53 protein-coding genes (1 of these 53 only partly in view) are annotated in these 50,521 nt (G+C 72.0%); 23 read left to right on the forward strand and 30 right to left on the reverse strand.

Annotated elements, in window-relative coordinates:
• On the reverse strand, positions 1-593 hold the 5' portion of the coding sequence (locus ABT324_RS16260) for an aminoglycoside phosphotransferase family protein (protein ID WP_351177427.1). Its footprint begins 298 nt before the window's first position; only the first 593 of its 891 coding nucleotides appear in the window; the start codon lies at positions 591-593; its stop codon lies beyond the left edge, outside the window.
• Between the two features lie 17 nt (positions 594-610).
• Positions 611-814 carry a hypothetical protein gene (locus tag ABT324_RS16265; RefSeq protein ID WP_351177287.1) on the reverse strand — a complete coding sequence of 68 codons (204 nt, stop codon included), beginning with the start codon at positions 812-814 and terminating at the stop codon, positions 611-613.
• A gap of 206 nt (positions 815-1,020) precedes the next feature.
• Here ABT324_RS16265 and ABT324_RS16270 point away from each other — a divergent pair, with 206 nt between their 5' ends.
• Positions 1,021-1,602, forward strand: coding sequence for an HhH-GPD-type base excision DNA repair protein (locus ABT324_RS16270; RefSeq protein ID WP_351177290.1), 582 nt, complete (start codon positions 1,021-1,023; stop codon positions 1,600-1,602).
• A gap of 82 nt (positions 1,603-1,684) precedes the next feature.
• On the opposite strand, the gene ABT324_RS16275 is transcribed toward ABT324_RS16270, so the two are convergent.
• Positions 1,685-2,356 (reverse strand): lysophospholipid acyltransferase family protein, encoded by a 672-nt coding sequence (locus ABT324_RS16275; protein ID WP_351177293.1) that lies wholly within the window; start codon positions 2,354-2,356, stop codon positions 1,685-1,687.
• Positions 2,357-2,512: 156 nt separating this feature from the next.
• Between ABT324_RS16275 and ABT324_RS16280 the strand changes: the two genes are divergently transcribed.
• Both ABT324_RS16280 and ABT324_RS16285 read left to right on the forward strand, forming a co-directional pair.
• Positions 2,513-2,836 (forward strand): DUF3099 domain-containing protein, encoded by a 324-nt coding sequence (locus ABT324_RS16280; RefSeq protein ID WP_351177296.1) that lies wholly within the window; start codon positions 2,513-2,515, stop codon positions 2,834-2,836.
• A 49-nt stretch (positions 2,837-2,885) separates the two neighbouring features.
• On the forward strand, positions 2,886-3,134 hold the full coding sequence (locus tag ABT324_RS16285; protein ID WP_351177299.1) for a DUF3039 domain-containing protein: 249 nt from the start codon (positions 2,886-2,888) through the stop codon (positions 3,132-3,134).
• A gap of 31 nt (positions 3,135-3,165) precedes the next feature.
• Here ABT324_RS16285 and ABT324_RS16290 read toward each other — a convergent pair whose 3' ends face one another.
• Complete coding sequence (locus ABT324_RS16290; RefSeq protein WP_351177302.1) at positions 3,166-4,260, reverse strand: YihY/virulence factor BrkB family protein; 1,095 nt, start codon at positions 4,258-4,260, stop codon at positions 3,166-3,168.
• Between the two features lie 291 nt (positions 4,261-4,551).
• Here ABT324_RS16290 and ABT324_RS16295 point away from each other — a divergent pair, with 291 nt between their 5' ends.
• Complete coding sequence (locus ABT324_RS16295) at positions 4,552-6,327, forward strand: DEAD/DEAH box helicase (protein ID WP_502949744.1); 1,776 nt, start codon at positions 4,552-4,554, stop codon at positions 6,325-6,327.
• 3 nt (positions 6,328-6,330) lie between these two features.
• Here ABT324_RS16295 and ABT324_RS16300 read toward each other — a convergent pair whose 3' ends face one another.
• Positions 6,331-7,545 (reverse strand): MFS transporter, encoded by a 1,215-nt coding sequence (locus tag ABT324_RS16300; RefSeq protein WP_351177305.1) that lies wholly within the window; start codon positions 7,543-7,545, stop codon positions 6,331-6,333.
• A gap of 73 nt (positions 7,546-7,618) precedes the next feature.
• Between ABT324_RS16300 and ABT324_RS16305 the strand changes: the two genes are divergently transcribed.
• Positions 7,619-8,422, forward strand: a complete 804-nt coding sequence (locus tag ABT324_RS16305; RefSeq protein ID WP_351177308.1) for a TetR/AcrR family transcriptional regulator — start codon at positions 7,619-7,621, stop codon at positions 8,420-8,422.
• A gap of 106 nt (positions 8,423-8,528) precedes the next feature.
• Entirely contained in the window at positions 8,529-9,740 is a 1,212-nt protein-coding gene (locus ABT324_RS16310; RefSeq protein ID WP_351177310.1) for a cysteine desulfurase-like protein, read from the forward strand.
• Between the two features lie 158 nt (positions 9,741-9,898).
• Here ABT324_RS16310 and ABT324_RS16315 read toward each other — a convergent pair whose 3' ends face one another.
• The 3 genes from ABT324_RS16315 to ppgK all read right to left on the reverse strand — a co-directional run bounded on the left by ABT324_RS16315 (position 9,899) and on the right by ppgK (position 12,949).
• Positions 9,899-10,084 carry a DUF7455 domain-containing protein gene (locus ABT324_RS16315; RefSeq protein WP_351177313.1) on the reverse strand — a complete coding sequence of 62 codons (186 nt, stop codon included), beginning with the start codon at positions 10,082-10,084 and terminating at the stop codon, positions 9,899-9,901.
• Positions 10,085-10,552: 468 nt separating this feature from the next.
• Positions 10,553-11,938 carry an RNA polymerase sigma factor gene (locus ABT324_RS16320; protein ID WP_502949745.1) on the reverse strand — a complete coding sequence of 462 codons (1,386 nt, stop codon included), beginning with the start codon at positions 11,936-11,938 and terminating at the stop codon, positions 10,553-10,555.
• Between the two features lie 252 nt (positions 11,939-12,190).
• The gene (gene ppgK, locus ABT324_RS16325; protein ID WP_351177316.1) at positions 12,191-12,949 is read right to left on the reverse strand and encodes a polyphosphate--glucose phosphotransferase; all 759 of its coding nucleotides are present in this window, start codon (positions 12,947-12,949) and stop codon (positions 12,191-12,193) included.
• 96 nt (positions 12,950-13,045) lie between these two features.
• Here ppgK and ABT324_RS16330 point away from each other — a divergent pair, with 96 nt between their 5' ends.
• Positions 13,046-13,840, forward strand: a complete 795-nt coding sequence (locus ABT324_RS16330) for an inositol monophosphatase family protein (RefSeq protein ID WP_351177319.1) — start codon at positions 13,046-13,048, stop codon at positions 13,838-13,840.
• Positions 13,841-13,881: 41 nt separating this feature from the next.
• Here ABT324_RS16330 and cei read toward each other — a convergent pair whose 3' ends face one another.
• Entirely contained in the window at positions 13,882-14,610 is a 729-nt protein-coding gene (cei, locus tag ABT324_RS16335) for an envelope integrity protein Cei (protein WP_351177322.1), read from the reverse strand.
• Between the two features lie 432 nt (positions 14,611-15,042).
• Between cei and ABT324_RS16340 the strand changes: the two genes are divergently transcribed.
• The gene (locus ABT324_RS16340) at positions 15,043-15,342 is read left to right on the forward strand and encodes a DUF4193 domain-containing protein (protein ID WP_150068843.1); all 300 of its coding nucleotides are present in this window, start codon (positions 15,043-15,045) and stop codon (positions 15,340-15,342) included.
• An 89-nt stretch (positions 15,343-15,431) separates the two neighbouring features.
• Here the strand turns inward: ABT324_RS16340 and ABT324_RS16345 are convergent, their stop codons facing one another.
• Complete coding sequence (locus ABT324_RS16345; protein WP_351177325.1) at positions 15,432-15,938, reverse strand: DUF3093 domain-containing protein; 507 nt, start codon at positions 15,936-15,938, stop codon at positions 15,432-15,434.
• A gap of 24 nt (positions 15,939-15,962) precedes the next feature.
• Here ABT324_RS16345 and dut point away from each other — a divergent pair, with 24 nt between their 5' ends.
• From dut to ABT324_RS16365, 4 genes are all read left to right on the forward strand, one after another.
• Positions 15,963-16,454: a dUTP diphosphatase gene (gene dut, locus ABT324_RS16350; protein ID WP_351177328.1), complete on the forward strand. Its 492-nt coding sequence runs from the start codon at positions 15,963-15,965 to the stop codon at positions 16,452-16,454.
• Between the two features lie 4 nt (positions 16,455-16,458).
• Positions 16,459-17,094 (forward strand): DUF3710 domain-containing protein, encoded by a 636-nt coding sequence (locus ABT324_RS16355; RefSeq protein ID WP_351177331.1) that lies wholly within the window; start codon positions 16,459-16,461, stop codon positions 17,092-17,094.
• Positions 17,095-17,306: 212 nt separating this feature from the next.
• A complete protein-coding gene (locus tag ABT324_RS16360; protein ID WP_351177334.1) occupies positions 17,307-17,684 on the forward strand; it encodes an OB-fold nucleic acid binding domain-containing protein in 378 nt (125 codons plus the stop codon).
• Positions 17,681-18,412: a DUF3159 domain-containing protein gene (locus tag ABT324_RS16365; RefSeq protein ID WP_351177337.1), complete on the forward strand. Its 732-nt coding sequence runs from the start codon at positions 17,681-17,683 to the stop codon at positions 18,410-18,412. The genes ABT324_RS16360 and ABT324_RS16365 overlap by 4 nt, the downstream gene beginning before the upstream one ends.
• Positions 18,413-18,493: 81 nt before the next feature.
• Here the strand turns inward: ABT324_RS16365 and ABT324_RS16370 are convergent, their stop codons facing one another.
• A complete protein-coding gene (locus ABT324_RS16370) occupies positions 18,494-19,159 on the reverse strand; it encodes a potassium channel family protein (protein ID WP_351177340.1) in 666 nt (221 codons plus the stop codon).
• The gene (locus tag ABT324_RS16375) at positions 19,159-19,824 is read right to left on the reverse strand and encodes a potassium channel family protein (RefSeq protein ID WP_351177343.1); all 666 of its coding nucleotides are present in this window, start codon (positions 19,822-19,824) and stop codon (positions 19,159-19,161) included. Before ABT324_RS16375 ends, ABT324_RS16370 begins: the two co-directional genes overlap by 1 nt.
• A gap of 208 nt (positions 19,825-20,032) precedes the next feature.
• On the opposite strand from ABT324_RS16375, the gene ABT324_RS16380 reads away from it, so the two are divergent.
• The 7 genes from ABT324_RS16380 to ABT324_RS16410 all read left to right on the forward strand — a co-directional run bounded on the left by ABT324_RS16380 (position 20,033) and on the right by ABT324_RS16410 (position 29,847).
• The gene (locus ABT324_RS16380; RefSeq protein WP_351177346.1) at positions 20,033-22,069 is read left to right on the forward strand and encodes an APC family permease; all 2,037 of its coding nucleotides are present in this window, start codon (positions 20,033-20,035) and stop codon (positions 22,067-22,069) included.
• Positions 22,041-23,279 (forward strand): class I SAM-dependent RNA methyltransferase, encoded by a 1,239-nt coding sequence (locus ABT324_RS16385; protein WP_351177349.1) that lies wholly within the window; start codon positions 22,041-22,043, stop codon positions 23,277-23,279. The genes ABT324_RS16380 and ABT324_RS16385 overlap by 29 nt, the downstream gene beginning before the upstream one ends.
• 258 nt (positions 23,280-23,537) lie before the next feature.
• Positions 23,538-24,425 (forward strand): hypothetical protein, encoded by an 888-nt coding sequence (locus tag ABT324_RS16390; RefSeq protein ID WP_351177352.1) that lies wholly within the window; start codon positions 23,538-23,540, stop codon positions 24,423-24,425.
• Positions 24,426-24,450: 25 nt separating this feature from the next.
• Complete coding sequence (locus tag ABT324_RS16395) at positions 24,451-25,572, forward strand: hypothetical protein (RefSeq protein WP_351177355.1); 1,122 nt, start codon at positions 24,451-24,453, stop codon at positions 25,570-25,572.
• Positions 25,573-25,932: 360 nt separating this feature from the next.
• Positions 25,933-27,858, forward strand: coding sequence for a 1-deoxy-D-xylulose-5-phosphate synthase (gene dxs / locus ABT324_RS16400; protein ID WP_351177358.1), 1,926 nt, complete (start codon positions 25,933-25,935; stop codon positions 27,856-27,858).
• 152 nt (positions 27,859-28,010) lie between these two features.
• A complete protein-coding gene (locus ABT324_RS16405; RefSeq protein WP_351177361.1) occupies positions 28,011-28,697 on the forward strand; it encodes a response regulator transcription factor in 687 nt (228 codons plus the stop codon).
• 4 nt (positions 28,698-28,701) lie between these two features.
• A complete protein-coding gene (locus tag ABT324_RS16410; RefSeq protein ID WP_351177364.1) occupies positions 28,702-29,847 on the forward strand; it encodes a sensor histidine kinase in 1,146 nt (381 codons plus the stop codon).
• Between the two features lie 11 nt (positions 29,848-29,858).
• Here ABT324_RS16410 and ABT324_RS16415 read toward each other — a convergent pair whose 3' ends face one another.
• The 7 genes from ABT324_RS16415 to ABT324_RS16445 form a co-directional block, all read right to left on the reverse strand.
• Positions 29,859-30,440: a Uma2 family endonuclease gene (locus ABT324_RS16415; RefSeq protein WP_351177367.1), complete on the reverse strand. Its 582-nt coding sequence runs from the start codon at positions 30,438-30,440 to the stop codon at positions 29,859-29,861.
• Positions 30,441-30,697: 257 nt separating this feature from the next.
• A complete protein-coding gene (locus ABT324_RS16420; protein WP_351177370.1) occupies positions 30,698-30,907 on the reverse strand; it encodes a hypothetical protein in 210 nt (69 codons plus the stop codon).
• 183 nt (positions 30,908-31,090) lie between these two features.
• On the reverse strand, positions 31,091-33,187 hold the full coding sequence (locus tag ABT324_RS16425) for a 3-hydroxyacyl-CoA dehydrogenase NAD-binding domain-containing protein (protein WP_351177373.1): 2,097 nt from the start codon (positions 33,185-33,187) through the stop codon (positions 31,091-31,093).
• Positions 33,184-34,428, reverse strand: a complete 1,245-nt coding sequence (locus ABT324_RS16430; protein WP_351177376.1) for a thiolase family protein — start codon at positions 34,426-34,428, stop codon at positions 33,184-33,186. The genes ABT324_RS16425 and ABT324_RS16430 overlap by 4 nt, the downstream gene beginning before the upstream one ends.
• 194 nt (positions 34,429-34,622) lie before the next feature.
• Positions 34,623-35,873 carry an HRDC domain-containing protein gene (locus tag ABT324_RS16435; RefSeq protein WP_351177379.1) on the reverse strand — a complete coding sequence of 417 codons (1,251 nt, stop codon included), beginning with the start codon at positions 35,871-35,873 and terminating at the stop codon, positions 34,623-34,625.
• Between the two features lie 97 nt (positions 35,874-35,970).
• A complete protein-coding gene (locus ABT324_RS16440) occupies positions 35,971-36,687 on the reverse strand; it encodes a response regulator (protein WP_010695004.1) in 717 nt (238 codons plus the stop codon).
• A gap of 405 nt (positions 36,688-37,092) precedes the next feature.
• Positions 37,093-37,671, reverse strand: coding sequence for a DUF3000 domain-containing protein (locus ABT324_RS16445; RefSeq protein ID WP_351177382.1), 579 nt, complete (start codon positions 37,669-37,671; stop codon positions 37,093-37,095).
• Between the two features lie 215 nt (positions 37,672-37,886).
• Here ABT324_RS16445 and hemE point away from each other — a divergent pair, with 215 nt between their 5' ends.
• The 3 genes from hemE to hemQ are packed head-to-tail and all read left to right on the forward strand — an operon-like array spanning position 37,887 to position 41,105.
• The gene (gene hemE / locus ABT324_RS16450; RefSeq protein WP_351177385.1) at positions 37,887-38,972 is read left to right on the forward strand and encodes a uroporphyrinogen decarboxylase; all 1,086 of its coding nucleotides are present in this window, start codon (positions 37,887-37,889) and stop codon (positions 38,970-38,972) included.
• Positions 38,969-40,405: a protoporphyrinogen oxidase gene (gene hemG / locus ABT324_RS16455; RefSeq protein ID WP_351177388.1), complete on the forward strand. Its 1,437-nt coding sequence runs from the start codon at positions 38,969-38,971 to the stop codon at positions 40,403-40,405. The genes hemE and hemG overlap by 4 nt, the downstream gene beginning before the upstream one ends.
• A gap of 4 nt (positions 40,406-40,409) precedes the next feature.
• A complete protein-coding gene (gene hemQ, locus ABT324_RS16460) occupies positions 40,410-41,105 on the forward strand; it encodes a hydrogen peroxide-dependent heme synthase (protein ID WP_351177391.1) in 696 nt (231 codons plus the stop codon).
• Between the two features lie 34 nt (positions 41,106-41,139).
• Here hemQ and ABT324_RS16465 read toward each other — a convergent pair whose 3' ends face one another.
• The 7 genes from ABT324_RS16465 to ABT324_RS16495 all read right to left on the reverse strand — a co-directional run bounded on the left by ABT324_RS16465 (position 41,140) and on the right by ABT324_RS16495 (position 45,971).
• A complete protein-coding gene (locus ABT324_RS16465) occupies positions 41,140-41,859 on the reverse strand; it encodes a hypothetical protein (RefSeq protein WP_351177394.1) in 720 nt (239 codons plus the stop codon).
• A gap of 93 nt (positions 41,860-41,952) precedes the next feature.
• The gene (locus ABT324_RS16470) at positions 41,953-42,342 is read right to left on the reverse strand and encodes a hypothetical protein (protein ID WP_351177397.1); all 390 of its coding nucleotides are present in this window, start codon (positions 42,340-42,342) and stop codon (positions 41,953-41,955) included.
• Positions 42,339-42,554: a hypothetical protein gene (locus tag ABT324_RS16475; RefSeq protein WP_351177400.1), complete on the reverse strand. Its 216-nt coding sequence runs from the start codon at positions 42,552-42,554 to the stop codon at positions 42,339-42,341. Before ABT324_RS16475 ends, ABT324_RS16470 begins: the two co-directional genes overlap by 4 nt.
• A gap of 72 nt (positions 42,555-42,626) precedes the next feature.
• Entirely contained in the window at positions 42,627-43,046 is a 420-nt protein-coding gene (gene msrB / locus ABT324_RS16480; protein WP_351177403.1) for a peptide-methionine (R)-S-oxide reductase MsrB, read from the reverse strand.
• An 83-nt stretch (positions 43,047-43,129) separates the two neighbouring features.
• On the reverse strand, positions 43,130-43,435 hold the full coding sequence (locus tag ABT324_RS16485) for a hypothetical protein (protein WP_351177436.1): 306 nt from the start codon (positions 43,433-43,435) through the stop codon (positions 43,130-43,132).
• A gap of 99 nt (positions 43,436-43,534) precedes the next feature.
• The gene (locus ABT324_RS16490) at positions 43,535-44,065 is read right to left on the reverse strand and encodes an AAA family ATPase (protein WP_351177406.1); all 531 of its coding nucleotides are present in this window, start codon (positions 44,063-44,065) and stop codon (positions 43,535-43,537) included.
• Positions 44,066-44,411: 346 nt separating this feature from the next.
• On the reverse strand, positions 44,412-45,971 hold the full coding sequence (locus ABT324_RS16495; RefSeq protein ID WP_351177409.1) for an alpha/beta hydrolase: 1,560 nt from the start codon (positions 45,969-45,971) through the stop codon (positions 44,412-44,414).
• A gap of 156 nt (positions 45,972-46,127) precedes the next feature.
• Here ABT324_RS16495 and ABT324_RS16500 point away from each other — a divergent pair, with 156 nt between their 5' ends.
• Positions 46,128-47,063 (forward strand): EamA family transporter, encoded by a 936-nt coding sequence (locus tag ABT324_RS16500; RefSeq protein WP_502949746.1) that lies wholly within the window; start codon positions 46,128-46,130, stop codon positions 47,061-47,063.
• A 205-nt stretch (positions 47,064-47,268) separates the two neighbouring features.
• Here ABT324_RS16500 and ABT324_RS16505 read toward each other — a convergent pair whose 3' ends face one another.
• The 4 genes from ABT324_RS16505 to ABT324_RS16520 are packed head-to-tail and all read right to left on the reverse strand — an operon-like array spanning position 47,269 to position 50,427.
• Positions 47,269-48,159, reverse strand: coding sequence for a 2-dehydropantoate 2-reductase (locus ABT324_RS16505; protein WP_351177412.1), 891 nt, complete (start codon positions 48,157-48,159; stop codon positions 47,269-47,271).
• A gap of 10 nt (positions 48,160-48,169) precedes the next feature.
• Positions 48,170-49,279 carry an ATP-dependent DNA ligase gene (locus ABT324_RS16510; protein WP_351177415.1) on the reverse strand — a complete coding sequence of 370 codons (1,110 nt, stop codon included), beginning with the start codon at positions 49,277-49,279 and terminating at the stop codon, positions 48,170-48,172.
• A 15-nt stretch (positions 49,280-49,294) separates the two neighbouring features.
• Positions 49,295-49,894: an alkaline shock response membrane anchor protein AmaP gene (gene amaP, locus ABT324_RS16515; protein WP_351177418.1), complete on the reverse strand. Its 600-nt coding sequence runs from the start codon at positions 49,892-49,894 to the stop codon at positions 49,295-49,297.
• Positions 49,891-50,427, reverse strand: coding sequence for a DUF6286 domain-containing protein (locus ABT324_RS16520; RefSeq protein ID WP_351177421.1), 537 nt, complete (start codon positions 50,425-50,427; stop codon positions 49,891-49,893). The genes amaP and ABT324_RS16520 overlap by 4 nt, the downstream gene beginning before the upstream one ends.
• Positions 50,428-50,521: the final 94 nt, after the last annotated feature.

Genomic DNA, 50,521 nt, shown 5'->3' on the forward strand with positions numbered 1-50,521 from the left:
CCGTGGGTCATCACGTCCCCGGTCGATCCGCGGGGGAGCTCCCGCATGTCCTGCCACATCCGCCGCAGCCGCGGGACGTCGAGCAGCTGCTCGCTGTTGTCGAAGCAGGTCGCCATCCAGTCGTCGTGCGTCCGCAGGTCACCACCGCGACCCGTCCCGGAGAACGTCCGCCCGCGCGTGTCGATGGCGCGCACGCCGCGGATGAACTCGGCCAGGTCGTGCGCGAACGCCACGGACCCACCGGGCTCCGCGTCGGTGGCCACGACACCGGGCAACCAGGTCTGGACCGACCACGGCAGCGGGTAGCCCGCCCCGGGGGCACCCAGCGCGACCGGCTCCGGCGTCGGGAACGGGGTGCGTCCCATGAGCTCGCGAGCCTGTCCGGCCTCGGCTTCGAGCCGCCGCCGAGTAGGTTCGGGGTCACCGGGCTCCAGCGGGAACCGGGCCGCGAGCTGGTCACCGATCCGGAAGAGGGCGTTCACGGTCCCCCGCGACGCAACGCGCCGAACGGGTAGTCCCCGCCACTGCGGGAACTGCTCCGCCACCAGCGCGCGCACCACCTCCGGCGGCACGGCCAACTGCCCGACGTGCATGTCCACGCCGAGCACCCTCACACGTCCCGATCACCACCCGCAAAGGGTTTTCCAGCAGGCTGCGGCCCCGGGCGGGCGGTCGCGGTCAGCGAAGCCCCGGGAGCGGCGGCGTTTTCGGCCACCTCGGCTTCGATCGCTTCGTTTCCTTCATCGGCGACCTGAGCGCGAATGGCGTTGTTCCGTTCACAGCGAGCCGACTTGGCCGGGTCGGTCGTGGTCATGCCTCCTTGCCTTCGATGTACTCGCGGAGATCGGCACCGCGGGTCTTCCCCGCGGTCACTCCGGAGCTGTCCTCGGGGTCGACGATCACGTCAGCACGCATCCGGAGCTCGTCACGTTGTTCTACGTCGTCCGGCGCTGCGGCGGCGTGTCGGTGGAAACGGCCTTCCGGGAGAGGTGGACCGGCTGCGCGTGCGACGATGTGCCCATGCCGAACAAGCTCAACCTGACCGGTGATGCCGAGGCCGACAAGTTGCTCAGCGACGACCCGTTCGCCCTGCTCACGGGGATGTTGTTGGATCAACAGGTCGCGATGGAGATCGCGTTCACCGGGCCGAAGAAGATCGCCGACCGGATGGGCGGCTTCAGCGTCGCCAAGATCGCCGAGTCCGATTTGGACGAGTTCGTCGAGCTGTGCGTGCAGAAGCCCGCGATCCACCGGTACGGCGGCTCGATGGGGCGGCGGGTGCACGCGTTGGCGCAGTACGTCGTCGAGCACTACGACGGCCGGACCGAGGCCATCTGGACAGAGGGCGACCCCGACGGCAAGGAAGTGCTGAAGCGGCTCAAGGCGCTGCCGGGTTACGGCGACCAGAAGGCGCGGATCTTCCTCGCGCTGCTGGGCAAGCAGCGGGGCGTGCAGCCCGCCGGGTGGCGTGAAGCTGCTGGGGCCTACGGCGAGGACGGCTCGCGCCGCTCGATCGCCGACGTCGTCGACGAGCAGACACTGCAGGAGGTCCGCTCCTTCAAGAAGGAGCAGAAGGCAGCGGCCAAGGCCGCCAAGGGCTGAGCGGCGCACGTCGCACCGGAGTGCATCAACTCCCACCGGTGGACGCCGCGAGCCAACCCCCCCGCAGCCGCTGACCGGCGAGTCAGGCCGCGGCGGCGCCCGGGCGCTGGTAGCGGTCGACGTACTCCTGCTCGGAGAGCTCGGCGATGGCGTACATGATCTCGTCGGTGATCGACCGCAGCACCGGCAACGAGTTGTCCAGGCCCGAGTAGCGGCGGAAGTCCAGCGGGTCGCCGAAGCGCACCGAGACCGGGTGCCGCCGCGGGATCTTCTTGCCGCGCGGCTGGAGCTTGTCGGTGCCGGTCAGCGCCACCGGCACGACCGGGGCGCCGGTGCTCAGCGCGAGCCGCGCGACGCCGGTGCGGCCCCGGTACAGGCGGCCGTCGGGGGAGCGGGTGCCCTCGGGGTGGATGCCGAACGCGCCACCGGCGCGCAGCACCTTCTCGGCGGCTTCCAGCGACTCCTTCGCGGCGCGGCCTTTGCCCCGGTCCACCGGGATCGCGCCCCACGTGGTGAACAGCCACTTCAGCAGCGCCCCCTTGGCGCCGGTGCCGGTGAAGTACTCCGCCTTGGCCAGGAACGCGACCGGGCGGGGCAGGACCAGCGGGACGATGAAGCTGTCGAGCACGGCGAGGTGGTTCGGCGCCAGGATCACCGGACCGGTGGTCGGCACCTTGTCCGCGTCGATCACCGTCGGCCGGTAGATCGTGCGCGCCACCGCACCGACGACCCGCTTGCTCACCGCGTACAGCATTCGACCTCCACCGAATTGATCCCGCTCGAATTTAACCGGTCGAGGTTTCGAGCGTGCGTCCCGGCGGTCAACCTCGGGGTCGGACACCGAACTCCGCGCGTCCCCGGGGTGTTGGCGGCGGCGCTCGGGTGGGAGCATGAACGTGGAGGTAGCGTCGTGAACAACTCACATCGTGACGACTCCCCGGTGCTGATCACCGAGGCCCAGCCGTCCTTAGACGATCAGCAGGCGATGCGTCGCCGCAGGTACGCGATCATGATGGCCAGCCGGATCCCGTGCCTGGTGCTGGCGGCCGTGGTGTTCCAGCTGTGGCAGCTGTGGTGGTTGGCGCTGATCATCCTGGCGATCTCGATCCCGCTGCCGTGGATGGCGGTGCTCATCGCCAACGACCGGCCCGTGCAGAAGAGCGAGAAGGTGAACCGGTACCGGCGCTCGCACCGCACCCTGGAGTCCCGCGAGCACCAGGTCATCGAGGGCTGACGGACGCCTGGCGCAACCACCCGCGCCGGACGTGCGGCATCATTGGGACATGAGCACGATGACGCTGCCGGAGACCGATACCCGGACCGAGACCACTGATCAGACCAGTGACGACCGGCCGGAGATGTTCCACTACGTGCAGAAGGACAAGATCGCCGAGAGCGCGGTCATGGGCACGCACGTGGTGGCGCTGTGCGGTGAGGTGTTCCCCGTCACCAAGTCGCCGAAGCCGGGCTCGCCGGTCTGCCCGGACTGCAAGGAGATCTTCGAGTCGCTGCCGCCCGGCGGCAAGGACTGACTCGCGGGCGCGACCGCGCGGTGCGCTGAGCTCAGCCGCCGCGCGGTTCTGCCTGCTTGCGCTGCTCCGGCAACGGCACGCCGTTGCGCGGTAGTCCCGCCGCGCCGCCCCGCTCCTCCGGTGCCTCGTGCTCAGCTGGCGGCTCGGCCTCGGCCTCCTCGACCGGCTCCGCTGCCTGGCCGTTGCGCCACGCCCGGTAGCCCTCCTCGGTGTGCATGCGCTGCTCGAGGCGCCGCATCTCCAGCCGCCGCCACCGCCGCCGCTCCCGGCGGGTCATCTTCGCCGGGTACATCTCCTGGATCGCGTAGTTGAACTGCGCGCCCATGATGATCGCCAGGCCGATGAAGAACGCGAACAGCAGGAAGGCGATCGGGGTGGCCAGCGCGCCGTAGGTGTAGCCGGTGCCGGTCACCCAGGTGATGTAGAGCCGCAGGCCGATGCTCGAGCACAGGAACAGCGCCATCGCCAGCAGCGCGCCGGGCAGGCCCCGGTGCCACGGCAGCTTGCGCGGCACCGCCACCTTGTACAGCGTCGCCAGCGCCACCACCAGCCCGACCGCGGTCGCCGGGTAGTAGAAGACCTGGATCAACCAGGCGATGTCGTCCTGGTAGTCCTGCGGGAAGATCGTCGGCAGCCAGTCCGGGCCGAGCGCGATGACCGGCAGCCCGAACACCGCCAGGACCAGGCACACCAGGTACAGCAGTAGCGCGAAGATGCGCTGCCACACGCTGTTGCGCACCAGGTACTGGTCGTAGGCCATGGTGATCGAGTCGACCAGCGACGCCAGCGCGGACGACCCCGCCCACAGCGACAGCAGGAAGCCCACCGAGACGATCTCGCCCTTGCCCTTGGTCAGGATGTCGGCCACCGTCGGGCCGATGATCTGGTCCACCACGTTCTGCGTGAACACGGTGCGGGAGAACGCCAGGATCTTGTCGTGCACCGCGTCGACGACCGACGGGCCGAACCAGTCCCCGAGGAAGCCCAGGCTGCCCAGCAGCCCGAGCAGCAGCGGCGGCATGGACAGCGTCTGCCAGAACGCGGCCGCCGCCGACTCGGAGAAGATGTTGTCCCACCAGGCCTTGTCCAGGGTGCGCGCGATCAGGCGCAGCGGCCCTCGTCGCACCGGGGCGTCCCGTGGTGCGGCGGCACTGCGCCCCCGGCTTGCTGGCGAACTCGGCGAACCCATGGCACCCACAAGGATGCTGCATTGCCCCCCGCGATGAGCGCCGACCCGGAAAAACGGAGTGTCGCATTCGTCTCCACAGCCGTGCCGGTGGAGATCCACCAGCGGAGGTAAGCTGCACGGCGGCCCGCATCGAGCCGATCGACGTGCGCGCGGGCGTTCGCAGGGCGGTGCCACGACTCGCCCGCGCCATTCAGGCAGGGGAGACCCAGGAAGGAGCGGCGAGCCGGCGTGTCCGAAGCGCAACTCGACAATCCCGTCCGATCAGTGCTCAGCGACCCCTCGCAGGCCCCGTCCCGACCGCTGCGCGCGTGGCAGCGCAGAGCGCTCACCAAGTACCTGTCGACCAAGCCGCAGGACTTCTTGGCGGTCGCGACGCCGGGCGCGGGCAAGACCACCTTCGGACTCCGGGTCGCCGCCGAGCTGCTCGCCGACCGCACCGTCGAGGCGGTCACCGTGGTCGCCCCGACCGAGCACCTCAAGCACCAGTGGGCGCTGGCGGCGGCCGGGGCGGGCATCGCGCTGGACTCCAACTTCCGCAACGCCGACGGCATCACCTCCAGCGACTACCAGGGCGTGGTCGTGACCTACGCGCAGGTCGCGGCGCACGAGGCACTGCACCGGGTGCGCACCGAGCGCCGCAAGACGCTGGTGATCCTCGACGAGGTGCACCACGCCGGTGACGCAAAGTCCTGGGGTGACGCGATCCGGGAGGCCTTCACCCCGGCCGTGCGGCGCCTGTCGCTGACCGGTACGCCGTTCCGCAGCGACGACTCGCCGATCCCGTTCATCAGCTACGAGCCCGACGCCGACGGCTCGATGCGCAGCCGCCCCGACCACTCCTACGGCTACTCGGACGCGCTCAACGACGGCGTGGTCCGGCCGGTGGTCTTCCTGGCCTACTCCGGTGAGGCGCGGTGGCGCACCAGCGCGGGCGACGAGTTCAGCGCGCGCCTCGGCGAGCCGCTGACCGCCGAGCAGACCGCCCGCGCGTGGCGCACCGCCCTGGACCCGGCGGGGGAGTGGGTCCCGGCGGTGCTGCGGGCCGCGGACACACGGCTGGCGCAGCTGCGCAACGGTGGCATGCCCGACGCCGGTGGGCTGGTGATCGCCACCGACCACGTCACCGCCAAGGCCTACGCCAAGACCCTGCGCCAGATCACCGGCACCGAGCCGGTGGTGGTGCTCTCCGACGACCCGCAGGCCTCCAGCCGGATCGCCGAGTTCGCCGAGTCCGACGACCGGTGGATGGTCGCGGTCCGGATGGTCAGCGAAGGCGTCGACGTGCCGCGCCTGGCCGTCGGCGTGTACGCCACCAGCGCCTCGACGCCGCTGTTCTTCGCGCAGGCCATCGGCCGCTTCGTGCGGTCCCGGCGGCCGGGGGAGACCGCCAGCGTCTTCCTGCCGAGCGTGCCGGTGCTGCTGGAGCTGGCCAGCCAGCTGGAGACCCAGCGCGACCACGTGCTGGGCAAGCCGCACCGGGAGAAGGACGGCTGGGACGACGAGCTGCTCGCCCAGGCCAACCGCAAGGAGGACGAGCCCGGCGAGGAGGAGAAGGCGTTCACCTCGCTGGGCGCCGAGGCCGAGCTGGACCAGGTGATCTACGACGGCTCGTCGTTCGGCACCGCGGCCTTCAGCACCTCCGAGGAGGAGCAGGACTACCTCGGCCTGCCGGGCCTGCTGGAACCCGACCAGGTGCGGGCGCTGCTGCGGCAGCGGCAGTCGCAGCAGCTCGAGGACGTCGCCAAGCGCGAGGCCGACGCGAAGGCGGCGAAGGCCGCCGAGCAGGCCGAGCAGCGCGCGAACGCGAAGCCGCAGAGCGTGCAGGAGCGGTTGCAGAAGCTTCGCAAGGAGCTGAACACGCTGGTGTCGCTGCACCACCACCGGACCCGCAAACCGCACGGCAAGATCTACAACGAGCTGCAGAAGACCTGCGGCGGCCCCCCGACGGCGATGGCCACGGTCGAACAGCTCGAGGAGCGCATCGCCACCCTCCGCTCCTGGTGAGGCTCAGCGCGCAGCGTGCCGACGCGCGGTGACCAGGACCAGGGCCGCGCCGCAGGCCAGCACGGCCGCGAGCACGAGCAGCAGCGTGCCGAAGCCGGAGCTGGTCAGGGCTCCGGCCAGCAGCGGGCCGAGGCCAGCGCCGACGAAGAACCAGAACGTCGACAGCGAGATCGCCGTGGAACGGGCCCGGTCGGCGCGCGCCCCGACGGTTTCGATCATCGCCGGTGCGGCGACGGCGATGCCGGCGACGAACGCCATCAGCAGGATCGAGAGCCCGGTGGTTCCGGGTGCCAGCAGGGCGGTCAACAGGTTGACCACTGAGGCGAACAGTAGGGCGAGCGCGATCCGGAACGCGCTGGTGATCCGCCGCAGCCACGGGGTCAGGAACGGGACCACCAGCATCACCGGCAGCGCACTCGCCCGCAGTGCTAGCAGCGCCTGCGGGCTCCCGGCGGTGCCGGTGAGCTGGAGCCCGGTGTAGACGGCGACGAAGGAGCCGAACACGGCGGGCGTGGCCGCGTAGAGCAGCCGGAGGCGGGGGTTGCGCAGCAGAGCCGGGACGGCCCGGTACGCGTCCAGCGGTGAGCTGGTGGTTGTGGGCCGATCGGGCAGCATCACGGTGCGCAGGGCGAGTGCCATGACGGCGAAGGCCAGCGCGCTGGCGGCGAACACCATCCGCCAGCCGAGCGCGTCCGCGATGATCTGGGCGGCGATCTGGGCGACCACTGCCGAGGCCAGGAACGCCGTGGTGACCGCGGTGGTCTTCACCATGCGGTGCTGCGGTGCGGAGCGTTCGGCGATGTAGGTCAGGACGCACGGTGGGAACGCGGCGATCATGAGTCCCTGGAGCACCCGTGCGGCGACCGCCGCGGCAACTCCCGGGACGGTGGCCACCAGGCCGGTCGCGACTGCGGCGGCCAGCACTCCGGCCACGACGACCCGCCGGTGGCCGCAGCGGTCGGCCAGCGGTCCGAAGAGCACGAAACCACCGGCGTAACCGAAGCCGAATGCGCTGACCAGCCAGGTCATCGACGCGGTGTCGGCGTGCCACTCGGATGCCATCTCGCCCATCAGCGGGATCACCGCGTACATCTGGCCGGTGGCCAGCAGGGCGGTCAGCACGAACGCCGCCAGGCTGCGGCCCAGCGGTGCGTGCTCGGGTGTGGTCGAGGCTGGCCCGGTGGGGCCGCCGGCGACCTGTGGAGCTGTTGTTGCCATGCCGGGGACCGTATTCGTTCGCCGCGCGAAACGCAAACCAACTAGTTGGCTTGCGAGGTGCTAAGGTGATCGCGTGGCACGGAGTTCAGCAGGCACCAGGAGGGCGCTGCTCGACGCGGCCCGCGCGGAGTTCGCCGAGCACGGCGTGGCCGGTGCGCGGGTCGATCGCATCGCCGACCAGGCCGGGGTCAACAAGGAACGGCTCTACAAGCACTTCGGCAGCAAGGACGGGCTGTTCGACGCGGTCATGGCCGAGGTGCTGGAGGAGTTCGACGCGGCGGTCGCGCTACCCGCGCGGGATGTCGGCGACTACGTCGTCAACCTGTACGACTACCACCGGGAGCACCCGCAGATGCTGCGGTTGCTGCTCTGGGAGGGGTTGCGCGGTGGCCGCCGGGCGGACCGGAGCCACGCCGAGCACTACCGCAGGCGGATGGAGTCCCTCGCCCGGCTCCTCGGGCGCGAACCTGGCCCCGAAGTCGCACGTGCGCTGCTCACCCTGTGCGGTGTGGCGAGCTGGCCGCACGCGGTGCCGCAGGTCGCCGAGCTGCTGCTGGGGGAGGGCGACGGGGCCCTGCGGGAGTTCCTGGCCAGCTTCGCCCGTGCGCACGTCGAAGAGGTACCGGCTGGTCAACCCGTTGACCAGCCGGTCAACGGGTTGACCGACGCGCCCTCGCGCGTGGACGCGGCCGCCGAGCAGCTCCGCACCGCACTCGCAGCCGCGGACCACGCTCGCGCGGAGCTCGTCGACGCGCTGCGGGAAGAGCACGACTCCGGGGCCAGCGCCAACCAGCTCGCCCACCGCGTGCACGGCCTGATGTCCAGACCGCTCGTGCTGCGCGCGTTGGCAGGCGATCGGGGCGGGGCCGCCGACTGACCCGGGCTCAGCGCCGATCGACCGGCCTGGACTGGACCCCAACGCGCCCCGATCGGCGGAGCACTGATCGGTTCTGCTGCGGTGTCCGGTCTCCTAGGGTCGGTTCATGGCTTTCGACGTGGAGAAGGTCCGGGCGCAGTACCCGGCGCTGGCCGACGGCAGGGCGTGGTTGGACGGAGCGGCCGGTACCCAGGTGCCGCAGCCGGTGATCGACGCGGTCACCGACGCCTACCGGGTCGGGATGTCCAACGTGGGTGGACCGCACGAGTCGAGCCGCCGGGCTGGCGGGATCGTCGCCGAGGCACGGGCGGCGGTGGCCGACCTGGTCGGGGCACCCGATCCGGCGGGGGTGGTGTTCGGGCCGAGCATGACCGCGCTGACCTACCGGTTCGCGGCGGTGCTGGCCGACGGCTGGCGGCCCGGCGACGAGGTCGTGGTGACCCAGCTCGACCACGACGCCAACGTCCGGCCGTGGGTCCAGCACGCGCAGCGCGCGGGCGCGACCGTGCGGATGGCGGAGCTGGACCCGGCGACCGGCGAGCTGCCCGCGCAGCGCGTCACCGACCTGATCGGCGAGCGCACCAAGCTGGTCGCCACCACCGCCGCCTCGAACCTGCTGGGCACCATCCCGGACCTGCGGACGATCACCGACCGGGCCCGGGAGGTCGGCGCCCTCTCCTACGTCGACGGCGTGCAGCACTGCCCGCACGCGCACGTGCAGCTCGCGGAGCTCGGCGCGGACTTCTACGCGACCAGCGCCTACAAGTGGGCGGGGCCGCACCTGGCGGCGGTGGTCGCCGCCGATCCGTGGGCGCTGGAGAACCTGCACCCGGACAAGCTCAAGCCGTCCCCGGACACCTCGCCGGACCGCTTCGAGCTCGGTACCAACCCGTTCGCCGCCATGGCCGGTGCGGTCGCGGCCGTGGAGCACCTGGCGGGGCTGGACTCCGATGCCGACGGCAGCCGGGCCGACCGCCTGGCGGTCTCCCGCCGCGCGGTGGTCGCCCACGAGGAGGCGCTTGCCAGGACGCTGTTCGAGGGGCTCGCAGAGCTGGACGGTGTGGAGCGCTACGGCGCTCCGACGGGCCAGTGCACGCCCACGGCGTTCTTCGGGCTCCCCGGCGCGGAGCCCCGGGCGGTGGCCGAACGGCTGTCTGAGCGGGGTCTCAACGTCTCCCACGGGCATTCCTACGCCTGGGAGGCGGTGCACGCCCTCGGCATCGGCCCGCAGGGCGGGGTGCGCGCGAGCCTGTCGCACTACACCAACGAGTCCGACGTCCGCCGCCTCCTCGAAGCCCTCGCCGACCTCACCGGCTGACCTGTTGCCACCGCGATTCCGGTGGGGGTCAGACGTCTGGTTCCCACCGGAAGCGCGTGGGCCGGGGGCTCCGACGCCCTGAGGTCGGCCCAGGCGGAAAAGGGCCGCGCCCCCGCAGGAAGCCCTGCGGGGGCGCGGTCAGCTCGTCCAACGGGTGTTTACTGCTCGTCCTGCTGCAGGTCGGCCTGCACCTCGCGCAGCCCGGCCTCGTACTCGCGGGCGTGGTGCCCGCAGAACAGAAGCTCCCCACCGGATGGCAATACGGCGCGAAGCTTGGCAGCGGCCCCGCAGCGGTCGCAGCGGTCGGCGGCGGTCAGCTCGGGGCGGGTGAGCGTTCCCGGCATCGTGATCTCCCTCCGTCCCGGCGCCGGAATGGTCCGACGCCCTCGATCCTGCTACGACCACCGGTGGCCCACTGGCTGCGGGGTCGGTGCTCGTGGCTCCACTCTTCCAGACGCTTGGGCCGCAGTCAGTGTTCCCGCGCCGACCAGCGACGGTCGTCACCATGAAGCACCCGGTTGCAGCAGCGCCGCTCGCGGAACGTGATCGAACTCGCGAAAACCCTTGTGACGAGGGGAAACGGCGGCGCGGCCGGGATCGGAGCGGAAGCACCGGCTTGATCAGGATCCGGACATCCGGTGCTTCAGATCACAGAACGGGCGGGATCTGGTGGGCGGCGTTTCCGCTGGAAGCGAACACCGGATCCCACCAGGCGGACCGGTTCCGCCGCCGGATGGACGCCGCACCGCGCCCCGAGACGTAGGAAGGGCCGTCGACCAGGTGGTCGACGGCCCTTCCGGGAATCCTGCCGCTCAGTCCAGGTAGTCGCGCAGCACCTGGGAGCGGGACGGGTGGCGCAGCTTCGACATCGTCTTCGACTCGATCTGCCGGATGCGCTCGCGGGTCACCCCGTAGACCTGACCGATCTCGTCCAGCGTCCGCGGCTGGCCGTCGGTCAGGCCGAAGCGCAGGCGGACCACGCCGGCCTCGCGCTCGGACAGCGTCGCCAGCACCGACTGCAGCTGGTCCTGCAGCAGCGTGAACGACACCGCGTCGACCGCCACCACGGCCTCGGAGTCCTCGATGAAGTCACCGAGCTGGCTGTCGCCCTCGTCGCCGATCGTCTGGTCCAGGGAAATGGGCTCCCGGGCGTACTGCTGGATCTCCAGCACCTTCTCCGGGGTGATGTCCATCTCCTTGGCGAGCTCCTCGGGCGTGGGCTCGCGGCCCAGGTCCTGCAGCAGCTCGCGCTGGATGCGGCCCAGCTTGTTGATGACCTCGACCATGTGCACCGGGATGCGGATGGTGCGGGCCTGGTCGGCCATGGCGCGGGTGATGGCCTGCCGGATCCACCACGTCGCGTAGGTGGAGAACTTGTAGCCCTTGGTGTAGTCGAACTTCTCCACCGCGCGGATCAGACCGAGGTTGCCCTCCTGGATGAGGTCCAGGAACGCCATGCCGCGACCGGTGTAGCGCTTGGCGAGGCTGACCACGAGTCGGAGGTTGGCCTCCAGCAGGTGGTTCTTGGCGCGCTCGCCGTCCCGCACGATCCAGCGCAGGTCGCGCCGCATCTGGGTGGTGAGCTGCTCGCCGGACTCCTCGACCTGCCGCAGCCGCTCCGCGCCGTAGAGCCCGGCCTCGATGCGCTTGGCCAGCTCGACTTCTTCCTCGGCGTTGAGCAGCGCGACCTTGCCGATCTGCTTCAGGTAGGCGCGCACCGAGTCGGCGGAGGCGGTCAGCTCGGCGTCCTTGCGCGCCTGGCGCAGCGCCTCGGACTCCTCCTCGTCCCAGACGAAGTCACCGGACTCCTTGGAGTCCTCGTCCGGGACCGGCTCCTCCGGGATCTCCACCTCGACCTCGGCCAGGTCGCCGACGTCCGGGGAGGTCAGGTCGGTCTCGATCGGTTCGTCGATCTCCATGCCCTCGCCGCTGCCCTTGGCCGCAGCCGACTTGGTCGACTTCTTGGCCGGGGCCTTGGCGCCCTTCTTCGCCGCCGCGGTCTTCGTGGCGGTCTTCCGGGTCGTCGACTTCGCACCCGTCGAGCTCTTGGTGCTCTTCCGCGCGGCGGTGGACTTCGTCTGCTCAGACGAACCAGCCGCCTCCGAAGCTGGGGTGGCCTGGGACTGGCCCGACTCGGTCTGGGCGCCGCCGGTAGCGGCGGTGCTGGAGCGTCGGGTTGCGGTTTCTGCGGCTGCCACGTACGCCCTTTCGCGACGGTCGATCAGGGCTGGCCGGAGGGCGCGAAACCTCGGCCGCCAAAGGTCGGGGAACAACCCACCGGATTCCAGTCCCACTCGAAAGGGGAGAACACCAGGCGATATCGGTGTTTTCTCCTTGCCGGAGGGCCTCGAACCAAGCGGGCCGCGTTCCATTGTAACTGCGATGTGGGGGTGCGGTTCCGCTGCAAGGCGGAGTCCGCGCGCCCCGTCGTGTGCTAAGTGGCCCCTGGGTCAGGCGTTGCCGCTGGTCGCGGCGGTCGCGGCGCCGACGATGCCGGCGTCGTTGCGCAACGCTGCGGCGACCACCGGGGTGCGGGTCTCCAGCAGCGGGATCCACTTGTGCCCCTTCTTGCTGACCCCGCCCCCGGCGATGATCAGGTCCGGCCACAGGAACTGCTCGAGCGCCTGGACGTAGCGGGTGACCCGCGGGGCCCACTCCGGGTAGGTCAGCTCCAGGGTGTCCTTGACCGACGCCGCGGCCTGCGTCTCCGCGTCGTGACCGTCGACCTCGATGTGCCCGAACTCGGTGTTGGGCACCAGCTTGCCGTCCATGAACATGGCGCTGCCGATGCCGGTCCCGAAGGTCAGCACCACGACGAGCCCGCGGTGCCCGGCACCGGCGCCCGCGCGCATCTCGGCGATCCCGGCGGCGTCGGCGTCATTGAGCACCACGACGTCCTCGCGGCTGCGGCCGAGCCGCTCGGCGAACAGCCCCTGCGCGTCGGTGCCGATCCAGCTCTTGTCGATGTTGGCCGCGGTCAGCGCGGTGCCGTCCTTGATGACGCACGGCAGGGTGATCCCGACGGGGCCGGTCCAGGAGAACTTCTCGACGATCTCGGCCACGGCGTCGGCCACCGCGGACGGGGTCGAGGGCTGCGGGGTGGGAATCCGCATGCGCTCCTCGGCCAGCACGCCGCCTTCGATGTCGACCGGGCACCCCTTGATGCCCGACCCGCCGATGTCCACGCCGAAACCGCGGGCAGTCCCCATGGCTGATCCTTCCTATTCGATTCAGACCGAGGTGTGCAGACCTTAACCGGGTTGTGTTGCGATGTGGGCGTGGGATTGGCAACTGAGGTAGACGCAATGGCGTTGCGCGAGGTCGCGGTGCGGATCGCGCGCGAAGCCGCCGACTTGGCCCGCACTGTGCGTGATGAGGCCGTCACTCGTGGTGTAGACACGAAGAGTACCGAAACCGATGTGGTCACGGCCGGTGATCGCGCGGTGGAGCGGTTGGTCCGCGAGCGGCTGGCCGAGCTGCGCCCCGGCGAGTCGGTGCTCGGCGAGGAGGAGGGCGGCGAGGACGCGCTGGAGGGCCTGCGCTGGGTCGTCGACCCGATCGACGGCACGGTCAACTACCTGTACGGGTTCCCGTGGTACTCGGTGTCGCTGGCCGCGCAGCTCGACGGTCGGTCGGTGGCCGGTGCGGTGGTCGAGCCGGTGTCCGGGCGGGTGTGGAGCGCCGCCACCGGGCACGGCGCGTTCCTGGACGGGCAGCGGCTGCGGGTCTCTGCGGCCGACCGGCTGGACCTGTCGCTGATCGGCACCGGCTTCGCCTACGACGTCAACCGGCGCGAGGCGCAGGCGGCCGTGGTGGGCCGGTTGTTGGGGCAGGTGCGCGACATCCGCCGGGCCGGGGTGGCGTCGCTGGACCTGTGCGCGGTCGGCGCGGGCTGGCTGGACGGCATGTACGAGGTCGGCCTGAACCGGTGGGACTGGGCAGCCGGGGCCCTGGTCGCGGAGGAGGCCGGTGCGCGGCTGCGGCTGCCCGAGCGCGGCAGCACCGACGGCCTGGGCGACGGGATGCTGATCTGCGCCGCGCCGGGCATCGCCGAGGAGCTCACCGGCGTGCTCCGGGAGGTCGACGCGGGTCGGGTCTGAGCGGTGGGGGCGCGGGCCGGTCGGGTGCCGGTCCGCGTTCCTCAGCAGTGCACGTCGCGGGCCTTGGTCAGCAGTTCCTTGTCGATCTGCGGGGGCGTGACCTCCTGGTGCGCGCCGCCCTGCTGGTCCCGCTGCGGCACCCAGTTCTCCAGCTCCTGGAGCACCTGCTTGGCCTCCGAGGTGGTCTTGATGTCGTCGAACTTGCTGCCGAGCGCGAGGTCGACGGCGGCGTCCTCCCGCCCGTCGCGGACCAGCTGCGCGCACGGCGCGATCAGGCTCAGCGTGCGGGCCGCGCCCGCCCCGGCGGTGCCGAAGCGGATCTGGCCGTGGCACTTCAGGTCGTAGTTGACGTAGACCGGGTCGTTGTCCGCGCCGCCCTTGGCGAAGCCGAGGCTCTCCAGCTCGCCGCTGACCAGCGTGGCCTGGCGGCTCTCCCCGTTGCCGTTGAGCACCCGCACCTGCACGTCCTGCGGCGGGATCGGGGTGGTCGAGTCCAGTGCGTCGCGCTTGAGCATGCTGCCCAGCGCCACCTGCTCAGTCGCCTCCCCGTCGGCGACGGGCGCGGCGGTGGGCGGCGTCGGCGGGTTGCAGGTGGTGGCGGTCTCGATGTCCTGCACGGAATCGAAGACCCGCGTCCACAGCAGGCCAGCTGCCACCACGAGGCAGGCCAGCACCAGCAGAGCGGGCAACGGCCGACGGCGCCGGTACCCGGCTCGTCGTCCCCCCCTTGCACCAACGGCTGCCACGTCCCGCCCCTCCTCATGCTCCATCCGGCACTGCGATCAAGCCTATGCGCTGAACTTGCGTCGTGCGGTGCCGGACACCGCTGCTGTGTCGCGGTTGACGCCGCATCGCCGCTGAATCGATGTGGTCCGGCTGAACCGCCTGCGCATGGCATCGCCGAGCCGCTGAGCGGGCAACCGGTGGCGACGGCCGGGGACCGCGCCGGTTTGATCTCCGGGGAGTCGTGGATGCAGTGAACACCACACCTATGGGTGACCTGGTGCATGTGCGGATTCGCCATGAGCTACCCTCTCGGCGCCTCACGGAGTGCCGGATGAGGCAAGTCGCTCATAACGGGGGTACTGAACGCGTTGCAGGGCGAGACCACGATCACTGTCCCGCCGGGCACAAATCCTGGTCCTGGAACGTTTACCAGCGGCACACCATTGCAGTCTCCACAAACGCAGGGGTGAATCACGATGGCGACCGACTACGACGCTCCGCGCCGCGAGTCCGACGACTTGGCCGAGGACTCGTTGGAGGAGCTGAAGGCGCGACGCAACGATGCGCAATCGGGCGTCGTCGACGAGGACGAAGGGGCGATCGCGGAGAACTTCGAACTCCCGGGCGCGGACCTGTCCGGCGAGGAGATGACCGTCAAGGTCCTCCCGAAGCAGGCGGACGAGTTCACGTGCGCGAGCTGCTTCCTCGTCCACCACCGCAGTCGGCTGGCCGAGGAGAAGAACGGCCAGCTGATCTGCCGCGACTGCGCTGCCTGAGATCGGGCGAGCAGACGTCGACGAAACCGGGGAGCGGCTGGGCACACGCGGGGCGTGTGCCCAGTTTTCTTTCCGCCGCCCGCACCGGGTCAGCCCTTGCCCAACGCCTTGCAGAGCTGCTCGGGGCGCCGGGTGCTGACCACCCAGTACGGGGTCGGGTCGTCCGGGTCGTCCAGCCAGATCCGCACCGAGGTGCGGATCGAGGAGCGGTGCACCATGAACGCGGCCGGGTCCAGCTCCGGCCCCAGCGCGCGGCGCTGCTCCTGCGGGCCGATGACCTCGACCTCGTCGATGAACCGCAGCGGCAGGTGCGCGTCACCCACCCACAGCTCGCCGCCGGTGACCTCGACCTTGGTGCGCCCCAGCCACAGCGGGATGGCGATGGCCAGCGGCACCAGCACCACGTACGGCAGCCACGCCCGCACGCCCGGGTAGCCCATGTGCACCTGCGCGGCCATCAGCACGGCGCCGACCATCGGCAGTGGCCAGGACCACCAGGCCGCGTACAGCCGCTCCCGGTACACCGGGTGCTCCCTCGAGTTCGCCTGACCGGGCGTGTCCCCGGTCGTGCTGGCCGCTTCTACGCTTTCCGACACGACTTCAGGGTAGTCTCGCCGCCCGTGTCGAACGTGAAGGTCCTGCTGACCCGACTTGACCCCGACGTGCCGCTGCCGTCGTACGCCAAACCCGGCGACGCTGGCGCGGACCTGGTGACCACCAGCGACCTGGTGCTCCAGCCCGGCGAACGCGCGGTGGTGGGCACCGGCATCGCGCTGGCGCTGCCCGAGGGCTACGCCGGTTTCGTGCACCCGCGCTCCGGGCTGGCCGCGAGGGCCGGGTTGAGCGTGGTCAACGCGCCCGGCACGGTGGATTCCGGGTACCGCGGTGAGATCAAGGTGTGCCTGATCAACCATGATCGGGACAACGCGCTGTCGCTGCGGCGCGGCGACCGGATCGCCCAGCTCGTCGTGCAGCGGGTCGAGCGCGCGGTGTTCCAGGAGGTCGACGAGCTGCCCGCGTCGCAGCGGGGCGCCGGGGGCTACGGGTCCACCGGCGGGCACGAGGTGCTGGCGGTCTCGGGGGCCGAGACCGGTCACAGGACGGAGGGCTGACGGGATGTTCGGATGGGGCCGCGGTCGGGGCAAGCGCGCCGACGACGTGGTGGAGGAGTCGGCGGAATCCGCGGACGTCCCGGAGCGCGGGCCGTTCGACGAGGGTGACGCGCCGGACGACCAGGTCGAGCGCCTGGACCTGGGGTCGGTGCGGTTGCCGGTGCCCGAGGGCGGTCAGCTGCAGGTCGAGGTCGACCCGGCGGGGCCGGTGCGCGCGGTGCACGTGGTCACCCCGGTCGGTCGGCTGACCGTGAGCGCCTTCGCCGCGCCGCGCAGCAGCGGCCTGTGGCGCGAGGTCAGCGGCGAGCTGGCCGAGCAGCTGCGCAAGGACGGCGCGCGGGTGCACACCGAGGAGGGTGACTGGGGCATCGAGCTGGTGGCCGACTCGCCGAAGGCCGCGCTGCGGTTCATCGGCGTCGACGGCCCCCGCTGGCTGCTGCGCGGTGTCGCGGCCGGACCGGCGGAGACCGCCGAGGACTGCGCGAAGCTGCTCTACGCGGTGCTCGACGAGACGATCGTGGTGCGCGGCACCGACCCGATGCCGGTGCGCACCCCGCTGCCGATACAGCTGCCGGAGGCCATCCTGCGCCACATCCAGCAGGCGCAGCAGGCCCAGGGCAACGGCCAGGCGGCGCAGTGACCGGGCTCGGACGCCGCCCCGCCGGGGCGACGTCCGAGCCGCGCCAGGCGGGTGCCGAGCTGCTGGATTTTGCCGGTCGCGACGGCTGATTGATCCGATCGTGCGATCAAGTGCGCATTCGCGCCGGGGACGCGACCTGCGGTCGATCGGCCGCTACGCTGGGGGTGCACGGGCTGCGCGAGTCGAGCCCCGAGGGCGCACAGGAGCGCTAGATGAGTAAGAGCGAGGGCGGCTACTGGCGTCGCCTCGTACGGCGCTTGACCAGTGACGTCGCCGAGTTGGACGCCGACGACCTCTCGGAGCGGTCGCAGGCCGGCGGGGCGCAGCGCGCCAGCGACTGCAAGTGCGGTCAGGAGGCCGTGGTGCTCGGGCGGGTCCGCAGCGTCGGGCTGTGCCCCAAGGTCTCGGCTCCGACGCTGGAGGCCGAGCTGTACGACGGCACCGAGGACGTCACCCTGGTGTGGCTGGGCCGCCGCCGGATCGCCGGGATCGAGCCGGGGCGCATCATCAAGGCCAGCGGTCGGATCGCGGTTCGCGACGGCCGGAAGGTGCTGTACAACCCCTACTACGAGTTGCAGAACACCGCATGAGCGAACGCGACGCAGCGGCTGCCGGGCCGACCGCCCAGGACACGGCCGAGAAGCAGGTGGACGGCGAGCAGCGCGCTGCCGCCACCGAGAACACCTTGCTGGAGCAGATGGGCGGGGTCAGCGGGCTGGCCTACTCCGCGGTGCCCATCGTGGTCTTCGTGCTGATCAGCTCGTTCGTCAGCCTGACGACGGCGATCTGGTCGGCGATCGGGGTGGCGGTGGCCATCGCGATCTTCCGGCTGGTGCGCAAGGAGCCCCTGCAACCGGCCATCTCGGGCGTGCTCGGGGTTGTGGTGTGCTCGTTCATCGCCTACCGCTCCGGTGACGCCAAGGGGTTCTTCCTGCTGGGCATCTGGACGAGCCTGATCTACGGCGGGCTGTTCCTGGTGTCGGTGCTGGCCCGCTGGCCGCTGGTGGGCGTGGCCTGGTCGGCGCTGAACGGCCTGGGCTTCTCCTGGCGCAAGCAGCGGCGCGCGCTGCGCGGTTACGACCTGGCCACCCTGGCGTGGGTCGCGGTCTTCGCGGCGAAGTACGTGGTGCAGCAGTGGCTCTACGACGCCGACCAGACCGGTTGGCTGGCGTTCGCCCGGATCGCGATGGGCTACCCGCTGACCGCCTTGGCGCTGGTCGTCACGGTGTGGGCGATCCGCCGCGCGAAGAAGGTCGCGGAGCAGGAGGCGGAGGCCGTCGAGGCGTCCGCGGTGCGCCCGGACCCCTCGGCCAGCTGACCCCACCGGGAGCAGCCCGTCCTCGGGGCGTCGTGCCGCGACCTCAACGGGACGGCTCAAGCCTGTTGAGATCGGGTGGGCTCAGGACTCGTGGGCGTGGAGGACCGCGCGGATCTGCTGCTCGACGTCCGCGGTGGCCACGAAGAGCAGCTCGTCACCGACCTCCAACGGGTCGTCGGCCTGCGGCACGATGACCCGGCCGCCGCGCAGGATGGTCACCAGCGCCGCGTCCACGGGCAGCTTCAGCTCGCGGACCCGCCGCCCGGCCAGCGGCGTGCCCTCCGGCAACGTCACCTCGACCAGGTTCGCCTGGCCCTGGCGCAACGTCATCAGCCGGACCAGGTCGCCGACGTTGACCGCCTCCTCGACCATCGCGGCCAGCATCCGCGGCGTGGACACCGCGACATCCACACCCCAGGCCTCGGTGAACAGCCACTCGTTGAGCGGGTCGTTGACCCGGGCGACCACCCGGCGCACCGCGAACTCGGTCTTCGACAGCAGCGAGACCACCAGGTTCACCTTGTCGTCGCCGGTGGCCGCGATGACCACGTCGCAGGACTCCAGCCCCGCCTCCTCCAGCGACGCCAGCTCGCAGGCGTCGGCCAGCATCCACTCGGCGCCGGGGATGTTGCGCGGGTGGTAGTTCTGCACGCTGCGCTCGATCAGCAGGACCTGGTGGTCGCCTTCGATCAGCTCCCGGGCGATGGACTGGCCGACCGCGCCGGCGCCCGCGATCGCGATGCGCATCACTCGCTCTCCTCGGGGGTTCGGCGGGCCGCCGCCGTGACGTCGGTGACGGTTCCGGACAGGGCCGCCACGTAGACCGTGTCGTCGGCCTGGACCACCGTCTTGGCGTCCGGCAGCACGCCGTTGCCGAACCGCGTGATGAACGCGACCCGCGCGCCGGTGGCCGACTCCAGTTCGGACACCCGGTGCCCGACCCAGGCCTCGTGCAGCGGCAGCTGCAGGACCGCGACGGTGCCGGAGGGCTCCCGCCACGCGGTGGCCACGCCCTCGGGCAGCAGCATCCGCAGGAACCGGTCGGTGGTCCACGGGACGGTGGCCACGGTCGGGATGCCGAGCCGCTGGTAGACCTCGGCGCGCTTGGGGTCGTAGATCCGGGCGACCACGTGCTCCACGCCGAAGGTCTCCCGGGCGACCCGCGCCGAGACGATGTTGGAGTTGTCCCCGTTGGACACCGCGGCGAACGCCGCCGCCTGCTCGATGCCCGCTTCCACCAGGATGTCCCGGTCGAAGCCGTTGCCGGTGATCTGCTGGCCGCGGAAGTCCTTGCCCAGGCGGTGGAACGCCTGCGGGTCCTTGTCGACCACGGCCACGGTGTGATCGAGCCGTTGCAGGGCAGCGGCCAGGGACGACCCGACCCGGCCGCAGCCCATGATCACCACGTGCACGACCTTCGTCTCCTCGTTGCGGGGGTGTGCTGGCGTCGCGACGACCCGCGATCGCCTGCTGACGGTACCTGGACGGACGGCTCCGGGCTGCTGCACCGTACCGGGTGAGGTGCGGCTGCGAGCAGGGGTGGCCCCGGGATGTGACCTGCGAGCAAAACGGACGGCCGAACCACCCGGTCGACCGGTCCTACCGCTTACGCTCAGTGCCGTGTCCAAGCTCGCAACCGCGGCGAAACGGCTGATCGTCGGTCGACCGTTCCGCAGCGACCGCCTCGCGCACACCCTGCTGCCCAAGCGCGTCGCGCTGCCGGTGTTCTCCTCCGACGCGATCTCCAGCGTCGCCTACGCCCCCGAAGAGATCCTGCTGGTGCTCTCGGTCGCGGGCATCTCGGCCTACACGATCAGCCCGTGGATCGGCCTGCTGGTCGCCGTGGTGCTGGTCGCGGTGGTCGCCTCGTACCGGCAGAACGTCCGCGTCTACACCTCCGGTGGCGGCGACTACGAGGTCGCCACCGTCAACCACGGGCGCCGGTGGGGACTGGTGGTGGCCAGCGCGCTGCTGGTCGACTACATCCTCACCGTCGCGGTCTCCATCTCCTCCGCGGCGGCCAACATCGGCTCGGTGATCCCGTTCGTGGCCGAGCACAAGGTGCTGTTCGCGGTCGGGGCGATTGTGCTGCTGACCGCGTTGAACCTGCGCGGTGTCCGGGAGTCCGGCACGTTGTTCGCGATCCCGACCTACGCATTCATCATCGGTGTCCTCGGCATGATCGGGTGGGGCGTGGTGCAGAGCTACGTGCTCGGCGCGGACCTGCGGGCCGAGAGCGCCGAGTTCGAGCTGGTGCCCGACGAGACGCAGATGGCCGGGGTCGCGTTCGCCTTCGTGGCCCTGCGGGCGTTCTCCTCCGGCAGCGCGGCGCTGACCGGGGTGGAGGCGATCAGCAACGGCGTCCCGGCGTTCCGCAAGCCGAAGTCGCGCAACGCCGCCACCACGCTGGCGATGATGGGCACCCTCGCCGTGGTGATGTTCCTGGGGCTGCTGTGGCTGGCCCAGGTCACCGGTGCCGTGGTCGCCGAGGACCCGGCACACCAGCTCGTCGGCGCACCCGCGGACTACCACCAGAAGACCCTGGTCGCGCAGCTGGCCGGTGCGGTGTTCGCGGGCTTCCCGCCCGGGGTTTGGTATTTGGTGTTCTTCACCGGGCTGATCCTGGTGCTGGCCGCCAACACCGCGTTCAACGGCTTCCCGGTGCTCGGGTCGATCCTGGCGCAGGACCGGTTCCTGCCGCGGCAGCTGCACACCCGCGGGGACCGGCTGGCCTTCTCCAACGGCATCCTGTTCCTGGCCACCGGCGCGGTCATCCTGGTGTTCGCCTTCGAGGCCGAGGTGACCCGGCTGATCCAGCTCTACATCGTCGGCGTGTTCGTGTCCTTCGTGCTCAGCCAGAGCGGCATGATCCGGCACTGGAACCGCAAGCTGCGCACCGAGGAGGACCCGCAGACCCGCAAGCGGATGCGCCGGGCGCAGTCCATCAACGCCTTCGGGCTGGTGATGACCGCCAGCGTCCTGGTGATCGTGCTGATCACCAAGTTCACCCACGGCGCCTGGATCGCCATCGCCGCGATGGCCGCCATCTACGTGCTGATGACCGCCATCCACCGGCACTACGACCGGGTGGCCGAGGAGCTCGAGCAGCAGGAGGCCGACGCCGTGCTGCCCTCCCGCAACCACGCGCTGGTCCTGGTCTCCAAGCTGCACCTGCCGACGATGCGGGCCATCGCCTACGCCCGAGCCACCCGCCCCGACGTGCTGGAGGGCGTGACGGTCAACGTCGACGACAACGACACCCGCAAGTTGACCGCCCAGTGGGAGGCGGAGGACCTGCCGGTTCCGTTGAAGGTGCTGGAATCGCCGTACCGGGAGATCACCCGGCCGGTGCTGGAGTACGTCAAGCGCATCCGCCGGGACAGCCCCCGTGACGTGGTCACCGTGTTCATCCCGGAGTATGTGGTGGGGCACTGGTGGGAGCAGCTGCTGCACAACCAGAGCGCGTTGCGGCTCAAGAGCCGGTTGTTGTTCCAACCGGGTGTGATGGTCACCAGCGTGCCGTGGCAGCTGGAGTCCTCCGACCGCATCCGCCAGAAGAAGAAGCAGCAGCTGTCCTCCATGCCGGGCGCGACGCGGCGCGGGCTGGGGATCAGCGGGAAGGGAAGCGGTGACCGGAAAACCGGACTGGACCGGTAGGCGGCTCGAGGTCGAGGTGGGCGCCGTCGCGCACGGCGGCCACTGCGTGGCGCGGCACGAGGGCCGGGTGGTGTTCGTCCGGCACGCCCTGCCCGGTGAGGTCGTGGTCGCGGAGGTCACGGAGGACGCCGGGGGCGGCTTCTGCCGCGCGGACGCGGTCGAGGTGCTGACCCCAGCTGCGGGGCGCGTGAGCCCGCCCTGCCCGCTGGCCGACATGGCGTTGGGCCGTGACCGGTGCGGCGGCTGCGACTGGCAGCACGCATCGGGGGAGGCGCAGCGCGAGCTGAAGGCGGCGGTGATCGCCGAGCAGCTGCAGCGGATCGCCGGGCTCGACTGGCCGGTGCAGGTGCGCGAGCTGCCGGGCGGGTTGCTGCGCTGGCGCACCCGCGCGCGGCTGGCCGTGGACCGCCGCGGCAACGCCGGGTTCCGGGCGCACCGCAGCCACCGGGTGATCCCCGTCGAGGACTGCCCGATCACCGCTGCGGAGGCGATGTCGGAGGTCACCGACCGCCGTTGGCGGCCGGGCGCTGAGCTGACCGTGGTCGAGGACTCGCGCGGCGAGGTGCACGTGACCGCGGTCGACCACAAGCCGCAGCGGCGGCACGCGCGCCCCGTGGCCCGGCACGTCCGTGGCGGGGAGGTGGCGCACGAGTCCGCGCAGGGCCGCGCGTTCGACGTGTCGGTGCAGGGCTTCTGGCAGGTGCACAAAGCGGCGCCGGACGTGTTCAGCGAGACCGTCGCCCGGCTGGCCGCGGTGCCGTCCGGAGGCGTCGCCTGGGACCTCTACGGCGGGGTCGGGCTGTTCGCCGCGGTGCTCGCCGAGCAGGCCGGGCCGACCGGGTCGGTGCTGCTGGTGGAGTCGTCCAAGCGCGCGGTGGAGGACGCGGTGGCGAACCTGCGGGACCTCCCGCAGGTGTCGTTCCGGGCGGGCACCGTGGAGCGGGTGACCGCGGACGAGGAGCTGCCGGTGCCCGACGTCGTGGTGCTGGACCCGCCACGCAAGGGTGCCGGGCGCGCGGTGGTGGACGCGGTGACCGCGCGCGGACCGTCGCGGATCGTGCACGTGGCCTGCGACCCGGCGGCCCTGGCGCGCGACGTCGGCCTGTACGCGGAGCGCGGCTACCGCCTCCGAGAGCTGGAGTCCTTCGACGCCTTCCCGATGACCCACCACATCGAGTGCATCGCCCTCCTCGAACCCACCAACGCCTAGCCCCCCGCAGTTTCAACTGAAACTACGCCCGTCCCCGGCGCCCCGGGGAACCACAGTTTCAACTGAAACTGTAGCCCGTCGTGGGTGGTGGGGGACCGCAGTTTCAATTGAAACTTCGACCCGCCGTGGGTGAGAACCGCAGTTTCAATTGAAACTGCGGGCGGGTGTGGGTGGTGATCGCAGTTTCAATTGAAACTGCGGGTTCGTCGTGGTGGGGCCGGGGTTTAGGGTGCTGGGTTCGGCGGGGAGGGAGGCGCGGTGTGGCTTGACGAGGTGCCCGGTCGGGTTGATCCGCGCTGCCGGGGAGCGGTCGAGCAGCGGTGGCGGCGGGCTCGGGGCTGGTTGCGGGTGGCGTCCCTCTGGTGCGCCGCCGAGCTGGTGGTGTCGGTGCTCGGGTTGGCCTGGTCGCTGGTCAGCAAGGGGTCGGCGATGCCGGTGGCTGGGGCGCGCGGCACCCAGGACCTGGTCGGTTGGGGGTTCGCCGCGGTGCTCGTCGTGCTGCCGTTCCCGGCTGCGGTGTGGCTGGCCCGGCGCGCGGCGGACGGGATCGACTGGCGCCGCAAGCCGCACGGTTGGCACCTGCTCTCCGCCGTCGTCGCACCGGTGCAGGCGCTCGGGTTGCTGCTGGCGGTGATCTCGGTGGTCGGCAACGGCGTGCTCTCCTGGTGGCAGCCGGTGGCGGTGCTGGTGGTCGGGACGGCGGTCCCGGTGCTCGCCACCGAAGCGGCCCGCCGCGCGTTGCTGCGGTCGCCGCTGGGCGAGCTGGGCGGGACCGAGTTCGTGCTGCGGTTGCCGCTGCGCTCCCCGCAGTGCGGTGCGGAGGATTGCCTGCTGCTGACGGAGGATCGGCTCCGGCTGACGGTGCGGACCGCCGCCGGGAGCCCCGCCCGGCAACCGTCCACCAAGGACATCGAGCTCCCGTCGATCACCGAGGTCGGGGTGCGGCCGAGCACGCCGGAGGACCGGGCTTGGACTTGGTTCGCCGACGGGCGCGGGGTGTCGGTGCCGCCCGGTGACGTGGTGGCGGTCCGCACCCGGCACGACGAGCAGCTGCTGCCGGTCGACCCGGAGTTCGCCGACGTCCTGAGCGCTCGCGTCGCCATGCGCGGGCGCGCACCGGTGCGCCTCGACCCCGGTGCGTGCTGACCGTTCGAGGAGTGGGAACCGCGAGATGACACGACGCGAACACCTCCCGGAGGTGCTGCCCGCGCCCCCGGAGTCGGGAACCGGAGCGCAGCCGGTGCCCGGAACCCCCAGCGCGGCGAGGAATTCCGTGCCAGGTCGGCGTCCGGTGGCGCTGGCCTCGGGCGGGCTGGCGGTCGTGCTGCTGCCCGTGCTGACGCTGCTGCTGGGACTGGGAGCGGTGCCCGGGTTCCTGCTGGTCTGGTCGGCCGGGTGGATCGTGCTCGCCGCTGCGGGCTGGCTGCTGGACCAGCGGACTCCGCGCCGCTGGCCGGGCTGGGCGCTGCTGGCCGCGGTGCCCCCGGCGGTGGTCGACCTGGTCTTCGGCGTCCCGGTCGGGGTGGCGCTGCTGGTCGTCGGGCCGGTGCTGGCCTGGTTGGCGCAGTGCCGGTGCACCGAGCTCGCGCTGGACCTCGCCGAGCTCGACGTGGAGGTCGCCGTCCCGGTCGGCACCGGGAAGCTGCGGATCGGCCGGGACCGGGCGGTGCTGGCGCAGAGCACCAGGTCCGGCGGCGGGCACGTCGACCACGCGCTGCCGCTGGCCGAGCTCGCCCTGGCCCAGCCCGGCGAGGTCGACGCCGACGACGCCTGGTGGCCGCTGCCCGGCGGCACCCGGGTCCGCCTGCGGCGCGGTCCGGCGGTGCGGCTGGTCGCTGGCCGCCAGCAGTGGGTGCTGCCGGTCGAGGACCCGAGGCTGGTGGCGGCCATCGCGCGACGCCGCGCCACCGCCGCCTGGCCGCAGCGCACCGGCCCGCAGACCGTCGACGCCTGGCAGGCCCTGCGCAAGTGGGCCGTGGCGCGCACCAAGACCTTCCGCAGCGGCAGGCAGGCCCAGGCCTACCCGGCGTTCCGGGCGCTGCTGGGCTTCGCGGCCGCGGTGCTCGGCTCGGGGCTACTGGCCAGCGCGGTCGGCCGGGGGCTCACCGACATCGGGGTGTGGATCGTGGGCGCCGTGCTCCTGGTGCTCGGCGGCTACTTCGTCGTCGCGTGGCTGCGCGTGCGCAAGCGCCTAAAATTCGCCGAGCTGCAACAGCTCCCGCCGCACAGCCCGACGTGGGGGGACCTCCGCCCCGACGTCGCCCCCGTCCTGGGCTGGCGACCCTGGCGGTGAGTCGCCGCGTCCCGGGCTTGCGCTGCGCCGACCTGGCCGCTCACCAGTGGAAAGCCGACGGCGCCGCACGTCGGTGACGATGCCCACAAACCCTCACCGGGGACGGGCACCCACTCGCGCGGGGCCGCTTCCGCGGCCTCCACCACACCCCCTAGACCGATTGCCGGACCTGGGAACTTCGTCCGTTCAGCGGTACCGGTGCGCATCGGTTCTGGTGGACCAGCGGGCGCGCACACCGCGCCGGGCCGCCGGTAGCCCGCTCCGTAGACTGGGCGCACCATGTATCGCGGCGGAGCCAGGCAGCCAGCCCGGCCCAGGCATGCGAGTGAACCCGACCGGCACGATGAGTGAGGTGGAGCGGTGACGCTGCTGGGGTCCGTGCGCAGTCCCGCCGACGTCAGGCGCCTTAAGCACGCTGAGCTGGCGCAACTGGCCGAGGAGATCCGGCAGTTCCTGATCGAGAAGGTCTCGCGCACCGGTGGTCACCTGGGACCGAACCTGGGGGCAGTGGAGCTGACCCTCGCCGTGCACCGGGTGTTCGACTCGCCGCGCGACGCAGTGGTGTTCGACACCGGCCACCAGGCCTACGTGCACAAGATCATCACCGGTCGGCAGGACGGCTTCGACCGGCTGCGCAAGCGGGACGGCCTGTCCGGCTACCCGTCGCGCGCCGAGAGCGACCACGACCACGTGGAGAACAGCCACGCCTCGACCGCGCTGTCCTACGCCGACGGCCTGGCGCGCGCCTTCCAGCTGCGCGGTGAGCCGCGGCACGCGGTGGCGGTGGTCGGTGACGGCGCGCTGACCGGCGGGATGTGCTGGGAGGCGTTGAACAACATCGCCGCCGACCAGGAGCGCCCCGTGGTGATCTTGGTCAACGACAACGGCCGCTCCTACTCCCCGACCATCGGCGGCCTGGCCGAGCACCTCGCCGCACTGCGGCTGAACCCGAGCTACGAGAAGGCGCTGGAGAGCGGTCGCCGCACGCTGCGCAACCTGCCGGTGGTGGGCCGTTCGCTCTACACCGGCCTGCACGCGGCCAAGAGCGGCATCAAGGACGCCATCGCCCCGCAGGTGATGTTCTCCGACCTGGGCATCAAGTACCTGGGCCCGGTGGACGGCCACGACCTGCGCGCGATGGAGCACGCGCTGCAGATGGCCAAGTCCTTCGGCGGGCCGGTCATCGTGCACGCGGTGACCCGCAAGGGCTACGGGTTCGCCCCGGCCGAGAACGACCAGGCCGAGCTGATGCACCAGGTCAAGGTCATCGACCCGGAGACCGGGCTGCCGCGCAAGCCCGCCCCGAAGAGCTGGACCGACGTCTACGCCGACGAGCTGGTGAAGATCGGCGCCGAGCGGCCCGACGTGGTGGCCATCACCGCGGCGATGCTCGGCCCGACCGGGCTGCGCAAGTTCGGCGAGGCCTACCCGGACCGCTGCTTCGACGTCGGCATCGCCGAGCAGCACGGCATGACCTCCGCGGCCGGGCTGGCGATGGGCGGGCTGCACCCGGTCTTCGCGGTCTACTCGACGTTCCTCAACCGCGCGTTCGACCAGCTGCTGATGGACGTCGCGCTGCACAAGCAGCCGGTCACGGTCACCCTGGACCGCTCCGGCATCACCGGCGACGACGGCGCCAGCCACAACGGCATGTGGGACCTGTCGATCCTGGGGCTGGTCCCGGGCATCCGGGTCGCCGCGCCGCGGGACGCGGTGACGCTGCGCGAGGAGCTGCGCGAGGCGGTCGCGGTGGACGACGGGCCGACCGTGGTGCGCTTCTCCAAGGGCTCGGTGGTCGAGGAGGTGCCCGCCGTCGAGCGCGTCGGCGGGGTGGACGTGCTGCGGCGCGGCCAGGGCGACGTGCTGCTGGCCGCGGTGGGCGCGTTCGGCCAGCTCGCGGTGGCGGCGGCCGAGCGGTTGGCCGCGCAGGGCGTCGAGGTCACCGTGGTGGACCCGCGCTGGGTGGTGCCGGTCCCGGAGCAGGTCGTCGAGCTGGCGTCCCAGCACCGCCTGGTGGTCACCCTGGAGGACTGCGGGCGGCACGGCGGCTTCGGCTGGGCGCTGGCCGCCGCGCTGCGCGACGCGGAGCTGGACGTCCCGCTGCGCGACCTGGCGGTGCCGAACGAGTTCCTGGACCACGCCTCGCGCGAGGAGGTGCTGGCCGAGCTCGGCCTCACCGAGCAGGACATCGCGCACCGCATCACCGGGTGGCTGGCCAAGTTCGGTGGTTCGCGCGTCCCGCTGCGGGTCGCCGCCGACGACGAGCGGCCCGCCGCCAACGGCTGACCGCCGGTCCTGCGCAGCTTCCATTGGGATCGGATGCCTGGTCCCAATGGGGGTTGCTCGGCACACCGACGGCGTGCGCGGAGGCGCGTGGCCGGTCGGCTGGTTGATCGCGTCGGGGGTCCCCGGTCTGGGCGTTGTGGCAGGGTGAGGACGTGCGAATCCTGGTCGTCGAGGACGAGAAGCCGTTGGCCGACGCGGTCGCTCGCGGGCTGCGCCGGGACGGCATGGCCGTGGACGTCGCCTACGACGGCGAGAGCGGTCAGGAGAAGGCGTCGATCACCCGCTACGACGTCGTGGTGCTCGACCGCGACCTGCCCGGCATGTCCGGCGACGAGCTGTGCCAGCAGCTGATCAACTCAGGCGCCCTGACCCGGGTGCTCATGCTGACCGCGAGTGGCACCGTCGCCGACCGGGTCGCCGGGCTGTCCCTGGGCGCCGACGACTACCTGGCCAAGCCGTTCGCCTTCGCCGAGCTGGTCGCCCGCGTGCGGGCGCTGGGGCGGCGCGCGACACCGGCCCAGCCGCCGCTGCTCACCGCGCAGGAGCTGGAGCTGGACCCGGCGCGCCGCACGGTGCGCCGCCGCGACGGCGAGGTGGAGCTGACCCGCAAGGAGTTCGGCGTCCTGGAGGTCCTGCTGTCGGCCGGGGGAGCGGTGGTGAGCTCCGAGGAGCTGCTGGAGCGGGTCTGGGACGAGAACGCCGACCCGTTCACCACCACGGTGCGGGTCACCATGATGACCTTGCGCAAGAAGCTGGGGGAGCCGGGCATCATCGAGACCGTGGTCGGCTCCGGCTACCGCGTGCCGTCGGCGGGGCGCGCCGAGCACGCGCGGGGCTGACCGGATGTGCGCGGCCGCCCGATCGTTCGCCCGCCGCGGGCCCGGCCTCCGGCTCCGCCTGACGCTGCTGGCGACCGGGCTGGTCGCCGCGGTCAGCGGCCTGCTGCTGTGGCTGGGCTGGGTGCTGGTGGGCAACGTGGTGGCCGCGGTGCCGCAGCTGCCCGACGGCACGGTGGTCCGGGTGCACGGCGTGGACGTGCCCGCGCCACTGCTGGGTGAAGCGCTGCGCGACTCCGCGCGCCAGCAGGTCCTGCTGATCGGTGGCGGAGCCTTCGTGGCCGTGGTGCTGGCTGCCGCGCTGCTGGCGTGGACGGTGACCGGTCGGGTGTTGCGCCCCCTGCACGAGGTGACCGCCACGGCACGGCGGCTCTCGGCGGAGTCGCTGGACGAGCGGATCGCGCTGAGCGGTCCGCGCGACGAGGTGGCGCGCCTGGCCGACACCTTCGACGAGATGCTCGACCGGCTGCAGGCGGCCTTCGATTCCCAACGCCGCTTCGTGGCCAACGCCAGCCACGAGTTGCGCACCCCGTTGTCGGTGATCCGCACGGAGCTGGAGGTGACGCTGTCCGACCCGGACGCCGACGAGGTGGAGCTGCGGCGGATGGCCGAAGTCGTCCGCGAGGCCACTGCCCGCGCGGAACGCCTGGTGGAAGCCTTGCTGCTGCTGGCGCGCACCGAAGGCGTCGAGCTGGCGGTGCGCGAACCGGTGGACCTCACCGAGGTGGTGGGGCGAGCCCGCCGCGCGGTGGGGCCGGAGGTCCGCCAGCGCGGGCTGCGCGTGACGTGCAGCGGCGAACCGGCGTTCGCGGTGGGCGACCCGGCACTGCTGGAGCGGGTGGCCGGGAACCTGCTGGAGAACGCGGTGCGGCACAACGTCGACCGCGGCTGGGTGGAGATCACCATCGGCAGCGACCCGCTGTGGACGACCCTGCGGGTGGCCTCCTCCGGCCCGACGATCCCGGCGGATCAGGTGGAGGGCCTCTTCGAACCGTTCCGCCGAGCCGGGGTCGAGCGGACGGCCCGCAGCGGCGCTGGCCTGGGCCTGTCGATCGTCCAGGCGGCGGCGCAAGCCCACCACGGCCGGGTCCACGCCGAAGCCCTTCCCAGCGGAGGCCTCGCCGTCACCGTCCAACTCCCCGCCGCGCCGTAGCGCAGCAGGTCTCAGAGCCGGAAGGCGGCGAGGTCGACGTCCACGGGAATCGGGCTGGCGGTGATGCGCACGCGCCCCTGACCGACCTCGACCTCGGCATCGCACACGTACCGGCCGTTCTCCAAGCGGTAGGCGGCCAGCTCGGTGGGGCCGCCGCGGTCCTGGGCGACGCTCCAGAAGAACGGGACGCCAGCCCGTTCACAGGCGTGGAACTTCTCGTGTTGCTCGCTGGGCTTGTTCCCGGGGGACCAGATCTCCCCGATGAGCAGCACGTTCCTGGGCTGGAAGGACAACCCGACCGGCGGTGTGTCGAGCACGACGAAGTCCGGGATCAGGGCCGATCGGAAACTGGTGCTGATCTCGATCCCGATACCGCCAACGGCGTAGAGGTCGTCCCGCTCAGCCGAGGTGATGGCCTGGTCGAACATCGAGATGATCCGCTTCTCGGCCCACTGGTGCTGCCCGCTCGGTGGTGGCGTCACGAGCCAGTACCCCTCGATGAGTTCCAGGCGCGAACCGTCCTCGCGGGCGGGCAGCGCGTGCCAGTCGGCGACCGTGAACGGCCCCAGCTCGTGCTGAACAAGCGCAGTCACCGGTCATCACCCCATCTCCGTCCACTCCATCATGGCAGAACGGACCCCTGACCTCAGCAACGCGGAGCAGGCCCAGGGCACGTTCCGCCGAGCCGGGGTCGAACGGCCCGCAGCGGCGTGGCCTGGGCCTGCCGATCGCCCAGGCGGCGGCGCAAGCCCACCACGGCCGGGTCCACGCCGAAGCGCTCACCACCGGAGGCCTCGCCGTCACCGCCCAACTCCCCGCCACGTCGTGGTGGTCAGCTCCGCGCGCGTGATCAAGCCGGGTAGCTGAGGTCCACCCAGGCGAACCGCAGGATTGCGGAAGCCAGCAGGACGGTGGGGAGCAGCAACCACCACCGCAGCCAGCCCCGCGAGACCGGGAGCAGCCGCACCAAGCCGCCGGAAGCGGCGAGCGCACCGCCCGCGAAGGAGCTCACCTGGATCGCGGCGAGCACGTCGTCGTCCCACGGGCCTCGCGGACTCATCAGGAAGGGGACTACTGGCTGTCATCGTTGCGGCGGTGGGGTACCGGTCGGGTGCAACCGTTCGGGGCGGCGCGGTCCTCGTGTTGCCGTCCTGAGTGGACGGAACTGGTGCTGGGCGGTCGGATCGCAGATGCGGAGCGGGGCCAGGGCGAACCGCCCTGGCCCCGCTCGAGCGCGTTCCGGTCAGGCGGGGACGGAGGCCACGCCCGGGTCGAGGAAGCGCTTGCCGTTGACCTCCTCCGAGATGCCCGCCCGGTCCAGGTACGGCGTGATGCCGCCCAGCCAGAACGGCCAGCCCGCGCCGAGGAGCATGCACAGGTCGATGTCCTGCGCCTCCGCGACCACGCCCTCGTCGAGCATGATGCGGATCTCCTCGGCCAGCGCGTTCAGCGCCCGCTCGCGGACCTGCTCGGAGGTCGAGGGCTTGTCGCCCTGCTCCCACAGCGCCGCGACCTCGGGGTCCACCACCTGCTTGCCCGAGTCGTCGGTGGTCCACACCGCGGTCTTGCGGGCCTCGACGAACCGCTGCATGTTCGCGCTGATCCCGAACCGGTCCGGGTAGGCCGCGTGCATCGTCTCGTTGACGTGCTGGGCGACCGCCGGGCCGACCAGCTGCAGCAGCACCATCGGGGTCATCGGCAGGCCCAGCGGCTCCAGGGCGTTGTCGGCGACCTCGAACGGGGTGCCCTCGTCGACGGTGGCGATGACCTCGCCCATGAAGCGGGTCAGCAGCCGGTTCACCACGAACGCCGGGGCGTCCTTCACCAGCACGCAGGACTTCTTCAGCTGCTTGCCGACCTTGAACGCGGTGGCCAGCGCCGCGTCGTCGGTCTTGTCGCCGCGCACCACCTCCAGCAGCGGCAGCACCGCGACCGGGTTGAAGAAGTGGAAGCCGACGACCCGCTCCGGGTGCCGCAGCTTCGCAGCCATCTCGGTGATCGACAGCGACGAGGTGTTGGTCGCCAGGACGGCCTCGGCGGAGACGTGCTCCTCCAGCTCGGCGAACACCTGCTGCTTGACCGACATCTCCTCGAAGACGGCCTCGATGACGAAGTCGGCGTCGGCGAACGCCGCCTTGTCCAGCGAGCCGGTGACCAGCGCCTTGAGCTTGTTGACCGCGTCCGGCGACAGGCGGCCCTTGGCGGCCAGCTTGTCGATCTCGCCGTGGATGTAGCCCACGCCGCGGTCGATGCGCTCCTGGTCGACGTCGGTGATGACCACCGGCACCTCCAGGCGGCGCACGAACAGCAGCGCCAGCTGCCCGGCCATCAGCCCGGCACCGACCACGCCGACCTTCTTGACGTCGCGGGCCAGCGACTTGTCCGGCGCACCGGCGGGCCGCTTGGCGCGCTTCTGGGTCAGGTCGAACGAGTACAGCCCGGAGCGCAGCTCGTCGGACATCAGCGCGTCGGCCAGTGCCTCGGTCTCGGCCGCGTACCCGGCGTCGAGGTCGTTGCCGCGGGCCAGCTCGATCAGCTCGACGGCCTTGGCCACCGCCGGGGAGGCCCCGTGGGTGCGGGACTCGACGATGCCCTTGGCGCGGGCCACCGCGTCGTCCCAGCCCTTGCCGCGGTCGATCTCCGGGCGCGTGACGGCCTGCTCGCCGTTGACCACGCGGACCGCCCAGCGGATCGACTCCTCCAGGAAGTCCGGGCTGTCCAGCAGCTCGTCGAAGATGCCCAGCGCGTGGGCCTTCTTCGGGTTGAGCATCCGGTTCTGGCTGAGCGCGTTCTCGAGGATCACGGTGACCGCGGCGTCCGGACCGATCAGGTTCGGCAGCAGCTGGGTGCCGCCCCAGCCCGGGAACAGGCCCAGGAAGCACTCCGGGAAGGCGACCATGCCCGCGGATCCCGACACCGTCCGGTAGTGGCAGGACAGCGCCAGCTCCAGGCCGCCACCCAGGGCCGCGCCGTTGACGAACGCGAAGGTCGGGATCTTCGACTCGGTGAGCCGGCGGAACACGTCGTGCCCGGTCTTGGCGATCAGGTGGGCGTGCTCGCGCTCGGTGAGCCGGCCGATGCCGGACAGGTCCGCGCCGACGGCGAAGATGAACGGCTTGCCGGTGACGGCGATCGCCGCGGGCTCGGCGGCGAAGGCCTCGTCCAGCGCGGCGTTCAGGCTCTCCAGCCCGCCCGGGCCGAAGGTGGACGGCCGGGTGTGGTCGTGGCCGTTGTCGATGGTGATCAGCGCGAGCTTGCCGGACAGGCCGGGGGCGTCCACGAGGCGGGTGCGCGCCTGGGTGACCACCTCGTCCGGGAACAGCGCGGCGAATTCGGTCACTGCTCGCCTCCTGCGTTGTAGTTCGGGTTCTCCCAGATGACCGTGCCGCCCATGCCGAAGCCGATGCACATGGTGGTGATCCCGTACCGGACCTCGGGGTGCTCGGCGAAGTGGCGGGACAGCTGCGTCATCAGCCGCACCCCGGAGGAGGCCAGCGGGTGGCCGCAGGCGATCGCGCCGCCCCACGGGTTGACCCGCGGGTCGTCGTCGGCGATGCCGAAGTGCTCCAGGAAGGCCAGCACCTGGACCGCGAACGCCTCGTTGATCTCGAACAGGCCGATGTCGTCGATGCTCAGCCCGGCGCGCTCCAGCGCCTTCTCGGTGGCCGGGACCGGGCCGACGCCCATGACCTCCGGCTCGACGCCGGCGAAGGAGTAGCCGACCAGCCGCATGCCGACCGGCAGGCCCAGCGCGGCCGCGGTGTCGGCGTCGGCCAGCAGGCAGCCGGTGGCACCGTCGTTGAGGCCCGCGGCGTTGCCCGGGGTGACCCGGCCGTGCGGGCGGAACGGGGTCTTGAGCCCGCCCAGCGCCTCGACCGTGGTGCCCGGGCGCGGCGGCTCGTCGGTGGCGGCCAGGCCCCAGCCCTGCTCGGCGGAGCGGGTGGACACCGGGACCAGGTCCGGGGTGATCTTGCCCGCCTGCAGCGCCTCGTCGTAGCGCTGCTGGCTCAGGGCCGCGTAGGCGTCGGTGCGCTGCTTGGTCAGCGTCGGGAACCGGTCGTGCAGGTTCTCCGCGGTCGAGCCCATGATGAGCGCGGACGGGTCGACGATCTTGTCCGACACGAAGCGCGGGTTGGGGTCGACGCCCTCGCCCATCGGGTGGTTGCCCATGTGCTCGACGCCGCCCGCGATCGCCACGTCGTAGGCGCCGAAGGCGATGCCGCTGGAGACCGTGGTCACCGCGGTCATGGCGCCCGCGCACATCCGGTCGATGGCGAACCCGGGGACCGACTTGGGCAGCCCGGCCAGCAGCGCGGCGCTGCGGCCGATGGTCAGGCCCTGGTCACCGATCTGGGTGGTGGCGGCGATGGCGACCTCGTCGATGCGCTCCGGCGGCAGCTCCGGGTGCCGCCGCAGCAGCTCCCGGATGACCTTGACGACCAGGTCGTCGGCGCGGGTCTCGGCGTAGATGCCCTTGGAACCGGCCTTGCCGAACGGCGTGCGTACGCCGTCGACGAAGACCACGTCCCGAACCGCGGGGCGGCTGCGGCTGTCGGCGGGTGCCGACGCAGGTGCGGCCACGGCGTGCTCCTCACTGGCTTGGTGGATGGTGCTCGGCCGGGTCCACGCGCAGATCTACCGGCCGGTAACCGCACTCTAGCGCTTATTACCCACCGGTAACCACACGCCCACCCCTGTCGGGTGTCTCACATGCTGATCGCGCGGTGCCGACGGCGTCGATCATCGTCGACGACCGCCGGTCCCGCCGCAGCGGACTACTCCGCGGGCGCCGTCGCCTGGAGCGCTTCGGCGATGACCTCCGCGGTCAGCGCCAGCTGCCACTCGCGGGCGCCCTTCTCGCGCAGCAGCGCCGTGACCGCGGCCAGGCTGCGGTCCTCCGGCGGGTTCCAGCAGGTCCGCCGGACCAGGTCCGGGAGCAGCAGGTTCTCCACCGGCAGCCGGTTCGCCTCGGCGACCTCCGCCAGCGCCGAGCGGGCCGCGGACAGCCGCGCGGCCGCGTCCGGATCGCGGTCGGCCCACCGGTTGGTCGGGGGCGGCCCGTCGTTGGGGGAGGCCGGGGCGGGCAGCTCGTCCTTCTCCAGACGGCGGGCGGCGCGGAGCGCCTGCAGCCACATGGAGGCCCGGCGCCGCTGCTGCCGTCCGCCGAACACCGGCAGCGCGACCAGGTCGGCCTCGGTCTTGGGGTTGGCCTGGGCGGCCTGGACGATCGAGGAGTCGGGCAGCACCCGGCCCGGCGCGAGGTCGCGCTCGCGGGCGAACTTGTCGCGGGTCTGCCAGAGCGCGCGGACGGCGGCCAGCTGCCGCGGGTTGCGCACCCGGTGGATGCCCGAGGTGCGGCGCCACGGCTCGGCGCGCGGCGGTGCAGGTTCGGCGGTGCGGACCGCCTCGAACTCCTCCAGTGCCCACGCGAGCTTGCCCTGCTCCACCAGCTCGTCGTGCATGGCGTCGCGCAACGCGGTCAGCAGCTCGACGTCCAGGGCGGCGTAGACCAGCCAGTCCTGGGGGAGTGGGCGGCGCGACCAGTCGGCTGCGCTGTGCCCCTTCTCCAGCCGGTAGCCGAGCATGCGCTCCACCAGCGCGCCGAGCGAAACGCGCTCGAACCCGGCCAGCCGACCGGCCAGCTCGGTGTCGAACAGCTTCGCCGGGCGCAGGTCCAGCTCGGCCAGGCAGGGCAGGTCCTGCGAGGCGGCGTGCAGCACCCACTCGGTGTCGGCCAGCGCCGGCACCAGCGGATCCAGCTCACCGCCCAGGGCGATCGGGTCCACCAGCACGGTCCCGGAGCCTTTCCGGCGCAGCTGCACCAGGTAGGCGCGTTGGGAGTAGCGGTATCCCGAAGCGCGCTCGGTGTCCACGGCCACCGGGCCGGTGCCCGCGGCGAGCGCGGTCGCGGCGGCGCGCAGGGCCGCCGGCGTGTCCACCACCGGCGGCACGCCGTCGGTGGGTTCGGTCAACAACACCGGTTCCGGGCGGTCGGACCCGACGGTCTCGGGGCTTGCAGCTTCCACGGCTACCAGACCTTACGTGCTTTGGTCCGCGCCGTGGGGCCACTCCACCCGAGCTCGTCGGGCCGACCGCTCCGGTGCAGGTGCTTCAGCGCCCGGATCAGCGGATCACGCCGGCCCGCATGGCCAGCGCGACCATCTGCGCACGGTCGCCAGTGCCCAGCTTGCGCCCTATCCGCGACAGGTGGCTCTTCACCGTGAGCGCGGAGAGGTTCAGGGCCTCACCGATCTCCTTGTTGGAACGGCCATCGGCCACCAACTGGAGCACTTCGACCTCGCGCCCGGACAGCTCACGAGGGGTGTTGTCCGTCCCCGGCACGCGGGTTCCGGCAGCGAGCACCGGAGCCACGCTGGGGTCGGCGTACACCCCGCCGTCGAGCACGCGGCGCACGCCGTCGGTGACCACCATCGGCGAGGCCGACTTCAGCAGGTACGCCTGGGCACCTGCTTGGAAGGCGGCCCGCACCGCGTACGGGTCATCGGACGATGCGAGCACCACGATCCGCGGCCATCCCTGGCTCCGGAGTTCGGTGACCAGTTCAATACCGGTCCCGTCCGGAAGCCCGAGATCGAGGATCGCGAGGTCGCACGGACCGGTCGCCAGGGCGCGAGCCCTGGCCTCGGCCATCGATGCGGCCTCGTGCACCGTGCCAGCGCCCATCTGCAGCAACCGGGCGGCGATGGCCTCCCGGAGCAGCGGATGGTCGTCCACCACGAGCACCGTGAACAGCTCTTCCCGCGGGTGCGGGACCATGTTGGCCGGCAAAGTGCCGGCAGGCGTGGTTCGAGCGGCCTGACCTAAGCCGACGGCAGCCACGTCACTACCTCCCTGGAGTCGGTCGTGCCCCCCCGACCGGCACCGGGACTCTCGACCAATCAGCCGCGCCACTGATCGACCGAAAGTGGTGTCGTCGGGTGGCAGCGTAACCGCCCAAGCGGGTCAGCGGGACGATCAATCGGGTATCTATCCCGATCGAGTTGTTACCTGAGCATGATCGCATCGCACTTTCGGGTGACTATCTGCGATCGCCGTAACGTCGGAGCGTGGCTGATCGACGTAACACGAATGCGTATCGTGAAAAACTTGCGCAAACAACGTTTCGGGGCTGCTGGCGGAACTTCGCGAATGGAAACGCGGCTTGGGCGTGTCGCGCTCGGGGCTTGTCGCAGCACCTTACGCGGCGCAGTCAGCCGATACAGCCGGTGATCGGACGCAGTGGGATCAGTCGCGTGGCGCAACGCCGTTCGACCGACGGCCGAGCATCGAGACGCCTTCCGGGGGAAGTCCCGCCGCGCTCGCCATCAGCTCGTGGAACGCCACCGCGTGCGGCCCCAGGTCGGCGTCGGTGGCCGTCCACGACCCCCGCAGCTCCAGGTCGTGGCTGCGCGAGGGCCCGGCGATGTCGCCGAACCGGGCCGAAGAGGTCAGCGTGACCGTCCCGCCGAGCGCCGTCCACGCCGCCCCGGAACACTCCAGCGCGTCGGTGAGCCAGGACCAGCCGACCGCGGGCAGCAGCGGGTCGGTCGCCAGCTCTGGATCCAGCTCGGCCCGCAGGTAGACCACGAGCCGCAGCACGCCGTCCCACGCTTCCTGGCCCTCCGGGTCGTGCAGCAGAACCAGCCGGGCGGTGGCCAGCTCACCGGCCGGACCATTCGCCTCGGCGGCCAGCGCGTGCGCCCACGGTGCCAACCGCTTGGGCGGACCGACCTCGGACAGCTCGATCTCCGCGCGCGGGCGGGCCGACGTCAACGTGGCAACTGCCTGCCGAAACACCTCGGGCGCCGCCGCCATCTCCGTCACGCCGCCGACTCTATGCCGCCACCTCACCCCGATGGCGGAGGCACGCCGATCAACTTCTCCTCCGGAGGCGGTGCGGCCACCCGGAACCGGGGGTGCCAGCGCTGGCGAGCGGTTCGAGGCGACGTGCGAAGATTGCCGCGCAAGCCCGGTCCGCCGCCGAGGCAGCGCCCGTGCGGTACACCCGGGATCGATCGACGTACGGACGCTGACCCCCGATGACGAATCCCGCACCGGTCCCGGCCCGCCGAGACCTCCGCGACGCCCCGTTCCTCGTCGCCGCCCGCGGCGGCACGCCCCGGCACACCCCGGTCTGGTTCATGCGCCAGGCGGGCCGGTCGCTGCCCGAGTACCGGCAGGTCCGCGAAGGCGTGCCGATGCTGCAGGCGTGCCTGACCCCGGAGCTGGTCAGCGAGATCACCCTGCAGCCGGTGCGCCGGCACGGGGTGGACGCCGCGATCCTGTTCAGCGACATCGTGCTGCCGCTCTACGCCGCGGGCATCGGGCTGGACATCGTCGCGGGCACCGGACCGGTGGTGGCCGAGCCCGTCCGCAGCGCCGCCGACGTCGCCGCGCTGCCGCAGCTGGAGGGGGACGCGGTCGCGCCGGTCGCCGAGGCGGTCCGGCTGCTGGTCGGCGAGCTCGGCAGCACGCCGCTGATCGGGTTCGCCGGGGCGCCGTTCACGCTGGCCTCCTACCTGGTCGAGGGCGGCCCGAGCCGCAACCACGAGCGGACCAAGGCGCTGATGCACTCCGACCCGCAGACCTGGCACGCGCTGCTGGAGAAGCTGTCGGAGACCACGCTGCGGTTCCTGCGGGCGCAGCTGGCGGCCGGGGTCGACGCGATCCAGCTGTTCGACTCCTGGGCGGGTGCCCTGTCGCTGCGCGACTACCGCGAGTTCGTGCTGCCGCACAGCGAGCGGATCTTCGCCGGGGTCGCCGAGGTGGCGGACGTGCCGAAGATCCACTTCGGGGTGGGCACCGGGGAGCTGCTCGGCGCGATGCGCACCGCCGGGGCCGACGTGGTCGGCGTGGACTGGCGGGTGCCGCTGGACGACGCGGCGGCGCGGTTGCGCGCGGCGGCGCCGGAGGCGGGCGAGCCGGTGGTGCAGGGCAACCTCGACCCGGCGGTGCTGTTCGCCGGGTGGGGCGCGGTGGAGCGGGAGGTGCGCCGGATCCTCGCCGAGGGCGAGGCGGCCGGTGGGCACATCTTCAACCTCGGCCACGGAGTGCTGCCGACCACCGACCCCGAGGTGCTGACCCGGGTCGTCGAACTCGTCCACACCACGAGCAAGCAGCGATGAGGGCACCTCGCGTCGCGGTCGTCGGGGGCGGCATCGCCGGACTGGCCGCCGCCCACCGGTTGCGCCGGGAGCTCGGGCCGGAGGCCGAGGTCGTCCTGGTGGAGCAGGCCTCCCGCGTCGGCGGGAAGCTCCGCACGGTGGAACTCGCCGGGCGCGCCTACGACGTCGGAGCGGAGGCGTTCCTGGCGCGGCGGCCCGAGGTGCTGCGCCTCGCCGACGAGCTCGGTGTGGTGGCCGACGTCGTGCACCCCGGCGGCGTTTCGGCCACCGTGCACGCTGGCGGTCACACGCACCGCCTGCCGACCGGCACCGTGATGGGCGTTCCGGCCGGGCCCGAGTCGGTGCGGGACGTGCTGTCCGACTCAGGCCTGTCGGTGGTCCGCCGCGAGGCGGAGCTGCCACCGCTGCGCCTCGAGGGCGCGGACGCGCCGGTCGGCGAGCTGCTGCGCGGCCGGGTCGGCGACGAGGTCGTGGACCGCCTGGTGGAGCCGCTGCTCGGCGGTGTCTACGCGGGCGATTCGAACCGGCTCGGGCTGCGGGCCACCATCCCGGCCCTGGCGGCGGCGCTGGACGCGGGCGCGGAGTCGATCACCGCCGCAGCCGCGTCGGCCCTGCCCGCGCCGAAGCCGGACGCACCGAAGGTTCCGGTGTTCGGCGCCTTCCACAGCGGCTACCGCCGGTTGGTCGACCAGCTGCTGATCGCCGCCGACGCGCAGCTCCGGCTCGGGCTGCCGGTGCGGGGCCTGGCCCGGACCGCGTCCGGGTGGCGGCTGGAGATCGGCGCCGCGCCGAGCCCGGAGTTCCTCGACGTCGACGGTGTCGTGCTGGCAGTGCCCGCGCCTTCGGCGCGCCGCCTGCTCCAGGACGTCGTGCCGACTGCGGCGGTCAAGCTCGGCGAGGTCGAGCTGGCGTCCATGCTCGTCGTCGGCTTCGCGCTCCCCCCGGGCGTCGAGCTGCCCAACGCCTCGGGCGTGCTGATCGCGCGCGGCGAGCGGCACGCGGACGGGACCCCGTTCACCGCCAAGGCCTTCACCTTCTCCAGCAACAAGTGGCCGCACCTGCGCGGCGCCGGCGGGGAGCTGCTGGTGCGCGGCTCGGTCGGCCGCTTCGGCGAGACGGCGGACCTGCGGTTGGACGACGCGGAGGTGCAGCGCCGGGTGCTGGCCGACTTCGCCGAGCTGACCGGGATCGCGGTCGAACCGGTGGACTCGGTCGTGGTCCGCTGGGGCGGCGGGCTGCCGCAGTACGGCGTGGGCCACCTGGACCTGGTGGCCGACGTGGAGCGGGCCGTCGCCGAGGTGCCCGGCCTGGCCCTGGCCGGGGCGGCGCTGCACGGCGTCGGCGTCCCGGCGTGCATCGCGACGGGGGAGGCCGCGGCGACGGACATCACGCGGGCCCTCGTACCTGGGGGCGCCGGCGGAGTGGGAAACTGAGGTCATGGCGCGCCTGAACTACACCGAGCTCAACGACACCATCCGCTACACCATGTGGTCGGTGTTCCGGATCGAGCAGGGCACCCTGCCGGAGGACCGGGCCAAGGCGGCCCAGGCCACCCAGGAGTACCTGGACTCGCTGGCCGAGTCCGGCGTCGTGGTCCGCGGCGTCTACGACGTCTCCGGCCTGCGCGCCGACGCGGACTTCATGATCTGGTGGCACGCCGAGCAGATCGAGCAGGTGCAGGCCGCCTACACCGGGTTCCGCCGCGAGACCCCGCTCGGCCAGTCGTCCGGGCCGGTGTGGAGCAACGTGGCGCTGCACCGCCCCGCGGAGTTCAACAAGAGCCACGTCCCGGCGTTCCTGGCCGGTGAGGAGCCGCGCAAGTACATCTGCGTGTACCCGTTCGTGCGCTCCTACGAGTGGTACCTGCTGCCCGACGACGAGCGCCGCACGATGCTCGCCGACCACGGCAAGGAGGCCCGCGACTACCCGGACGTCCGGGCGAACACGGTGGCGTCCTTCGCACTGGGCGACTACGAGTGGATCCTGGCGTTCGAGGCCGACGAGCTGCACCGCATCGTGGACCTGATGCGCCACCTGCGCGGCACCGAAGCCCGCCTGCACGTCCGCGAGGAGATCCCGTTCTACACGGGCCACCGGGTCGACGTCGCCGACCTGGTCACCCGCCTGCCCTGAGGCTCTCCGCCGCAGGTTATTCGCCCCCGCCGGGTCACTGGGCGGGGGCGATCTGCTGGGTCGGGGTGTCCGGGGCGGACAGGCTCGCGCTGATGGTGCGCTGCAGGTGCCGGTGCACGCTGTTGAGCTCTTGGCGCAGCCCCACGACCTGGCGGCTCAGCGCGTCGCCCTCGGACAGCGTGTCGGTCTCGACCGCGCGCAGCAGCACGCCGAGCTGCCCGTGCAGGCGTTGGTGCACGTCCACGAACTTGACGATCTGCTGCTGCGTCTCCAGCGGCGGTGACGTGCGCGCCACCGCCTTGATCATGGTCTCCTGCCAGCGCTGCGCGGTCTGCCGGTAGTGCCGGTCGGCGGCCACCCGGTAGTGCGGCGCGACCTGGGCGTCCAGCGCGGTGCGGATCAGCTCCTGGCTGCTGTCGACGAGCTCGCGGGCACTGGTGGTCACCGCGTAAGCCCACTCCCACTGCTCGGTCTGCGTGCTGGCCCGCCGCTCCTGCTCCGCCTCGTCCAGCTGCGCCTGCGCCAGCTTGATCTGCTCCCACGCCCGCTCGGCCTGCGCACGGGCGTTCTGCGCGGCTTTGGTCGACTGCTCCGAGTGGGCTTCGGCGGCGGCCACCAAGCGCCGCACCACCTCCGAGCGCTGCACCGCCGCACGGGCCTCGCGTCGAGCCAACCACAGTTGCCACCCGGCGACTCCCACGGCGATGATCGCCAAGCCCGCCGCGATCCAGGTGACGAGGTGCTCCCAAACCATGCGCCAAACGCTGGCACACCACGCCGTTCGGCTGTCCCAGGTGCAGACAATCTCACGTTGCGATTCCGCAACTCGCCCCGCACCCGGCCCCGGCTAAGCGACCTGGCGCCCGCCGCTCACCAGCTGGTGAGCCCGTTGGTAGGACACTCCGAGCACCTGCCCGATCTCCCGCATGGACAGGCCGATCTCGTGCAGGGCCGCGGCGGCACCGCGGAGCTCCTCAGCCGCCTTGCCCTGCGCCCGCGCGGCCTCAGCCCGAAGCGCCTCCGCCCGGTCCAAGCGCTCCTGAACGTCAGCGGGGAGGTCGATGTGGATGTCCAGCTCGATCTCGTCGGCGGGCTTGTCCGTCATGCACTGGATCAGGTCCTGTGCCATGTCGTGGATCTCGCCGACCTTGCGCGCCTGCGTGTGACGCTCCACCGCTGGAACGTGGATCGTCCAGTACTTCTTGCCCCGCTCAACCTCGACGCGGTACCTCGTCACCGTCCCCACCATCTCTCACCCAGCTCCGTTTCGCACTCCTTGAAGATCATGGCAGCGAGGCTCTCGTCGATCTCGGTGTGTCTTGGTACCGGGATCATCTTTCCCCCGAGCCGGTAGATCGCGTGGTTGCTGCCCTCGCGAGCCAGATGCCAGTCGACCCTCTGGCGCTTCGCTTCTTTGGCGATCTTCTTGAGGAGCTTGCGTTGCTTCACAACGCTACGTCTATCTTTGGCTAGACGCAACTGTCAATCAGAGAGTTGACGGTTTACTCGAACTGGTGATCGTCAGTCGGTGGGGATGAGGCGGACGGCGATGGAGTTGATGCAGTAGCGCTGGTCGGTGGGGGTGGCGTAGCCCTCGCCCCGGAAGACGTGGCCCAGGTGGCCGTGGCAGGTCGCGCAGAGGACCTCGGTGCGGACCATGCCCAGCGAGCGGTCCTCGCGGAGGATCACCGCGTCGCTGTCGGCCGGGTCGTAGAAGGACGGCCAGCCGCAGTGCGACTCGAACTTCGTCTCGCTGCGGAACAGCTCCGCGCCGCAGCCCCGGCACTCGTAGACCCCGGTGGTCTTGGTGTCGACGTACTCGCCCTGCCAGGCCGGTTCGGTGGCGGCCTGGCGCAGCACCGCGTACTCGTTCGGGCTGAGCTGCTCCCGCCACTCCTGATCGGACTTGCTGACCTTCGGGGTTCCTTCGACCGGATCCATGCTTCCACGCTAATCCGTACCGAGATCAACTTCACCGGCGCGGTCCAGATCGAGTCGAACACCACGGCGCGCCGGGTGCCAGCTCAACCCACGAAGGTGTTGATGACGAAGGCGAGGGCGTTCCAGACCGTGTAGAGGACGCCCAGCAGGATCAGGGCGACCACCAGGACCGCCACCAGGCGGCGGTGGCCGTCGGCGCGGTTGGCGCTCTGGGCGAAGTCGTCCACGCCGCGCAGCATGCCCTCGACGGTGGCCTCGGAGTTGGGCCGCTGCATCCGGTCGCGGTGCGCAGCGAAGGCCTGGACCTCGGGATCCTCGGGGTCGAGCCCCTCGAAGTCGTCGCCGAGGCGGCCGGTCTGGTCATCCCGCTCGCCGCGCTCCACGCGCATCACCGTAGCGCCTCCCGGCCGCCCGCGAACGTCCTGCCGGTTCCGGTGTGGTTGGGCATCGTGCTGGGACGCTCGGCCTGGCTCGCAAGCTCCTGGGCGTCAGACCACGGCTTCGGGCCAGCGGCGCAGGACTTCCTCGATGGTCTGCTCCGGCGTCTGGTCGGAGGTGTCCAACCACAGGCCCAGGCGCGGGGTCCGCTCGTGCAGGACCTCGTTCAACTCGGCGATCGCCCAGGTGTCGTAGGCGGTCTTGCCGCGGCTCGCTTCGCGCTCGGCGATCGCCTCGACGTCCGGTGCGAGCACCACCACCAGCAGCGGGCGGCTGTGGACCTGCTCGACCAGCTCGGACAGGTGCTCGCCGAGCACGACGTCCTGGGCGATCACCGCGAAGCCCGCGGCGAAGTAGGCGTCCGCGGCCTGCGCGGTCAGCCGGTGCCGCAGGCGCAACTGGCGCAGCGCCTCCTCGGACGGCGTCGCGGACATCTCCTCGCGACCGCCCACCACCATGCGGCGGAAGGCGTCGCCGCGCAGGTGCACCGAGCGCGGCAGCCGTTCGGCGATGCCTTGCGCGATCGTGGACTTGCCGGCGGCCTGGATGCCGGTGATCAGCAGGATGGCTCGGTCGAGCACGGCGCTCCTTCGGTCGGGGAGCCGATCATGTCACCGGATGTCCCAGTTCGTCGCGCGGATTGCCAGGACCGACTACGCATCGCAACGGGTTGGTGGGAGCTGATCAGCTCCTTGGAGCACACCGGTTCGCTCGAGCAGCGGTGTCGGCGTTGCTCCGTTGGCGAGCACCATCGCAGCTGCTGGTATTCGCCACGAAGCGGGAGGCCAACATGGTCCGCACCGAAGTCGAGCGCGCTCCGCAAGCCCAGGGTGGCTGCAGCTGCTGCGGTAGCTGCAGCGGTCCCTCCTGTGGCTGCTGCTCCAGCTGCGGCTGAGCGGCGCGGGTCTGCCCGGGGTGCTTGCGGGATCACTCCGGGCAGGCCATGCCGTCGGTCGGCACGGTGCCCTGCTCCAGGAAGCGCGTGACGGCGTCGGTGGCGCACTGGGAGCGGCCGACCGCGCCGTGCCCGGAGCCCTGCCAGCGGACCAGCACCCCGGTTGGCAGCTGCTCGGCCAGGTGCTCGCTGCCGGTCTCGAGGACCAGCGGGTCGTTCGCGGTGCTGATCACTGGGATCGGCGGCAGGTCGGGGCGGCGCGGCGCGGGCAGCGGCTGCTGCGGAACCGGCCACGACCCGCACCACACGAGCCGCTGCACGGCGGCCCCGCCGAACAGCGGGAACCTGTTCACCCAGTCCCTCGCGAGCTCGCTGCTGCGCTGCGGCGGCACCCGCAGCGTGGTGTCGTTGCAGCTGGTGATCAGCTCGCCGTCCAGCCACGGCGGGTTGCTGCCCTGCGCGGTGACCAGCGGCGCGCTGAGGTTCGCCAGACCAGCACCGTCCCCGCCGTTGGCCGCGGCCAACGCGTCGGCCAGCGCGGGCCAGCTCCCGCGGTCCGACAACCCGAGCAGGACCGCCTGCACCACGCGACCGCTGCCGACCGAGGTCCCCGGCGCCGGTAGCGGCTGGTGCCGGGTCCTCTCGACGAGGTCGTTGACCGCCTTGCGCGGGTCCGGCCCCAGCGGGCAGCCGCGGCTGGCGCAGTCCGCCGCGAACACGTCGAAGACCTGCTCCGCGGTTCGCGCCTCGTGCTCGGCCTGCCCGATCGCGTCGCGCGTCGGGTCCGGGGCGCCGTCGAGCACCATCCGGCCGACCGACGTCGGGAAGCGCTCGGCGTAGGTGGTCAGCAGCCGGGAGGCCTCGCCGCGGCCGATCGCGTGCAGCCTGGACACGCCCAGATCCAGGCGCAGCTCCTCGAGGTCGGACGCGGCCCGCCAGGTGTCGTAGGCCTGCAGCCGCTCGTCGAGGTCCAGCAGGCACTCCTGGCTGGCCTGCAGCACCGACTCCAACAGCCGGTCCAGGTCGGCGCGGTCGGTGGCGCGGGCGTCGAAGTCGACGATGGCCTCCCGCTGCGGCTGCGGTACGCAGTCGGCCGGATCGGACTCGCCGGTGCCGCGCCGGTCCATGCCGATGATGTCGAAGGTGTCCAGCAGCCCGGGCAGCTGGGTGGCCATGCGCGCGGCGAACGTGGTGCCCGGTTCACCGCCGACGTCGCCGACCACCACCAGCGGCACGCGCTGGCCGGAACCGATGCGCAGCAGCGCGTTGCGCGTGGTGCCGCGCTCCGGGGCCTCCGGGGAGTCGAGGGTGCTGAGCAGCTGCGAGCAGCTGGCGGTCATGCCCGGTGGCAGGCCGCCGAGCTCCGCTCGGGTCTGGTCGGTGCAGTCCGACCAGAGCAGCATGTCGTCGCCGGGGCCGCCGAGCTCCGGGACGGGGGCCGGTTTCGGCGACTGCGGGGCGGGCGCGACCTGCTGGTCACCGTCCTGGAAGGCCACCGCCGGGCGGTCCGACGGGCCCGCGGAGCACGCCGCGAGGACCACCAGCAGCAACGGCAGCAGCACGGCCCCGACCCGGTGAGTGGTGCGCGGCACGGGTACTCCTCGTCGGCGAAGCGCGGTGGCAGAACCCGGTCAGCATCGCATGATCGAGGTGAGGCCCCGGTGAGGGCCCTGACAATTCGCTGGGCGTCCGATGTCCGCCGCGCTAACGTGCGCCGGTAAGCGGACCTCGGATCGCGAAGGGGCAACGTGCACGTCGCGCAGATCGGCTCGGGCGCATCGTCGAGCAGGCGGCCGTTCAGCTGGGGGCAGGCCCCGGCACGAGCTCTCGGGGCGATTCCGCCGCCGATGCTGGTGCTGGTGGGCGTGGTCAGCCTGCAGGTCGGGGCCGCCTTCGCCAAGCAGCTGTTCACCATGGCGGGCGCGTCCGGGGTGGTGGCGCTGCGGTTGACCTTCGCGGCGCTGATCCTGCTGGCGGTCTGGCGCCCGTCGCTGCGGATGGACCGGCGGACGCTGGCGGTGGTGGCCGGCTACGGCGCGGTGCTGGCGGGCATGAACGTCTGCATCTACCAGGCCTTCGAGCGGATCCCGCTGGGCGCGGCGGTGACCATCGAGTTCCTCGGCCCGCTGGCGGTGGCGGTGTTCGGTTCGCGCCGCAAGCTGGACGTGCTGTGGGCGGTGCTGGCCGGGCTCGGTGTGTTCCTGCTGTCGCGCGTCGAGGGCGGCCTGGACCCGGTCGGCGTCGGGTTCGCGCTGCTGGCGGGCGCGATGTGGGGCGGGTACATCCTGGTCGGCGCGAAGCTCGGCAGCCGGACCACCGGGGGTTCCGGCCTCGCCCTGGGCATGGCGTTCGGCGCCCTGGTGGCGGCGCCGTTCGGCATCGCCGAGGCGGGCACGTCGCTGCTGCACCCGGCGGTGCTGGTGGCCGGTCTGGTGGTGGCGCTGATGTCGTCGGTGATCCCGTACTCGCTGGAGCTCGAGGCGCTGCGCCGGATGCCGCCGCGAGTCTTCGGCGTGCTGATGAGCCTGGAACCGGCGGTCGCGGCCCTGGCGGGCCTGCTGGTGCTGGGTGAGCTGCTCGGCACCTGGCAGTGGGTGGCGATCGGCTGCGTGGTCATCGCCTCGGTGGGTTCGGTCGGTTCGACGAAGTCGGGGCCGAGTCCCGAGGACACCGGCGCCAACTGACCCCAATGCGCGCGGTCCCCGGTGGACCGCACCCCACCTGCGCGCCAGCAGTTCCCGTTGGACCTGCAACCCTGAGGCGCAGTTTCAATTGAAACTGCGAAGGCGCGTGGGGAACGGTCGCAGTTTCAATTGAAACTGCGACCTTCCGGTGGGGCCGGAGTAGCCGGGTGCCCCCGCGATCACCTTGAGGAAGTCGCGGAGGGGGTCACACCGGCGGGAGCTCGGTGGGGCGCAGGGCCCGCATCAGGGTCAGCAGGGTCTTGTTGAGCGGGACAGGGACGTCGTGGGCGGCTGCCGCTCGGACCAGGGCACCAGTGATGTGCTCGTGCTCCGTGGGCAGGCCCGCGAGCCGGTCGTAGAGCATCGAGGTGCCGTTGGTCGGCGGGAATTTCTCGATGTAGTCGGCGAGCACCCGCTTGGCGTCGGCTTGGGTGAGCTCGGCGCCCTCGGCGCGCGCGACCTCCACGGCTTCGGCGAGCACTCCGGCGCACAGCTCCTGCACGTCGGGGTCGGCCAGCACGTCAAGGCGGCGCAGGGTGAGCGCGGTGATCGGGTTCGGCCCCACGTTGGTCAGCATCTTGCGCCACGCCGCCGTGCGGAAGTCCTCGGTGGTGCGGACGGTCAGCGGCCCGCCGGAGATCAGCCGCGCGAACCGCTCGCCGACCGCACCGGCCTCGACCTGCATGGTCACCGGGGAGCGGCGCACCACGTGCCCGGGCCGCACCCGCTCGGCCGCGACGTACACCAGCGCGGGCAGCACCGGGCCGCGCAGGCCCATCCCGGCGACCGACTCGCGGTGCTCGACACCGTTCTGCACCACCGCGATCGGCGCGCGGCCGTCGTCGAGCCGCCGCAACCAGCCCGCCGTGCTCGGCACGTCCTGGACCTTGGTGGTCAGCAGGACCCAGTCGACCGGGCCCACCGCGCCGGGGTCGGTCACCACCGCCGCCGGGACCTCACCGGTGCCCTCCGGGGTCTCCACCACCAGCCGGTCGAACGGGGTCCGCACGCACAACGTCACCTCGTGCCCGGCGTCGTGCGCCGCTGCCGCGAGAACCCCACCGATACCGCCTGAACCGATCACCGCGATGTGCACGGCACGGAGGTTACCCGTCCGAACGACCCTCGCGGTCCACGTCGCCGAGCAGCACCGCGTCCAGGTCGTAGCGCGCCGGTTCGTCCAACTGGTCGTAGCGGCAGGACCCCGGGTCGCGGTCCGGCCGCCACCGCACGAACTGCGTGGTGTGGCGGAACCGGGCCGGGTGCCCGCCTTCGGTGTGGTCGTAGGAGACCTCGACGACCCGCTCCGGGCGCAGAGGCACCCAGGGCTGCTCGTTGGTGTTCCAGCGGTTGACCGAGCCCGGCAGGCGGCGGCCCGTCGCGTTCGGGCCGACCCACGGGTGCTCGCCCTCGGTGATCAGCTCGGAGAGCTCGGTGGCCAGCTCGCGCCGCCGGGCGGCCGGGAACGCCCCCACGACGCCGACGTGGTGCAGCACCCCGTGCTCGTCGTGCAGGCCGAGCTGCAGGGACCCGACCGCGGTGCCGGGCTCGGTGTTGGCGTGCCAGCGCAGCCCGGCCACCACGCAGTCGGCGGTGCGGGAGTGCTTGATCTTGAGCATGGTGCGCTTGCCGGGCAGGTAGCTGCCGCCGGTGGGCTTGGCGATGATGCCGTCCAGGCCCGCGCCCTCGAACACCCGGAACCACTCCGCGGCGACGTCCGGGTCGTCGGTGACCGGCGTGGTGCGCAGCCGGGTGTGGTCGAGGCCGAGCCCGGCCAGCAGCTCGCGGCGCTCGGACTGCGGGTCTCGGGTGAGTTCGCGGTCGTCCAGCGCGAGCAGGTCGAAGGCGATGAAGGTGGCCGGGGTCTGCTCGGCGAGCATCCGGACGCGGCTGGCGGCCGGGTGGATGCGCTCGCTGAGCGCGTCCCAGTCCAGCCGGTCGCCCACCTCGTCGCGCCTGATCACCACCAGCTCGCCGTCCAGCACCGCGGGCCGCGGGAGGTGCTCGGCGACGGCGGTCAGCACCTCGGGGAAGTAGCGGTCGAGCGACCGGCCGGTGCGGGACTGCAGCCGCACCGGGGTGTCGGCCCGCGGGTCGGCGAACACCAGGCAGCGGAAGCCGTCCCACTTGGGTTCGAAGAGCAGGTCGCCGCGCCGCGGGATGCCGTCGGTCGGGCTGGCCAGCATCGGTTTCACCGGCGGCTGCAGGGGAAGCACAGCGGACCTCCTCGGTCAGCGGACGCGTTGGCGCGGCGCCCGGTCCAGTTCCAGGCGGATCGCCGTGGGCAGGGTCTCGGTGCCCAGGGCTTCGCGGGCGCGGGAGAGCACCTTGCCGTCGAGCTCCTCCCACACCTGCCGGACGTTGGTGCCCTCCTGCAGCGACAGCGTCAGCCGCAGCGACGGGCGCCGCTCGTCACCGGCCATCCGCACGCGCGCCCGGTTGACGCCCGTGACCTGCTCGGCATCCGCGCGCACCGCCTCGGTCAGGGCCGCGGCGGTCACCGTCAGCTCACCGCTGCCGCGCTCCAACCGCACGTCCGGTCGGGATTCCGGGCGCAGCGCCCGGACCACCCACCACAGGCCGAGGACGAACAGCACGACGCCGAGCACGGCCGCGACCGCGAGGGCGAGCCGGGCGTGGCCGCTCAACCACTCGACCAGGATCGGGTCGGCCAGTGGGCGCTGCGCCCGGAACAGGCCGAACCAGCCGGTGCCGACCAGCAGCACCAAGGCGCCGACCACCACGGCGAGCACCGCGACTGCCAGGACCACGCCGCGCTCGAAGGCCAGGCCGCGCCCGGTGGGGGTGGTGCTGGGCTTGATCTCGGTCATCGCCGCTCCTTCGGCGTGCTCACCTGCACCAGCACCTTCGGGGTGGTGCGCAGCGGCAGGTCCCGCACGGCGTGCTCGGCGGTCTCGGTCAACCGGGTCGGCAGGTCCCCGGCCTCGCGGAACTGGGCGCTGGCCCGGACCTGCACGCGCTTGGCGCTCGCGGTCACCGAGGCGGTGGCCACCCCGTCCTGGTCGCGCACCTGGTGGCCGACCAGCCGGGCCAGCGAGCGCGGATCGGTCGTTGCGGTGACCTCCGGGGCCGGGTCGTGCAGCCGGATCTCCCGCCGACCGGACGTGGTCGCGATCAGCAGCAGGAGCAGCCCGGCCACCAGCAGCACCGCAGCGCTCGCCAGGACCGGGGCGTCGTGCCAGGACACCGCGCTCAGCGCGGCGTGGACCCGCTGCCAGGGCACGATGAGACCGCCAGCGCCGGGCCGGACCAGCGCGGCCACCGCCTCGATCGCCAGCAGCGCCCCGCCAGCGGCGACCGCGAGGCCGAGCAGCGTCGTGATCAGGCGAACCAGGAAGCGCATCGGCTCACTCCACCCGCGGCGGCGCGTCCGCGGCGACCAGCGCGGACACGGTCACGTCGACGGTGCGCACCTGGCAGTCGGCCAGGCGGGCCAG

The sequence above is a fragment of the Saccharopolyspora sp. NPDC000359 genome (assembly GCF_040300525.1).
In the GTDB taxonomy this organism is placed as follows: Bacteria; Actinomycetota; Actinomycetes; order Mycobacteriales; family Pseudonocardiaceae; genus Saccharopolyspora.

Coding starts and splice junctions, on each gene's coding strand:
- ABT324_RS16265 (WP_351177287.1), bottom strand. CDS start 814: ATGACCACGACCGACCCGGCCAAGTCGGCTCGCTGTGAACGGAACAAC.
- ABT324_RS16270 (WP_351177290.1), top strand. CDS start 1,021: ATGCCGAACAAGCTCAACCTGACCGGTGATGCCGAGGCCGACAAGTTG.
- ABT324_RS16275 (WP_351177293.1), bottom strand. CDS start 2,356: ATGCTGTACGCGGTGAGCAAGCGGGTCGTCGGTGCGGTGGCGCGCACG.
- ABT324_RS16285 (WP_351177299.1), top strand. CDS start 2,886: ATGAGCACGATGACGCTGCCGGAGACCGATACCCGGACCGAGACCACT.
- ABT324_RS16300 (WP_351177305.1), bottom strand. CDS start 7,545: ATGGCAACAACAGCTCCACAGGTCGCCGGCGGCCCCACCGGGCCAGCC.
- ABT324_RS16310 (WP_351177310.1), top strand. CDS start 8,529: ATGGCTTTCGACGTGGAGAAGGTCCGGGCGCAGTACCCGGCGCTGGCC.
- ABT324_RS16315 (WP_351177313.1), bottom strand. CDS start 10,084: ATGCCGGGAACGCTCACCCGCCCCGAGCTGACCGCCGCCGACCGCTGC.
- ppgK (WP_351177316.1), bottom strand. CDS start 12,949: ATGGGGACTGCCCGCGGTTTCGGCGTGGACATCGGCGGGTCGGGCATC.
- ABT324_RS16330 (WP_351177319.1), top strand. CDS start 13,046: ATGGCGTTGCGCGAGGTCGCGGTGCGGATCGCGCGCGAAGCCGCCGAC.
- cei (WP_351177322.1), bottom strand. CDS start 14,610: ATGGAGCATGAGGAGGGGCGGGACGTGGCAGCCGTTGGTGCAAGGGGG.
- ABT324_RS16340 (WP_150068843.1), top strand. CDS start 15,043: ATGGCGACCGACTACGACGCTCCGCGCCGCGAGTCCGACGACTTGGCC.
- ABT324_RS16355 (WP_351177331.1), top strand. CDS start 16,459: ATGTTCGGATGGGGCCGCGGTCGGGGCAAGCGCGCCGACGACGTGGTG.
- ABT324_RS16360 (WP_351177334.1), top strand. CDS start 17,307: ATGAGTAAGAGCGAGGGCGGCTACTGGCGTCGCCTCGTACGGCGCTTG.
- ABT324_RS16365 (WP_351177337.1), top strand. CDS start 17,681: ATGAGCGAACGCGACGCAGCGGCTGCCGGGCCGACCGCCCAGGACACG.
- ABT324_RS16370 (WP_351177340.1), bottom strand. CDS start 19,159: ATGCGCATCGCGATCGCGGGCGCCGGCGCGGTCGGCCAGTCCATCGCC.
- ABT324_RS16395 (WP_351177355.1), top strand. CDS start 24,451: ATGACACGACGCGAACACCTCCCGGAGGTGCTGCCCGCGCCCCCGGAG.
- ABT324_RS16410 (WP_351177364.1), top strand. CDS start 28,702: ATGTGCGCGGCCGCCCGATCGTTCGCCCGCCGCGGGCCCGGCCTCCGG.
- ABT324_RS16420 (WP_351177370.1), bottom strand. CDS start 30,907: ATGAGTCCGCGAGGCCCGTGGGACGACGACGTGCTCGCCGCGATCCAG.
- hemE (WP_351177385.1), top strand. CDS start 37,887: ATGACGAATCCCGCACCGGTCCCGGCCCGCCGAGACCTCCGCGACGCC.
- hemG (WP_351177388.1), top strand. CDS start 38,969: ATGAGGGCACCTCGCGTCGCGGTCGTCGGGGGCGGCATCGCCGGACTG.
- hemQ (WP_351177391.1), top strand. CDS start 40,410: ATGGCGCGCCTGAACTACACCGAGCTCAACGACACCATCCGCTACACC.
- ABT324_RS16465 (WP_351177394.1), bottom strand. CDS start 41,859: ATGGTTTGGGAGCACCTCGTCACCTGGATCGCGGCGGGCTTGGCGATC.
- msrB (WP_351177403.1), bottom strand. CDS start 43,046: ATGGATCCGGTCGAAGGAACCCCGAAGGTCAGCAAGTCCGATCAGGAG.
- ABT324_RS16485 (WP_351177436.1), bottom strand. CDS start 43,435: ATGCGCGTGGAGCGCGGCGAGCGGGATGACCAGACCGGCCGCCTCGGC.
- amaP (WP_351177418.1), bottom strand. CDS start 49,894: ATGACCGAGATCAAGCCCAGCACCACCCCCACCGGGCGCGGCCTGGCC.
- ABT324_RS16520 (WP_351177421.1), bottom strand. CDS start 50,427: ATGCGCTTCCTGGTTCGCCTGATCACGACGCTGCTCGGCCTCGCGGTC.